Origin of the sequence: Aliivibrio sp. S4MY1 (assembly GCF_028765545.1) — a bacterium.
Classification (GTDB): Bacteria; Pseudomonadota; Gammaproteobacteria; order Enterobacterales; family Vibrionaceae; genus Aliivibrio.
In genome coordinates, this window is the sequence record NZ_JARACP010000007.1 from 173,015 (window position 1) to 230,685 (window position 57,671).

The following is a 57,671-nucleotide window of genomic DNA, read 5'->3' on the forward strand; positions in this document are numbered from 1 at the left end:
TAACGTTACTGCTAAAGCTACTGTTAATGCAAAACCACCCGTTTCGTTTGGACCAATTCCCACTTCTGCTGACACAGGCGCTTGAGTTAATTTAATTTTCATCTCACGAGCCACATGAAGAATTGCATTTGAGAAACACGCAGAATAACCCGCTGCAAACAGTTGCTCAGGATTAGTTGCTTCACCTGTTCCTCCCATCTCTTTTGGGTAGCTTAGAGCAAGATCAAGCATATTATCGTCAGTCGTTACTTGGCCATTACGTCCTGCTGAAGCGGTAGCTGTTGTTGTGTATAACGTTGTCATGATGATGTCCTTTATTCTAAATATGATTCAAGTTAATTTAAATGGCAAGCAATTAGATTGTGCACAATTCAATTTCAGTAAGTATAGGTCGATTTAAAGGTAAAAAACAAGTATATTGCGCACAATCTAGTTTTATTTTTGGTGTGAATATGAATAATAACCTTGAACTACCTACTCAAGAAGAGAGTAATTCCTCTCAATTATTACTTAAGAATCAAGTTTGTTTTTCTCTTTATAGTGCATCAAATGCCATGATAAGAGCCTACCGTCCATTACTAAACGAACTGGATCTTACTTATTCTCAATACTTAGCAATGATGGTTATTTGGGAAAGAAATGGCATCAATGTAAAAGAATTAGGCCAAGAACTGCACCTAGACTCAGGAACCTTAACGCCTTTATTAAAACGCCTAGAAGTGAAAGAAATCATTACTCGTCAACGCAGTACTCAAGATGAACGTATTCGACAAGTGTTTCTCACAACTAAAGGCGTCGAATTAAAGGAGCAAGCACTCGCTGTTCCTAATGCTATTTTTTGCAAAAGCCAATTAGAGATTGCAGAGCTACAACAATTAAAAGCAACTTGTGAAGCGTTAGTAACAAATCTAGAAAATAATTTTAAGTGATTTATTTCACACAATTATAAGTCTTTCTATTAATAAAGTTCTTTCTAAAGCATTGATTTTTGATCTTCAGAGAGTAAACTGCGCGACACAGATGTATATAACTAGAGAAAAACATGAAAAAGATCACAATTGCGCTTGCACTTCTTATTGGTTTAACTGGTTGTCAGGCGACTCAACGTCAAAATGCAACCACTGGTGAAACTGAAACTAACTCTACAACAAAAGGCGCACTTGCTGGTGCACTTGCTGGCGTAGCTATCGGTCTAGCCACTGGTGATAATGCAAAAGAGCGTCGTAAAAACGCACTTATTGGTGCTGCTGCTGGTGGTGCTGTTGGTGGTGGTGCTGGCTACTACTTCGATCAACAAGAAAAAGCATTACGCAACGAATTAAAAAGTTCTGGTGTTCAAGTTGAACGTGTTGGTAACAACGAACTTAAACTGGTAATGGACAATGGCGTTGGTTTCCAATCTAGTTCTTACCAACTAGACGCAAGTATCTACAACACACTTAATGGTGTCGCTCGTATTCTAGTTGAGTACCCAGATACTGCACTTCAAATTGATGGACACACTGACAGCTCTGGTAATGATACAAAAAACCAAACTCTATCTGAGCAACGTGCAGATTCTGTTCGCACTTACCTAATCAAACAAAAAGTTGCGGCAGGACGTGTCCATGCTCGCGGCTACGGTGAGCGTTACCCTGTTTGTGATAACTCAACATCACAAGGCCGTGCGTGTAACCGTCGTGTAGAAATCACTATTCTTCCGCTTAAATAATTGTTAATACGACCAAAACCACAAACTAACTGTATATAAACACAGTTAATCATTGGCTTTCAGTATTTACTGTTATAGAATCAAAAATCCCCCAAGATGTTAAACATCAAGGGGGATTTTTATTTGAAGGCTAAATTCTATTTCTTATTGAACTACGTCTTCTATTTTATCGACAACAAGATCTTTCCCATCAACGATAGTTTCTTGTACTTTCTCAAAGGCATCCGAATCCATAACATTTTGAACTTCATCGCCATAGTTCATACCAATATAAATCCCTAACGCGATGAACAGTAATGCAAATATTTTAAACATAATCACTTATCTCAATAATTCAGCCTTCATTTTACAAAAGAATTCTTAGAAAACCTATGGCAAATTTCAGTACTCATTTAAATGTTGCCGCATTGGCATCAGGTGTGACTTCCGCGGCCCTATTATCAGCAAATCACATCGAACTTAATACCGCATTATGGTTATGGTTTTTAGGCACTATTGGTGGTCTATTACCAGATATCGACTCTGATAATTCAACTTCCTTAGATATCATATTTAATCTATTTACTATTTGTATCGTACTGTTAAGTATCCGTTATTTTACCAGTGATGCTATTAATGAAAGGCAATTTCTACTTCTCATTGGCTTACCTGTCATTATCCATTTGTTTATAAAATTTGGTGTTCGTAATGTATTTGAATGGCAGACCATTCATCGTGGGATCTGTCACTCTTTATTGTTTCTGTTATTTTTTGGCTTGCTCACAACAAATATTACCTGTTTTATTCTTAATGATGGCGTTAAGGGATGGGAGCATATTGCTTGGCTTTCTGGAGCGTTTGTATTTTCTGGAGGAGTGATTCATTTGCTTTTAGATGAAATATACAGTGTCGACTTAGCCAATGTACGAATTAAACGTTCGTTTGGTTCTGCCCTAAAACTGACTGATTTTTCTAATCGACCTTTGTCTGCTTTGTTTATTATAACCAACACGATACTCTTTTGGTTTGCGCCACCTGTTCACTCAACACTTATTGCACTAAGTGATTGGCGTTTCTTTAAATTGTGGTAATAAGTAAGCCACTAATACAAATAAAAAAGCACAAGAACTTTTCAATTCTTGTGCTTTTATCTACTCATTACTTCATGTAATTACAAAGTAAATCGAGCGACTAGTTCAGACAGCTCATTAGCTTTCTGATTCAACAAAATACCACCTGCACGGTTTTGGCTCGCTAGCTCTGCTGACTCTGAGCTTTGATCTGATACAGAAACAATACGCTCAGAAATTTCTTGACCTACAATACTCTGCTCTTGTGTTGCCGTTGCAATTAATGAGTTCATTTCCATAATAGTATTTACTGATACTAAAATATGGCCTAGTGATTCAGACGCTGCCACCGCTTTATTTACGGTCAATGTACTGAAGTTTTTGCTTGATTCCATGACCTGAACAGCAGAATCAGAGCCTGACTTCAACGCTTCAATACGTTGATGTATTTGTGCAGTGCTCTCTTGAGTACGGCTCGCTAACTTACGGACCTCATCGGCAACAACGGCAAAACCACGCCCTTGCTCACCCGCCCTTGCCGCTTCAATTGCCGCATTTAAAGCCAAAAGATTAGTTTGTTCTGCAATATCTTGAATTACCGATAAGGTGCTAGCAATATTTTGAACATCACCTTCAAGTTTTGAAATAACATTACTTGCTTCATCTAACTCTGCTGCTAATGTTTGTACTGATTCAGAAGCTTCGCTAACAGTACGCATAGCAACTTGTGCATTATTATCAGCATCTTGAGCTGAATTTGCCGCTTGCTCCGCATTTGAAGAAATCTCATGTGATGATGTGGTTAACTCGGTCATCGCAGTAGCAATTTGCTCTGTTTCTGAGCGCTGATTAACAACCACTGCATTCACTTGAGCTGAACGCTCTGACATATTAGTTGTTTCAGCAACGACTTCTTGGCTAACTGAAGATACGTTACTAATAATCTGATGCAATGAACTAACAAACAGGTTGAAATTCTTACTTAGCTGGTTGAATTCCGGAACAGAAAAATCAAGCATACGCGCCGTTAAATCGGCATCGCCTGAAGCAAATGATTTAATTGATGCATCAAATTGCTGAATTGGAGCCATAATACTTTTATTAATCAATGAACCAAGTAGAGTAACTACCGAAATAATAACAAGAGTAAATAAAACAATAGCTTGCATGCTATCTAATAACTGTTTGTCGCTTAATGCTTTCATATCATTAATCACCGCATCGACATCATCAGTATAGAAACCAGTGCCCACAATTAAGTCCCACTTTGAAAAGTAAGCACTGTAAGCCAATTTTGGTAATGCTACTCTTTCATTCAATTTAGGGTAGTAATATGTTGTATATCCGGAACCATTTTTTGCCGCAGTTATCATATCTTGAATGAAGTAATTGCCTCTTTTATCTTGCATATTCCACATGTTATTACCAATATCATTGGTATTTCCCTGCAAAATACGAACGCCATTAGAAGTAAAACCAAATAAATAACCTGTATCTGCAAATTGTATTGGCTTTAATGACTCTAATACTTCTTCTTTAGTTTTGTCTTGTTCAGCAAAGTGCTTTAGTTCTGAAGATACAATATCCAAGTAAGATTTCAGCTCAACTCGCTTCATTTGCATCATCTGTGAGCGTGTCATCTCCATTTGAGCTTGGTTTAACGCTCGGGCTTCTTTATAGGTCATTGCCATTATCAACAATGATGTTAATACAATCGGCAAAATCGCAAGTAAGTACAATCTTGCTTTAATTGATAGGTTCATTTTATTCTCTCTGAGGCTCAAGTTATATCTTCAATTAATACGTTTATCAAAAATGTAATTATTATTATTTGGATGTATCAATTTCTATGCCACTTATTCATAAAAATATCACTAGTTTTTATTTTCCCTTACATTTTAAGAGCTAATTTACAGATAAATCTGCATTGACCTTTTTACTTTTATCAAAAAAATATGGAAAATATCTATAACTTGAAAATAAGCTGACTTCTTTGAGATTTTCATTATTACAATACAAGCGTCAAAGTACCGCTTCGTGGTCACTATTATTAGTGTGTATTGTGCTATTTGTTTGTTTTTCTCAAAATCTTGGTTTATCAAAAAACTGCCCTTTATCATCTCAACCTGACAATATTGAGCAAATCCACACTCTCAATTCAGAGCAAGTTCAAAACGATAATGCTTCACAATGCAATAGTAGTGAACAATTAGTTAATGCTCACGCCATTCATCTAGATTTTGCTATTCCTATGTTTATCTTAGCCCTTATTATTGTGGCTGCTATTCTTAAACAGTCAGGTGCAACCTATTTCTTTACTGAACCGATTACCTCCTATGGTGTTCGACGACACTTGGCATTCTGCACCTTTCAAGAATAATCACACCGTAAGTACTTATATCTTTATTTAATATAATTATTTTCGGAGTAAAACCGTGTTTACAATTCAACAAATTAAAGTCATCGCTCGATTTCGTTCAACGGTACTATTGGCATCAGCGTTGCTGTTGTCCGCTTTTTCTCTATCTGCTACAGAGCAAACACTATCTACGGGTTGGTTAGATGAAACAAACTTAATTGAAAACAGCACCTCAATTACTGCCTCTGATGAGTTATTTGCTCATGAATTAACAGCGATTGTCGATGCTAAGCCTCTAACTCAAACTGCAGAGACAAGTATTATTACCATGATTGCTTTTGCTTTCTTAGGAGGCTTAATTCTTAATATAATGCCATGTGTACTACCTGTTTTAGGTATAAAACTCAACAGCATGATCGCATCATCAACCTCAAGTAAACGCTCTATTCGCTTGCAGTTTTTTGCTTCTGCCGCGGGGATCTTAACGTCTTTCTGGTTACTTGCGACTGGTTTGCTTATTTTAAAATTTACAGGCAAAGCCATTGGTTGGGGGATCCACTTCCAAAGCCCTATATTCATTGGTTTTATGGTTATCATTACCGCCTTGTTTACCGCTAACTTATTTGGCATATTTGAGATCCAATTACCAAGTCGCTTCTCAACCTCTATTGCGAGTAAAGGCAATAACACAACACTTGGGCACTTCGTTCAAGGTATGTTTGCAGCACTACTTGCAACTCCATGTAGTGCGCCTTTCTTAGGTACCGCAGTTGCTTTTGCATTAGGTGCTAATGTTTTTGAAATGTGGGTGGTATTTACTTCGTTAGGGCTTGGAATGGCTCTTCCTTGGTTACTGTTCGCTTTATTTCCGGGACTCGTTTCATTTATGCCAAAGCCTGGAATGTGGATGAACAAGGTCAAAATCATTTTTGGTTTGATGATGCTAGTAACAACTTTATGGTTACTTAGCTTACTTTCTCCCTTTCTCGGTAGCTCTACTATTTGGATTCTTACTGCATTACTAATTATTTTCTTATTATATAAAGTAGGTAAAAAACACGGCAAGAATACCGTTATTGCTATCTTAGCTATTATCGTTTTCTCTAGTAGCGCATTACTGATTATTGGCAGTATGACAACAAAGCATTGGGTAACCCCTACTGTTGACGACATTTCTTGGAAACCATTAGATCAATCCGCAATTAACGAATATGTAGATCAAGGGAAAACTGTTTTTGTCGATGTGACCGCTAACTGGTGCATTGCCTGTAAAGCCAACAAAATTGGCGTGATATTACAAGATCCGGTGTATTCAACACTGCATCAAGAAAATATCATTGCGATGAAAGGAGATTGGACTCACCCTAGTGAAAAAGTGACTAACTATCTAAAAAATCATCAACGCTTTGGTGTCCCTCTTAATGTAGTTTATGGCCCGAATGCACCACAAGGGCTACCTTTATCAGTACTTCTTACAAGTGATGATGTAATGCAAGCGATTGAATATGCGGGGAGAGCAAACTAATGACAATAGAAGAACTGACTGATACTCAACTAGGTTTAAAAATGACGCCAAGTTTGATCATTAGTCATAAAATAATCCCTGGTTTGATGCTCCTGAAGGCTAATTATAAAACGTGATAAGATTTTATTAATAATAAGCCGCTATCCAATTTTAGAGATAGTGGTTTTTTAATACATGTTAGTTATCTTTTAGTCGAATGCTTCTAATTTATTTCTTTAGGGCTATTTATTTTTATCTGAAAATTAAGTACCTTATCTGAATGACGTCCCATTAACTCTGGATGAATATAATGCAGAACAAAACAACGCCACGAATTGCGGTTGCTATTCTTTCTTCGCTTCTTGCTCTCTGCGCATTTCTCTATGACGTTATTGGTTTTGAGTCAGCTTCTGATCTTTGGTTTGAAGGTTTAACACTTATTTTATTGGTCTATATCTATCTAACGGCCTACCAGTTTTTAAAACCTTATGCTTTTCTGACTGCTGGTGGCGCACTTTTACTATTTAATAAAGCTTATGACCTACTAACAGAATTCCCTCAAATAGAATACCACGCTGATAATTTCGAAATTATCGATACTTTATTGGACGACGGCTCTCTATTTATTGCTTTTCTACTCATCGCTATTGGCATTACTCATATGATGAGAAAACTAGCTAAACAAAGCATGAAAGATGAACTGACTAATTTATATAACAGAAGAAAACTCTCTGAAATAGAATTAAATACATTTGATCTTGTTTATTTTGATCTAAATGACTTGAAAAAAGTTAATGATTTAAAAGGACATCAAGTAGGAGATCTGATGATTATTCGATTTGCTCAGGTACTGAGAAACTCATGCATTAAGCAAGAAATGGCTCTTCGAGTTGGAGGTGATGAATTTGTTGTCATCACTCATACAAATCGCTCAATGCCTTTTATTAACAGTGTTTGTAAACAACTAGAAAATGAACAAATTTCCTTTGCATATGGTATAGAATCAACAACAAAAGAAAGGTTAGAGGAGGCACTTATAAAATCAGATAAACGTATGTATGAGATGAAAGCCCGACAGAAGAAAAACCGTCAACCACACCTCGCAAAATAAAAGATAACCTATTGAATTTATATAATTTAAATGGCTTTATTTCTATCAAAGAAATGATTGACTGGTCCATGCCCTTTCCCAATAGTTAACTCATTTGCATGAACAATTGCTTGGGTGATATATTGCTTACCTAGCCTAACCGCGGCATCCAGCGTATAACCTTGAGCCAAATAAGATGCAATGGCTGAAGATAGAGTACAACCTGTCCCGTGTGTATTATGAGTATTAACGCGTGCCGTCGACAAACGCTCAACGGAATCCGCACCAATAAATAAATCCGTACTATTGGTACTTTCCTCTAAATGCCCTCCTTTTAGTAACACTGATTTTCCACCTAATTGACGAAGTTCACTAATGATGGCTGTCATTTCACCTTCATTTTTAGGAATTTTAACACCAATTAATGCCGAAGCTTCAGGAAGATTTGGCGTGATCACATCAGCAAGAGGAAAAAGTTCAGATTTAAGACTACCAATAGCAGATGCCTGAAGCAGCAAATCACCACTGGTGGCTACCATTACGGGATCAACCACCACGTATTGAGGAGAATATTGTTTGATTTTTTTTGCGACAGAATGAATGACATCAGAATCACTTAGCATTCCGACTTTAACGGCAATCACATTTAGATCAGAAAAAACGGCATCCAGTTGCAGTTCTACAAATTCACAGCTGATTGGATAAATGCCCGTAACGCCTTGGGTGTTTTGAGCCGTTAATGCGGTAATAACAGAGCACGCATAGCCTCCCGTTGCTGAGATGGCTTTAATATCGGCTTGGATCCCTGCGCCACCACCACTATCAGACCCTGCAATAGTTAATACAATGGGCGTTGTAGCAGATAACTTATTTAAAACAGGTGATGCCAAAAGTGCTGTAGTAACGAATGTAGACATGATTATTTTCCCTAACTAACGCTCAGGAAAAAACAGTCGAATGAGGATATCTTTACGTAGATACGTAAGATCTCACCAAAAGAAACGGATCGAAAAGATCGTATCAAGAGGACCATTAGTTCCCTACGTCAGTACTAACTGAATCAGGTTCAACGGGTTCGCTATTGCGATCTCAGCCTATTGGCTCCCCGACTAATGAAGTCATACTATCACTAATTAATTTTGAGATAATATGATTTTTATAAGAATGTTATCTGTATGGGTTAATTTTTATGCTGAGTGCCCAATTTAGACGCTAATTGACTAACGATGCTTTTACGCATATCCGACAGCTTTGGTGCTTCACCCACTTGCCATGGTAATGGACGCATTAGACTCATTGTTCTTAATCCAAAACGGGCCGTTAATAAACCAATCCCCAATCCTTGTGCTGCACGAGTAGAGAGCTTGCCTGCCAACCCCGTTGATAACATATCTACACCAACATCGGTCGCTATTTCAGTTGCTCCTGCAAACGCCATGTTTTGCAAAACCATTTTGAACAAACGTAAGCGTCCCCAGTAACCAAGCTCTACTCCGTACACTTGAGACACTTGCTCGATTAATCGAATATTCCGCCATGCCACTAATAGCATATCGACGACAGCTAATGGGCTTAATGCCACCATTAATGCTGACTCTCCTGCGTGTTTACTGATTAAAGCTCTTGCGCGTTTATCTTGCTCAGCCACCACCATGCTGTCATACATTTCAAATACTTCAGCGTTATTATGATGAGATTCAATGCTGTTTTGCCAACGAGTATACTCAGCTGTTTTTGCTGTTGAGCCCTTTTTCGCTAAATCTTCACAAAACGATTTGGCTTGACCAATACCATTGCCTTCAACCAATTCAGTTACTTGATGTTGAATTTCGGCTCGGTTTTTAAGTTTACGCAATGTCCATAATTCACGACCAATCGCTGTCACTCCCATCACAGCCGCCAGACTAATTAACCCAGCCCAGCCCAGCGATAAGAAATCAGCCGATTGAATGGCTGTGATCACATGATCAACACTTTGCCACACCGTTAAACCAAGGAAACCACCAATTAGCGTTTTAATACTCCAATGGGTTTTCTTTTTGATTAATGGCGTTTCAATATCCACACCATCCAATTCCTCTTCTTCGATAGCTTGAGGAACAAATTTAACATTCTCTTCAAATAACTTTTGAGTTTGAAGGTTATCAAGGGTTTCGGTATCTTGCTCTAGTTCTTGAGACGAGGCTTGAAAGATACGCTGTTTTTTTAACTCACTCATACTAATTTATCCCCTAACAAGAATTGCATCGCCTTATCCATTCGGATGTGTTGCAGCGGTTTATCATTCTCATTGTGTAACGGTTGAAAGCTCATAAAGTTAAATGGCTCCGTTTCCCAGTAGGCTTTACTCGGGATGCGTTTTGGCACCTCTCCCGGGAACATCATTAATGGTTTCTGTTCACTGTTAATCCCAGAGATTGCAGCACATAGCTCACCATTATCTTCAATCATACCGGCCGTTGTCGCTTGAATAGACGCAATGCTCATGCACTCCATTTTAATGCCTTCATACGCCGTTTCTTGCCATGTTTGGTGGATCATCTGTTGCAGTAACAAAACCATGTTTGGGTGTTGCTCTGGTGTCACATGATCAGCCTTGGTTGCCGCAAATAGTACCTTATCAATTTTTGGCGAAAACAGACGTTTTAACATCGAACTTTTGCCATATTGAAAACTGTGCATCAGTTGATCAACCGCTTGGCGCATATCATTAAATGACTGTTCACCTGTATTTAATGGCTGCAAACAATCGACCAAGACAATTTGACGATCAAAATGTCTAAAATGTTCGTTATAAAACTTCTTCACAACGTGCTGTTGATAATGTTTATACCGTTTTTTCAATACGGCAATATTCGAGTCTTTCTTCGCTTTTGCTAGCTCTTCTTCTGTGTATTTATGCAGAAACATAAATGGGAAAAACTGCAAGACCGGTGCACCCGCTAGTTCTCCAGGTAATACAAAACGCCCCGGCTGTACCAAGTGCAGACCCTGAGAATCTTTACAGCTATGAAGATACTGAGTAAATAATTCTGCAATATGACTGATTTGTTTTTCATCGACAGGCGCTAAAGGGTCTAACGTTTTAGCCTCTTTTAGCCATGCTTCAGAGAGTATTTTTCTATGTCCAGTTAAGTTAACCTGCTGTTGCTTTGACCATTTAAGATAATCCATATCCAATAATGGAAGATCCAATAGCCACTCTCCCGGATAATCGACAATATCAACGTATAAAGTCGCGCTGTCTTGCAAATGTTTTAACAAACCCGATTTAGGTTTAAATTTAATAGCTAAACGTAATTCACTCACGTCTCGTGTAGGTTCAGGCCAGGTTGGCGGCTCTGATAATAATGAATCCATCCCTTCATCATATGTAAAACTTGGAATTGATAAATTTGATTGAGGTATGCGTTTTGCCCCTATCATTCGCCCTTCACGGGCCACTGATAATAAAGGTAATTTATCGCTTGAAGCAGCATGTAAGCACTGATTAACCAAAGAGGTAATAAACGCAGTCTTACCTGCACGCGATAGCCCTGTAACCGCCAATTTGACGTGGCGATCCATGCTTCGGCTAACTAATTTATTCATTTCTTTGGTTAATCTACTCATTTTCTTCTCGCATTATGTTTTTCAAATGACTACAAACAACAAATGGAGTGTACAGAACTGAATCTGAACACCCCATGAACAAGGTCTTAGTTATCGCTTAATTAAAGATTACGAAATTCGCGGCGAACCTTGTATTCCGAAGAAGTGACATACCCTTCCATTCGGCGGATCTTCTCTTCCATTCTGGCCATGTCTTTATCAACACGCTTAATCACTTCTGATGCTGATTGACCTGCTTGCCATGGTTTACTTTTTACTGTGTGCTCACGTTTTTCTTCTGTGCGGTAGTACATTTCAACCGGGGCTTTATCTAAAAACAGCATGGCAGCAAAGTACGCTAGCATGACTAGAAAACCCGCACTGAATAACGCAGCAGATACCACTAAAATACGTACTATCCACGGTTCAATACCAAAGTACTGTGCAATACCTGCACAAACACCACCAATTTTTCCGTTTCGAGTATCTCTATACAGTTCTTTTGACATTAGCGCTCCCTCCAACTTGGGGATTCTGCATCCAGAATTTTCTCTAATGTTTCAACACGACGTTGCATTTTATCCGCACGCTCTGTCATTGCTTTTAATAACTGTGTATCTTCTTGTGACAAACCTTGTGCTGTTTTACCTTTGCTTCGGTAATGCAAAAACAGCCATAACGGTGCAACAAAAATAAAAAATATAACCAATGGGAAAGCAAAAAAGCCGCTCATTGTTTTCTCCTTAGTAATTCAAATTCAATCAATTCTTGTCATCTATTATGCGTCTTTTTTCATTTGTTCTTTTAGACGATCTAATTCTTTTTCAATTTCATCTTGTGCTTGCAGCTCTGCAAATTCTTGTTCTAGTGAGTTTGCTTTACCCATTGAGTAAGTGTCTGCCTTTGCATCCAATTCGTCAATACGACGCTCATATTGTTCAAACTTTGCCATTGCACGTTCTGTTTTACCTGAATGTGTATGCGCTTTAATGTCATTACGATGTTGCGCTGTTTGTTGACGGATCACTAATGCTTGTTGACGCGCACGAGTCTCTGTCAGTTTAGTCTCTAACTCAGTTAATTCTGTGGTCAACTTCTCAATGCTTTCTTCTACAAGGATGAACTCTGTTTTTAGACTTGATAGTACGTCTTGTACTTTTTGTTTTTCGATCAACGCTGAACGCGCTAAGTCTTCACGTTGTTTAACTAAGGCTAAACTTGCCTTTTCTTGCCAATCGATCACTTGCGCTTCAATTGAACCAATTTTACGTGTCAGCTCTTTTTTATCTGCGATTGCTTTTGCGGATGCAGTTCGAACCTCAACTAATGTGTCTTCCATCTCTTGAATAATTAAACGGATCATTTTTTCTGGATTTTCGGCTTTATCCAGTAAAGAAGTTACATTGGCATTAACGATGTCTGCAAAGCGTGAAAAAATACCCATAATTTATTCCTCTCAATTAATATCAATTTAGATAACTATTTTTAAATCTACTATGACTATTACACAATACATGCCAAGTTTTCACTCATTAAAAATCAATAACTTACAAGAAATCGACGAATATACCATTTTAAGTTATGATTAAAATAACCATTATTTAGTAATATTGACCAATTAAGTTAAGGTAAAGCATGAGAAAAGACAGCTTAATCGGAGAATCAGATGCATTTTTATCTGCGTTAGACCAGGCATCTCAATTGGCGACGATAGATAGACCAATCCTAATTCTTGGTGAACGCGGAACCGGGAAAGAGTTAATTGCTCAACGGCTTCACTTTCTATCAAGGCGATGGGATGAGCCATTAGTGAGTTTAAACTGTGCCGCCTTAAGTTCTGGCACATTAGATTCGGAGCTTTTTGGTCATGACGCTGGCTCATTTACGGGAGCAAAACAGCGCCATCAAGGTCGATTCGAACGTGCTGATGGTGGTTCCCTCTTTCTAGACGAACTTGGGACCGCGCCTTTAACTGTGCAAGAAAAGTTGCTTCGAGTGATTGAATATGGTGAATATGAACGCGTTGGTGGATCTCAAACCTTAAAAGCAGACGTTCGCTTGATTTGTGCGACCAACCAAAACCCGCAAGACTTAATAGCAGAAAATAAATTTAGAGCAGATTTATTAGATCGATTATCTTTTGATGTGATTCATTTACCCCCGCTACGATACCGAGAGCAAGACGTACTGTTACTTGCTGAACATTTTGCCATAAAGATGTGCCAAGAAATGAACTTAACGTATTTTGCAGGGTTTTCACGTTATGCTCAGCATCAAATCTTAGGTTATGACTGGCCCGGTAACGTCCGTGAGTTAAGAAACTGTATTGAAAGAGCAGTGTTTAAGCATAATCATGAAGAGGCTCAAATCGAGTCAATTCAGCTCGACCCTTTTGTTTCTCCATGGGCAGACTCTCAGTTAACCTCTTCTCCTTCAACTATACTTGATGACCAAGAAAAAAAAGATCAAGCCATATCGCTACCATTAAATTTAAAACAATTTCAAATAGAACAAGAGAAAGCACTGCTTGAACAAGCGCTATTAAAAACACAACATCATCAACGAAAAGCCGCTGAAGAATTAGGCATTACTTACCATCAATTTCGTGGATTATTGAAAAAGCACCAACTCTTGACCACAATCAAGGGATAATCTTAGATAATTAAGTGCAGAACCAGTCACTTGGGTATAAAATGACAGGTTCATTAATTTAAATCGATAAAAAGCTGCGGTCATTATGAAAATTATTGCGCGCATACTCATAACGGCAACAGGATTATTTAGTCTTGTTGGTTGCTATGATGCGGGGATTAAACAAACAATCCATGAAACAGGGTTCGTTTACTGTGAGTCAGGAAATCTGGATACTTTTAATCCACAAATCTCTGATGAAAACAGTATTCTTGAGGCCGTTAGCGCTCAGATCTATGATCGCCTGCTTATTATTGATCCCGTTACGCAAAAACCATCGCCAAATTTAGCCAGCGAGTGGCAAGTTGATCAGACAGGTACCGTTTATACTTTTACCTTGCAACCTAACGTTGCATTTCATACCACCGACTTATTTACACCAACGCGCTTTTTAAATGCTAATGATGTGGTTTTTAGTTTTGATCGTATCATAAATCCTGATAATTCGTACCACAATGTCAATTCTGGGCACTATCCATGGTTTGATAGTATCAATTTTCCTCAAACAGTAACCTCAATCAAAGCCATCAACCCACATCAGGTTCAATTCACGCTTTCTTCGCCTGACAATACCTTTTTATCTTCTTTAGCCACCTCTTACGCGGTTATTCTGTCCAAAGAGTATGCTCAGCAACTTGCGGCTTCTGACGATAAAAACTTAATTGATTCACTACCTGTTGGTACTGGTCCTTTTAAACTGTCGCAATTTCAAAAAAGTGAAATGGTACGTTTAAAACGACACGATAACTACTGGCAAGGTAAGGCTAAGATGTCGCAAGTGGTATTTGATATATCAAGTAGAGGGACAGGTTCATTAGCAAAACTACTGCGCCAAGAGTGCGATGTGGTAGCAAACCCTATATCCAGTCAATTACCTATTATTATTGAAAATGACGAATTGACCCTGTTTTCGCAAACGGCAACCAATGTTGCTTTTATTGCTATCAATACAGAGAATCCATTATTACAGGATCAGCGCGTACGTAAAGCACTCAATTTTGCAATTGACCGTTCAAGCTTAATTAACTCTGTTTACTATAATTCAGGTATTGAGGCAAAATCGATCTTACCCCCTGCTTCTTGGGCTTATGGTAATGACAGCTCTTTTATTCGCTATAATCTAAATTACGCAAAAGGATTATTACGTGAAGCTGGTATAGAAGATGAAATTGAACTGACGATGTGGGTGCCTCTTGATAATAACTCTTATAATCCAAGCCCTAAAAAGTCAGCTGAAATCATTCAGAGCAATTTTGCAGATATCGGGATTAAGCTTAAATTAATTACTAGCGATTTATTAAACCGTAATGAACTCGCAGAGAATAACATCGATTTAGTATTAACTGGCTGGAATGCTAACAGCTCAGATCCTGATACTATGCTTCGACCACTGCTTTCTTGTGATGCAAAACAAGCGGGATTCGGTGTTGCCAATTGGTGTAATGAGGAGTTTGATTTCTTGCTTGATTTAGCAAAAGAAACTAACCAACCTCGCTATCGTATTAACTTATATCGTCAGATCCAAAATCTATTGAGCGAAGAAATGCCAATAATACCATTAGCACATGGCGTAAAATATCAAGCGAACCAATCTTCGTTACAGGGTTTTACATTAAGCCCATTCAATACCTATCCATTCCATAAAATTATCAGAATTAAGGAGGAGATATAATGTGGATTTACACGATACGACGTTTTAATTTATTCATTATTACGCTATTGATCCTAACCTTAATTGGTTTCAATATTCTACGTCTTGACGATAGCTCGGCATGGGCGCAAACCTCTTTCTTCTCAGGGTGGTTCACCTACTTGGGTCAGCTAACTAGCGGAAACCTTGGTGTGAACGAATACGGTGTAACTATGCTAGATGAAATTCTGCGTGTTTTCCCTGCTACCATCGAATTGTGCTTCTTTGCCTTTTTTATAGCTCTTATCATAGGGACCCCTGTTGGGACCATTGCAGGTATGCGTCAAGGCAAACCAATGGATACCTTTATTTCATCCATTGCTTTACTTGGCTACGCTATGCCTTTGTTTTGGATAGCATTAATATTACTTATGTTTTTTAGCTTACAGCTTGGTATTACTCCTGTTTCTGGTCGTTACAGTTTGTTGTATGAATTTGATACTAAAACGGGTTTTGCCTTTATCGATGTATTAGCTTCTAACTCTCCTTACCGTGCAGAAATGCTCGAAAACATTATTCAGCACTTAATATTACCTACGTTGGTACTTTCAATTGCACCAATGACAGAAGTCATTCGCTTGATGCGCTCTTCTGTTTCTACGGTAATTACTCAAAATTATATTAAAGTCGCTCATACAAAAGGGCTGTCTAAATTTCAAATTATGATTAAGCATATTATTCGTAATGCGCTCCCGCCTATTATCCCGAAACTAGGCATACAACTATCAGGCCTATTTACTGCGGCTATTTTAACTGAATCTATTTTTAACTGGCCAGGCATTGGTCGCTGGCTTTTGGATGCTATTATTAATCAAGATTTTGTTGCTGTTCAAGCAGGAGTAATTACTGTTGCTTCATTTATTTTATTAGCAAATATCCTATCTGATTTATTAGGTGCAGCGGTAAACCCATTAGTAAGGAAAGAGTTCTATGCTCTCAAATAGTGTTTATCAAGAAGAACATATTCCAACACAAATGGAACGTTTTTGGCAGAGCTTTCGAGCTAACTCTTTAGCTATGTTTGGGTTTTGGTGTTTATTATTAATTATAATAATTACCATAACTTCACCATGGTTAAGCCCTTATGATCCTCAATGGCAATCAGATAACCTATTAATGCCGCCATCATGGAGTGCTGAAGGTGATGTGGCGTTCTTCTTGGGTACTGATGATTTAGGTCGAGATATTCTCTCTCGATTATTGATGGGCTCACAGTTAACCTTTGGTTACGCGGTCATTGTGGCTTTATTTTCAGGTTTTGTTGGCTGCACCATTGGTATATTTGCTGGCATGACTAAAGGTTTATTATCCAGCACTTTAAATCACCTGTTAGATACGATTCTATCTATCCCTTCTCTTTTACTGGCTATTATTTTTGTGGCTTTCTTAGGGTTTGGGGAATTTAATATTTTATTGGCAATCTGGTTAGCTCTCATTCCTCGTTTCATACGTGCTGTATACACCGCGGTTCATAATGAGGTAGAAAAAGATTATGTTCTTGCTGCTCGCCTAGATGGTGCGAACGACTTCTACCTTTTATGGAATTCTGTACTTCCAAATATTCTTATTGTTATCGTCGCAGAAATGACATTAGCAATTTCAGTGGCTATTTTAGATATTACCGCTCTGGGTTTTCTCGGTTTAGGCGCACAAACACCTAGTCCTGAATGGGGAGTAATATTAGGCGACTCTATTGAGTTAATTTATACTGCTCCGTGGACAGTAACGTTACCAGGTATCGTCATTACTTTTACAGTTATTATCATTAACTTAGTTGGTGATGGTATTCAACGTGCATTAAATGCGGGGACAGAGTAATGCCTTTATTAGATATTCGTCACTTAACCATTGAATTAGAGACTCCTCAAGGCATGGTGAAAGCCGTTGATCGTATGAGTTTAACACTTAATGAAGGTGAAATTCGCGGGTTAGTAGGTGAATCAGGTTCAGGTAAGTCTCTTGTCGCTAAAGCAATTTTAGGGATCACTAAAGATAACTGGAAGATCAGTGCTGATAGAATGCGATTAGGTAATATTGACCTTCTGGCATTGTCACCAAAAGAACGCCGCCGAGTTATTGGACGTGAAATGGCGATGATATTCCAAGAACCCTCGACCTGTCTAGACCCATCAGAGCAAGTTGGTAACCAATTAAAAGAAGCGATACCATCAAAATACTTTACTGGTAGTTGGTGGCAGCGTTGGAACTGGCGTACGAAAGGCGCTATTGCTCTACTTCATAAAGTAGGGATCAAGGATCATAAGCGCATAATGAAATGCTATCCGTATGAGTTAACGGATGGTGAATGCCAAAAAGTAATGATCGCTATGGCTATTGCCAATAAGCCTCGTATCTTAATTGCTGATGAACCAACCGATGAATTGGATGCCGTAACTCAGTCACAAATATTCCGTTTATTAAGCCGTATGAATCAAGTCAATAACACCACGATTCTATTGATCAGCCATGACTTAATTACCTTAACGCAATGGGTAGATAGAATCACCGTAATGTACTGCGGTCAATCAGTTGAGTCTGCTTGTCGTAAGGATATTTTGGAAACACCAAAGCACCCTTATACCAAGGCACTTCTACGAGCTATGCCTGATTTTAGCCAAGATGGGATCCCTCATAAAGCTAAATTAGAATCATTACCAGGAACAATTCCACCATTACAGCATTTACCTATTGGTTGCCGTTTAGGCCCCCGTTGTCCTTATGCTCAAAGAAAATGCGTACAAGTCCCTGAAGGTCGCAAAGTGAAAGATCACAAATTTAGCTGCCATTTCCCATTAAACTTTGAGGAGAAGAAGAATGACTGCGCTTCTTGAGGTCACTGATCTTAAAAAAGATTACGTTTTTCGTACTGGATTATTTCGCAAACAAGTACGAGAAGCGGTTAAGCCCGTAAGCTTTTCATTAGAAGCGGGACAAACAATAGGTTTTATTGGTGCAAACGGCTCAGGCAAATCAACATTAGCAAGAATGCTTGCAGGTGTTGTTGAACCTACTTCTGGCATCATTAAAGTTAATGGTGAGATTCTAGATTACAAAGATTTTCAAACTCGTTGTAAGCTAATACGCATGATTTTTCAGGACCCTAACTCATCGTTAAATCCTCGAATTCAAATAGGTCGCATTCTAGAAGGCCCATTGAAACGTAATACCAGCATGCCTCCTGAAGCAAGAGAGCGCCGTGTTAAAGATACTTTGCAACGCGTTGGCTTATTACCTGAACATGCTTACTTCTACCCACAAATGCTGGCAACAGGCCAAAAACAGAGGGTTTGTTTGGCTCGAGCTTTAATCTTACAACCGTCTATTATTGTTGCAGATGAAGCCCTGAATGGACTCGATATGGCGATGCGTTCTCAGATCATTAACTTATTCTTAGAGCTTCAACAAGAGATGGCCATTTCATTTATCTACGTATCGCAACATATTGGTGTAGTGAAACACATTACTGATAAAGTGATGGTAATGCATGAAGGGGAAGTGGTAGAAAAAGGCCCAACCCAAGAGATCTTTGCAAACCCTCAACACTCTATTACACAGCGTCTTTTAGCTAGCCATTTTGACGCCCCTACACATGATAGAAAGCAGCGCATTAGTGCAGCGACACCTAAAATTGAGTGTTAGATTAAACTAAATAAATCCCATCTCTATTATCAATAATAAAGATGGGACCATTTAATCTCAACTAGGGATAAGAAAGTCGAGTAATAAGTTTTTCATGTACTTAAATTAAACCAATAAGTCAGTCATATTAATTTAGATAGATACCAAGATTGCGCGGCTACTTAACCCACTTTCTAAAGTCAGTAATAACATCTGCGCAGGCTCGTCATTCAGTTGCTCGCCTGTCCAAAAATCACGCCAAATTGAAGGCTGATCAGCCACTAACGTGTGCTCCATTGGCTCATCATCATAATTAAAGACACAATGAAGCTCATGCTGATGATTAAGTCGAAGTGTACAGTGACGATTCGATAATGATTTAAACTGGGCTGAATCTTGTGTTAGACGATGACGTGACAATAGATTCTTCCATGTCTTCTTCGCAAAGTTATTCAACTCAGGTAACGGGTCACCAGATAAGGCTAATCCGCCAGAGGCTAAGATCACATTGCGGTGAAATTCATAATCTTTTCGTTCTGCCCCTTGATTAGGTAAGGAAATTAACGTGATACAATCCGGATCAATTTGCCATAATTTACGATGTTGCCAGCTTCGATAAAATGTTTCTTTTGCAATTTGCTCAAATCGCTCGGCTTTTCTCTCTACATCATCAGAGACGCGCATTGCATCCACAAGACCTAAAGATGGCCACATTGGCGCATTACACCCTAGAATTAACGCCTCTCCAGCACCATTAATAATGGCTTGCATACCTAAACGATAGGCTTCAACTCCTGTGATCCCTGACTGAACACGAGCACCTTTTAATGAGCCCCAGTAATTTGCATCCAATTTGAAAAGTTCAACTCCCCACTCCTCTCTCATGGTTCGAATCACTTCAGTTAAATGAATCTGCACTGCTTGCTTTGAAGTATCAAGAATATACCAAGGTGTACAACGCCACCCCCCATAAGTGATATCTTCCGCTTTTAATAAATCACCATTTTCATGACGCACAAACCAATCTGGATGATTTTTAAAGATCTCTGACTCTGGTTGAGCAATAAACGGAGCAATCCAAATAGCGGGCTTTTTACCTTTGCTTTTTATTGCCGTTAATAAGCTTTCAATACCATTAGGAAATTTATTTGACGGTGTTAACCAATCACCCATAAATGCTTGATAACCGTCATCCAGTAAGATCCACTCAAGCTCTTCTTGTTCATTGCTCATCACTTCAAGGTTATCTAAGACGTTTTGTTCGGTTACATCTGCATAATAGGCATACCATGAACACCATCCAACAGGCGCACTTTGCTTTACTCCTGCTCTAATCGGATGCTGTTGTTGTACTTTTGCGGCATAAAGTTCATACATTTCATCAAGTGAATCCGCTTGAATAACAGTAACCGCTTCCATTTCATTACTAGCCCAATCCTGAGGGTGGGTATGCTCCCCATCAAGAAATGCCATTACGTTCATTTCACCTTGATGTTGATGTATTTCAAAATACCCAGCAAAGCGATAGCACGACGTGAACCCAAATAGTGTAAAACCATCAGACTGCTCAATGACTAAATAGTTGTAGAAACGTTTTTTGGCTTTTTCTGAATATAAACGGTAACTGGCGTTATTATCTGGGCAACGACCTATATCTTGAGGAGAGCTAACCTGACCACCCGTTTGAGATAGCATTTGAAAGCCATCGCCTAAAATCTTAGCATCATGCTCTAATTGTGTTGGGAACTGTAAAACAAGATAATGATCATTGATAGGCAAATTATGAATGCCAGCAAAACGCATAGTAACTTGGTCATCTTGCAGCTCATAAACTAAATCGGTTTGAACAGGAATGGTTTCTTGTCCGCATAAGAAAAATAATGGGTTCATCATGCACTTCCTACTGCTCGTTTCTATAACGAAATTAATCAGATAACTGTGTAATTTCCATAGAATACTACTATTCAAGATACAAGCAACAATAACAGATGAAGGGCGAGAGTTTGGAGGGGTTAAACATCAAAAATACCAAGCCAGTATCATTAATACTGACTTGGTAAACTACTCAATAAACTTATACTTTAAAGAATAATAATTGTTCTCTTTGGTTTTCAGAAAGTTCAGATAAATGCTGGCTAGCTTGCGCAGATTCTTTAATCCCTTCTACGTTCTGATTAATACTCTCAGTGATTACATTAACGTTTTCACTAATAGACTCTATCGCTCTACTTTGCTCATTGGCTGCTGTTGCCATTTCTGCATTGGTCTGAGAGATAAGCTCTATTGAATCAGAAATACTTAATAATTGATTATTTGTATCAAGACTCATCTGAGCAGTTTTATGAATCATATTAATAGACTGATTAACTGAATCAACTACAGTCAATGATTTTTGCTGTAAGTTATTAATGATATCTTGAATATTCTGAGTTGACTGTTGAGTCTTAGCTGCAAGCACGCGAACTTCATCAGCAACAACCGCAAAACCTCGACCACTCTCACCAGCACGTGCCGCTTCAATCGCTGCGTTTAATGCTAGTAGGTTCGTTTGCTCAGAAATAGAATCGATAACTGTAATCACTTCACTAATACGATCCGTTTGGTCTTTCAGTATCATAACCTCAGAAGAGGTTTCATCCATTTGGGCCGCAAGATCTTGACTTAATTTCACCCCTTCTGCAGCAGATTGAGCTCCATCGCGGCTCATACCTAATACTTCTTTAGCTTTAATATCCGCTTGATTTGCAGATGCATCTACTTGATTCGCAGAAGCGGCTAATTCAGTAATTGCTGTTGCAATCAAATCAACTTGAGATTTTTGATCTGATGCATTCGCTTCACTTTGTACCATAATTGCGGCTAGTTCCGTTGACGATGAAGAAACTTCTTCACCAACGTTACGTAAACTGCTAATCATATTTTGTAAGCGAACTACTGTGCTGTCTGTATTTTTACATAACTCACCAATTTCATTGTCACTTGATTGATTATTCAATGAATCTAGACGGCCATTTGAAATATCTGACATCTGCTCTTGAAGTACTAAAATTGGTTTAGTTACGATCTGAGCAATAACAACACCAATAATTAAAGAAATAATTACAGTCGCAGTTAGAGCCGTTAACAACAACGTCTGACTTTCAGAAATTAATGCCATGTTATCTTCTGAAATACTACCATTCATCTTAGTTAGACGAACTCTTTCTTCATTTAATTCTTGATATATTGTATTTCCAAGAGCAATTAATTCTCTCTTATTTTTATTTATTTCGTTAGTAGCATTCCATAATACAATATTAATTTCAGATTGAGATTTAAATGCAGAAGCAAGAATATTTTTAGCGTCTTCATTCTCTAATGGTTCAATCAGTTGAGCTAATGCATCAAAGTCTCTATTAACGATATCTATTCTTGGTGTTTTGCTTACCGATGTATATAAATCTTCATTAAATAGAGAAGTCATCTGAATTTCGATACGACTTGCTTTATTGTATACTTCAGGTAATACCTTTTCCCAATATAACTTTGACGCTTGACTTTGTGATGGTGAAAATATTAACTCACTTGCCTGTTGAATAGGCGTAGTTAAATACAGGGAATTACCCCATTCTTTTATCTTTTTATCATTAAATTTTACAATCTCATCTGAGTGCTTTTTGTAATCATTCAATTGAGATATCAATAAATTCAATTCAGTTTGAAGCTGTTCAGGAGACTTAACGGCTGCCCCCATATTTTGTAACGTTCGTTGCTGATTTACCATATTAGTAAAATTAGAACTAAGCTCAGAACTAATACCATTAAAATCGATTGTGTTTAATGATTCAATATTTGTAAACCCTGCAGATACACTTAATCGAAGAGACAGTAAGCGCGACTCAGCAATAGAAACATTGCTTAGTTGATAGCTTCGGAGATCTGATATTTGTACATTACGGTTTGTGGATTCTAACTTTGAATTCACTAAATATATAGCTAACATCATTACTACGATAGTCGCTAGAACTGGTACTAATATTTGATATTTTGTTTTTAAATTTGAAAGTAACTTTTGCAACATTCTTGCATTATCCTAATAATTTCACCTATGTGAATTTTTCGGCGAGAGGATAATACATATTATGATTTTCTCATAGCAAAATAATGCTCATTTTGAATTAATTTTAAATCAATAAAAGATAGACCATTCTTGTTATAAAATAGTATTGTTTTTTATATTTATTTTATATATTAACAACCTTTGATGCATATAAAATAAATATAAAAAAGCACCTAAATATAGGTGCTTTTTACATCAATTGACTTTTATTGTCTTATTCAACAATAATTGGGCCACCAAATGAAGTTACTGGTGGTACTTTACCTTTGAATTTCTCAAAGTTAACTAGACATGTATTCGCTGATGTCGCCTGAGCAAGCTCAGATGATGGAATATCTTGTGTCAGTGTATTTGGATCGCCATAAGTACAGATTGCGCCCACTTTTTCATTTAATGGACCGTACCATGCACCTTCTTCGATACGAATAACACCACGAGGGTAACTATCAGTAAGAACAGCACCAGCAAGAAGCTGACCACGGCCATTAAATACGCGAACTAAATCACCATCTTTAATGCCTTTTTCTTTAGCATCTTGAGGGTTAATGTATACCGGCTCACGACCTTGAACAGCGTAAGTTGCACGGAACTCTTCAGACTCACACATTTGTGAATGCAGACGCTTGTCAGGGTGACAAGATTGCATCCAGAATGGGTGTTCTTTAGAACCAGGACCACCATGTGAACGTTCAGATTTCTCGAACCACATTGGGTGACCTTGACATTCTTCATAGCCAAAACGTGCGATCTTACGGCTTGTGATTTCAATGAAACCAGAAGGTGTACCTAGTGCATTAACTTCAGGATCTTTACGGAAGTCAGCGTGACGAACCCATGGTTTACCTTCACCGAAATCTAGAACGCCTTTTTCCCAGAATACATCAAATTCAGGCATCTCAAATTTGCCTTCGTTTGCTGTACGACATTCAGCATAAAGTGAACGAACCCACTCCATTTCATCCATACCACGAGTATATTCTTTATGACGGCCAAAGCGACGAGTCAGTTCAGTCATGATCTCAAAGTCAGATCTTGATTGGTATAAAGGATCTACAAGCTTATGCATTGCAATTAAGCCACGTGCAGAGTATGAACCGTATTGGTCAATATCGTTGCGTTCCCATTGCGTACATGCTGGAAGTACGATATCAGAGAAACGACACGTTGCCGTCCAAGCAAAATCAATCGTTACAACTGTTTGAAGTTTTTGGAATGCTTGCTTCATGCGGTTACGATCTTGGTGGTGATGCCAAGGGTTGTTACCAGAAATAACCATCATTTTGAAATCAGGCAGTACAACTTTAGAACCATTGTAACGGATCTCTTTACCTGGTTCTAATAAACAGTCAATCCAACGTGCTACAGGAATAGTATTACTGTAACCATTGAAGTCGTTGTTATTCCACTTAGGTTCATGACCTTGATCCACGTTACGTGGGAAACCACCAGGGCCTGCAAAACCAGTAGAAGGAACACCAACACTTGAGTAGTGGTGACTGTAAGATACACCACCACCAGCAAGACCGATTTGACCAGTCATTGCAGATAGAACGGTACCCATCCAGTATGGTTGCTCACCGTGCTGCTGACGCTGGATACACCATCCAAATAGGATTTGTGTACGACCAGTTGCCATCATTTTCGCGAACTCACGAATTTGCTCAGGTGATACGCCACAGATCTCAGCAGCCCACTCAGGAGTTTTAACTACTTTATCTTTAGTTTCACCAAGCACGTATTGCATAAACTCGTCAAAGCCTAGGCAGTAAGTATCAATGAATGCTTTGTCGTACAAGTTCTCAGTATACAGCGTGTAAGCCACAGCCAACATGAACGCCACATCAGTTTGTGGGTTTAAGTACATGTGGTCATTTTGTAGGTAACGCTGTGTTTTGTTTTTAACTGGATCAACAGAAAGCACATTTACTTTACCTGCAGCTACTTTTTCTTTTAGCTTCTCAAGGTATGCGTAAGATTCATGAGTCTCACAGTTCCAACCTACTTGTAGGTTTTTAACTGGATCCGTTGCCCATAAAATAATGTTATCTGAATGCTCGATGATCTCAGACCAAGAAGTACCTTGTGCATATACTTCTGTAGAACCAAGAACGTAAGGCATGATTGTTTGACCTGCACCCGTCGAGTAGTCGCCTACTTTCTTGATGAAGTTACCATGCATACCAACCGCACGTTGCATTTGAGCAGTACAGTTGTGGAAAGAACCGGTTTGGTTCCAACCAGTTTGACCTGCATGAAGCGCCCATGGACCGTAGTCTTTTTGAACACGCTCAAGCTCACGGTAGAATAAATCTAACGCTTCATCCCAAGTTACACGTACAAAACGGTTGTTACCACGAGTCTCAGCTGAGTACTTATGTTTTTTCAGCCAATCTAAACGTACCATTGGGTAACGTACACGACTTGGGCTATAAATAATCCCTTTGATACCATTCAACATATCTGTTGGATGCTTATCCATTTCCAACGCTGTAATTTCTTGTACTTTGCCACCATAGATGTGCGCACGGAACGCACCCCAGTGTGAGCCAGATGTACGCCATGTGCCCGTTGTTTCTGCAGCATTGGCTTTTGAAGACATTAATAGGCTTGGACCTACTAAAGATACTGCACTTGTTGTTGCAACACCTTTTAGAAAACTTCTTCTGCTAATAGACATAATTCTATCTACTCCATTAATTCTTAGTGTTTTTCGTCAGAAAAATCTGAAGAGTGTTTTTGTAGGTATTTCAATACAAGTGACTTACTGTCTGTATCGAAGTTAACGAATGCCATCATACCGTCAAACATACCAGGCCATGTGTTAGAATCGAAGTGCGCTTCAGCTGGTTGTGTGTGACATACAGAACAGTTTGTTTTGTATGACTCTTCCGCTTTCTGCCAAACTGTAGTGTAATCAGGTAAGAAATCTTCTTTCTTCATCCATAGATTTACAGTTACACGCTGCCAAGGCAGACCTGTTAGATCATCTTCTTTAGTTTCAAATTTCTGAACAAATTCATCGTTCTGAGCTGCATCTTTAAGTAAAGCACCTACCGCAATGTTCATACCAAAATCTTCTTGGATAACACGACCGAAGCCTTTAACTTTACGCCAACCTTCAATAGCAACTTTCATTGCATCGCCTTTCTCTTCAAGTACAGTAACTTGAGAGGCAGGGTTTAATAGGCCAGCTTCAATTGTTAATTTAGCATCTTCATACATTGGAAGGTGACGAACTGAAACATAAGTTTGACCATCTTCGTATTTAGTGTTGCTTGCTAGTTGAGTTAACTCACTAACCATACCGCCAGAGCTATCCATATTTGCAGGAAGGCTATGTGCAATACCTTTATGACAATCTACACAACTTTGATCACGCTCTTTTGCACCTTGCATTTGAATACGTGCTGTAGGTTGCATTTTAGAGAAATCCATGCCGTCATAGTCATGACAGTTACGGCACTCAAGAGATTTGTTTGCGCTAAAGCGATCCCATTCATGTTGGGCTAAAACGATACGACGCTCTTCAAATTTCTCTGGAGTATCAATAAAACCGAATACGTGTGCAAATACTTCCTTACTTGCTTGCATTTTACGAGCAATCTTTGAAGTCCATTCATGAGGAACGTGACAGTCAGGACATGTAGCACGAACACCAGAACGGTTTTTATCGTGAATAGTGCCTGCGTATTCAGGTGCAATATTATCAGCGTGACAGCTTACACAGAACTCTTCAGTGTTCGTTGCTTCTAACGCAACATTAAAGCCACCCCAGAAAATAACACCTGCGATGAAACCACCAAGGGTAAGTACACCCAAGCTGATATGAACACTCGGGCGGGCAAAAACCGACCAAGCTTTTTTAAGTAATGACATCATAATTGCTTCTCTTTAAATAATTCTAATTTGTTATAGCTGGCGATACTTAAAAAAGAATCAACCACCATGACCTGGCATACCAAAAAACAGCATCTGCATGAACCATACAGAGAAACCGTAAGCACCAACCACACCCACACTTAGAATTGGGAAAAGAACAACCGTAATGAAGAAAAATGCTTTCCATTCAGAAGAACGTTCTGCTCCATCGTTTTGCTTTATTGCATTGCTCATAATTTTATTCCTAGTTATCTTTCTACTTTATAAATATAGAAAATGTTAACAAGTTGTCGAACCTATCTGACATAGATTTTAATCCCTCACAAATAGTGCTTCAATTAAATTTTCAAGATAAACCCTTTTATCGACTAGTTTTTTGCGTTCATCCAGAGATATATTTAATTGAAAAGTAATGTATAAAAATATTAATGTTTGTGACAAATTAATTTTATGTAAATATTGTTAACAATGTTAAATACCTCTAAAGGATAGGTAACTTTGACAACTTTACTAATTGATCTATATCAAATTTAGCACCCTATTATAAAGTAGCACGTAAATATTACGCTATCGGTTTCTTTGTTAAGCAATCTTGGCATAAACACTCCGAATTCTCAGAAACAATACCCACATCACGAGTTTCGCCCTCAAAACACCAACATGTTTCTTTACCCATTTTGATATCACATTGAGCTGGTTTTGTGCACTCAGGGCAAGTATGTGTTGTTGCTTTGCTTGATAACCGATCCATCACGCAGTCTCTTTCTTCATCAGTCATTGATTTCCACTCTATGATCTCAGTGATAGTACGTTTACAACCAATACAAATGCCGTCTTCGTTTTTACAAGCTGCAATACAAGGTGTTTTCATCTTTACTTCTCTCTATGTCCTTTAAATCCCATACAAGTCATGGGATAATCATTGGAATTCAACATCGTTATTATTAGGAATGATTTATGGCACTAAGCTTACAAGAGCAAATGCTAAAAGCTGGGTTAGTGAACCAAAAGAAAGTAGCAAAAGCAAAGAAAGCTTCAAAAAAATCACGCGTTCAAAATCGTGAAGCAAAAGCGGCTGTAGAATTGAACAAAGCAGCTCAAGCTGAAAAAGACAAAGAACTAAGCTTGAAACACAAAGCCGAGAAAGATCAGAAGGAATTAACCGCTCAAATCAAACAATTGATCACTGCAAATAAACTAGATCGCTCTCACGGTGACATTGGTTATAACTTTACTGACGGAACTTTAGTCAAAAAAATGTATGTTGATAAGACAATGCAAACACAATTAGTTGCTGGCCGTCTTGCTATCGTGCACTTTAATGACGATTACGAAATTGTCCCTGCTGGTGTGGCTGATAAGATTACCTTACGTGATGAATCAGTTGTTGTGCTTAACAACGTAATAGCGGAAGATGCACAGGATGAAGACGACCCGTATGCGGAATTCGTTATTCCTGATGATTTAATGTGGTAAAACAATGAGCCGTAAAAACAAAGTTAAAGAGACTCTTTTAAAGAAACACCGCAGAACCCAAACTAAAAACAGCCGTTCGCATAATAAGCCAAAATACATCAGCAAAGCTGATCGTGAAAAAATGGCTCTTGAAGCAGAGCAAGCAACAGTAGAGTCTGAAAAGACAGAACAAATAACGCCATCAGAAGAATAATATTCTGGTCAAGTGATACAAAAAAGCCTCATTGTTATAATAAACAATGAGGCTTTTTTATAATAGCAACATAGTAGTTTACTGCGTAATAAAGCTTCTAAGCGCTATGTAGCAGTTCTTGCAACTCATTGAGTGTCTTAACTGTATATGTTGGTTTAACACCTTCAGGGCATGCTTGTTGTGTTGCATTTAACCAACATGTGTCAATACCTACATTCATACCACCAAGAACATCTGAGTCTGGATTATCCCCTACCATTAATACTCCAGGTAAGTTTACTTTTCCCATTTGAGAAAACGTATGCTCAAAAATACGCTTATCCGGTTTCGCTACACCAACTTGTTCAGAGATAATAATCAACTCAAAGTAGCGGCTAAACTCTGTTTTTTCTAAACGAATTTTCTGTAGCTCAGTAAATCCATTAGTTATGATCCCCATCTTCACATTATTCGCTAACAAAGAATCAAGTAATTCTCTTGCACCATCTAATGGTGTGCAAATATCTGCCATTGCCATCATAAAAGCACTGTTCATCGCTTTTGGTGTAACGCCTACTTTCTTTGCCCACTCTTCAAATCGCGTTTCTTGCAGCTGCTGAGCGGTAATTTCATTATTTTGGTATTGCACCCATAATGGTTTGTTAACCAATTGATATTCAATGAATTGTTCTTTACTAAAATTAATTCCATATCCTTCAAACATACGTTGCAAACCTGCAAACGCATCGAAATGAAAAAGAGTTTCATCGGCATCAAATAATATCCATTGGTACTTCATATTTACTTCCTTTATGAGCTTATATTTTCATGATCTTTATTTTGAGCATAAGTCTGATTGAGTCACACTTACACCTTTAATTTGTGCAAACCAGTGTTGCCCAACGTCTAATGCAAGTTCTTCTTGTGCCCAGCGTGTAATATTGGCCCACAGTATATGTCCAGATAAATTCAATTTAACTGCTACTACATCGTTTTCTTTATCTTCCGTTAAGCTGTCGATGATTACTGGAAGAATGTTACGAATAGAGCTTTGCTCTGGTTGTTTTTTTATCAAAGAAACGTCATTAGCTCTAATACGTAATCGAATTTTTTGCCCTTCTTCCGTACACTCACAAGGCGCCTTAACCCAAATACCTTGCTGAGAATCATTTAAGGTGACTAATGTCATAGGGTGCTCTGAATGTAATTCAGTTATATATCCTTCCAATAACGCGGAATGCTCTGATGCATTTAACCAAGGACGCATTAATGGTGACCCCCATACATCGGTAATATCTCCCGATAGGCTTACTTTACCCTGATTCAGTAAAATCATATGATCGGCTAATCGTAAAATTTCATCTAAACTGTGGGTTACATAAATAATCGGGGTTTGGATCTCTTTAGCTAGTCTTTCTAAATATGGCATTACTTCATGTTTTCTTGGTAGATCTAAAGAGGCTAATGGTTCATCCATAATAAGCAATGTAGGCTCTGATAAGATAGCTCGGCCAATCGCCACTCTTTGCTTCTCACCACCAGACAATGAATGTGGATATCGTTGCAGCAGAGATTCAATGTCTAACAGCTTTACGACATCATCAAATAAATGCGTTCTTTTTCCATTGCATCCATACAGCAAATTTCCTTCCACTTTATAATGAGGAAATAGACGTGCATCTTGAAAAACATAACCAACATGACGCTGCTCTGGCGGTATAGAGACTTTATTCTCAGAATCAAATAATACGGAGTTATTAAGAGTGATTCGCCCTGAATCTGGTGAGCTAAGCCCACTAATTATATTAGCAAGTGAGGACTTACCTGCACCCGAACGCCCGAAAACGGCACTGATCCCGAATGAGGGTAACGTTAACTGAACATCAAGATTCAAATCACCTAATTGTTTTTTTATATCAATGACTAACATGAATTACCCCATTAACCTTTTTTTGCTGGCTCGCGCTAACCATTCTGAGAGTAATAATGAGATTAAAGCAACAATAATAGAAATGACACACAAGCGTGCTGCCTCCATTTCTGCCCCAGGGATTTCAATATAACTGAACATAGCAAGAGGAAGCGTTCGAGTCTCACCCTCTATATTTGAGACGAAACTGATCGTTGCACCAAACTCACCTAAACTTCGTGCAAAAGCTAATACCGCACCAGTTAAAATACCCGGCAACATTAAAGGAAGCGTAATAGTAGAGAATACTTTGGTGCGTGAAGCGCCGAGTGTTCTTGCCGCCTGTTCTAATTTTTGGTCGACTGATTCTAAAGCAAGACGAATCGCCCGAACCATTAATGGCAACGCTACAATCGCAGAGGCCAACGCTGCCCCTTTCCAATTAAAGCTAAAGGTTAAACCAAATAACTCATATAACCATTTACCAATAATACCTTGTCGCCCCATAGAGATAAGCAACAAATAACCAATAACGACAGGTGGTAACACTAAGGGAAGATGAATTAAACCATCAAGTAAGCCCTTTCCTTTAAATTCACAGCGAGCTAATACCCAAGCTAAAAGAATACCAATTGGCAAAGAAAAGCTAACAGCAATACCCGCAATTTTTAAACTTAATAATAAAGCCTCTACTTCGTAATCCGTTAATATCATTAGATAGTCGTAAATCCATAAGAAATAAATGTATTTTTTGCTTCATCAGACAATAGATATTGGTAAAAACGAGTCACTTTCTCTGAGTTTTTATTTTTAATAATTGCCATTGGGTAGATAATCGGATCATGTGAATCCGCAGGAAACTCTTCAACAATTGTGGCTCCTTTCGATAGCAGTGCATCTGTTTTATACACAATTCCGACAGGAGCTTCATCACGCTCAACAAACAATAAAGCTGATCGAACATTGTTACCTGAAGCTATATGATCTTTTATTTCTGGCCAACGAAACTGTTTTTCTAAACTTTGTTTACCATAGATCCCAGCAGGCACATGTCTTGGATCAGCCATTGCGATTCGGAAGCCTTTTTGCCCAATAAACCACTGCCATGTATTTTCTTTTGGGGTTGTTTTAGAAGCTATTAATACGAGACTATTTCGTAATAAATTGACTTTACTTGCAGTATCAATTTGATCTTGCTCTTCCAAATAATCCATCCATTTAGTGTTTGCAGAAAGATAAATATCTGCTGGTGCGCCATTGGCTATTTGTCGAGCCAGTGACGATGAACCTGCATAGCTAACACGGACTCGATCACCGGTTTTATCTTGATAACCATCAACAATGTCATTCATTACATTGGTTAAGGACGAAGCAGCATAAACAGTAACATTCGCTGATACCGATAAAGAACTAAACACCAATACTAAAAATAATGTCAATCGAGACATACTTATACCTTCCTTAATAAGCCGCTTTTTTTTCAAATTCATTTGGCCAGATCTGTGATAGATCTAAACTCTCTTCTATAGACTCAGCAATGCGCTCAATCGCTTCTTCTTGAATCGCATCCATATCTATCGCTTTATTCTCTTTTAACCCGGCCCAAGACAGAATCACTTCAAATGCGCTTGGTTCATCAAAAATACCATGTAAATAAGTACCAAAAATGGTGCTTTCATCATTAAGTGTACCATCATGCCTTACAATACTCTCATTTGTAATTGAGATAGGGGAATGATTATCACCCCCTTTTTCCTCTTCTTTTATGTAAGTACTTACTCCTGCATGAATCTCGTATCCTTTGACTTTTACTGTCTCTTGGTTTGGTAACTTAAGATCTCCTTCGACTAACGTTAATTGTTTTTGTTTTTTAAGTTCCGTCGTAATAGATAAATACCCTAAGCCTGCAATAGATGAGGCTTTTCCTTCAAGACCAAGTGGATCGGAAAGGTTTTTACCTAACATTTGATAACCACCACAAATGCCCATGACTTTACCGCCATAACGTAAATGCCTTTCAATGTCTTTATCCCAACCTTGCGATTTAAGATAATGTAAGTCGGCTTGCACAGATTTACTGCCGGGAAGAATAATGAAATCAGCGCCTGATAATGATTGCCCCTTGCCTACAAACTGAAGATCTATTTCAGGATGTAAGCGTAATGGATCAAAATCAGTATGGTTACTAATCCGAGTCACAACTGGGACCTTTACAACAAACTTCCCTTTCTCCTGCTGTTCACTCTTAATCGCATCTTCCGCTTCTAGGTTTAACCCATGCAAATAAGGAATAACGCCTAACACTGGTTTACCTGTTTTTTCTTCTAACCACTCGAGACCGGGAACAAGTAAAGAGATATCACCACGAAAGCGGTTAATAACAAACCCTTTTACACGTGCTTGTTCTGATTTTGAAAGAAGAGCTAATGTGCCATAAAGATGAGCAAAAACACCACCACGATCGATATCTGCAACAATAATAACCGGAACATCAGCCGCTTCAGCAAACCCCATATTGGCTATATCGTTTTCACGTAAGTTGATTTCTGCTGGACTTCCTGCCCCTTCAATAACAACACATTGATAATTATCAGTTAGATAAGAAAACGATTCCAAAACATAAGGCATGGCTAATTTTTTGTAATCTTGAAAGCCCCAAGCATCCATTGTTTCAATGGCTTTACCTTGAACAATTACTTGAGCACCAATATCTGTGTTTGGTTTTAATAAAATAGGATTCATATGAACATGAGGCTTAACTCTTGCGGCATCAGCTTGAAGAGCTTGGGCACGGCCAATTTCCCCTCCCTCTTCAGTTACTGCACTGTTGAGTGCCATATTCTGTGGTTTAAAAGGGGCAACTTGGATCCCTTTATTGGCAAGAACTCGGCATAAGCCTGCCACTAACACAGTTTTGCCTGCATCAGAAGTGGTTCCTTGAACCATCAGCGGGGAAATTTTATTCATAATTCCATCTATTTACGTTAGATATTAAGCCAATGATATTATCATTATTCTCTATTAAGAGGGAGGGCCTGTTTATCTTCTTCATTTCTTAAGTTTAGATGAATGGAATATGAATAATTTACTCACGATAGATTCAAGCGTGTTTTGTTTTAATAACTCTATCGAAGCGACACCGCTTAAATTAACTCTTATGCATCACTTAAGGATCTATCATGAAAAAAACAATTATTGCTATTACCGCAGCTCTAATCTTATCTCCAACTATCGCTCTTGCAGGTAATGATGGTCACAACAATCATAAACAAGCACAATTTAATTATACAGGTCCTGTAAGCACAGTTACTGTTGCTGAGTTACTTAAAGATACAAGTATGTTTGCAGAAAAAAATGCCATTGTAGATGGAAAAATCATTCGACATATTCGTAAAGATAAATACCTATTCTCTGATGGTACAACAGAAATCCAAATTGAATTAGATGATGATATCTCATTACCATCAGCTATAAATGAAACCACGAAAGTACGTTTATTTGGTGAATATAAAGGAGGTAGTACTCCAGAAATAGAAGTAGAGAGAATGCAAATTCTATAAAAACACCTACATATCATAACTTGGCCTGCATATTGCAGGCTTTTTTATAGATAAAATTCATGAATGTTAGGTTATAAGTTATGGAATCAACAAAATACATTAAAAAGGCACTTATATTGGCAACTGCATTGACTTCGTCAACAGCGATGGCCAATAACTTCCCTTATAGCTTTTTTGAAGCTCGAGTAGGAACTAGTCCTGGTACATTTGGAGCCCAAATTAACCAACAATTTACAGAAAATTCTCACTTAGTTGGACAAATTGAAAGTAAATTTGAAGGTGATTGGGATATAAATGGTGGTATCGGTTTTAACGGTCCTATTAATGAATTTGCTGATATTTATGGTCAGTTACTACTTCATAACGTAAAAGATAAATCAAGTGACAAATTTGGTGATCAAATGCTCACTGAAGTGAATTTTGGTTTTCGTGTTTGGCTAATGCAACAAATTGAAGTTGGTGCAAAATATGGCCAACTCTTTAATAGCGACACAAACAAAGATATTGGTAGCGTACATTTTCGCTTCCACTCCACAGAGCAACTTTCTGTCGGTGCTGAAGCAAAATTCAGCGGTATCTATGGTGGTCAGATGATGATGACAGCAAGATTTACTTTCTAATGAACTTAAGATCGATTTAATATCTCCATACATTTTTAAGTAACTTAAAAGTCTGAATTATAGGCTAATCAACTTACTTAAATATTAGCCTTTCGAGTCAATTTTAGAAAATCAGCATAAAGCCAGTGCGATTTATAATAAATTCACTGGCTTTTTTGTTTCAAAAATAAGCATTCTTTAAATCAATCGAAAAACACTTGATTTCACTTCCTTTTACACCTAACGTTGTTAACGTGTTGTTAACGTGTTGTTAAAAAGGATATTACGACATGAAAGTGTTGCATAAATTACTATTATTACTTTGGTTCATTCCCTACTTAGCTTTTTCTATTGAGCTTTCTCCATTAGCTCAAGTTCCCTATACAGGAGACTTAAAAGTACTAGAAAAGAAAGGGACTATACGAGTTCTTGTCTCTGCCGATCTCGGTTTTTATTATATAGAGAAAGGTCAGCCTAAGGGGATCATTGCCGAATTTCTTCATCACTTTGAGCTGCATTTACATAAAAATAAAATTCATGTCAATGTTCAAGTCATTCCCGTGCCACGAGATGACCTACTCAATGCACTCGAAGCAGGATTTGGTGATATTGCAGTAGCAAATTTAACAATTACTCCTCAGCGTCTTAAATATGTAGATTTTAGTAACCCTATTATAAGTAATAGTCAAGAATGGCTTGTAACATCAAAATCCATACCTAAAATTACGTCATTTGAAAATCTATCAGGTAAAGAAGTATGGGTAAGAGCCAGTTCTAGTTACTTTGAAAGCTTACAACAAATTAATAAACAACTATCCTCTAATGGCATTCCACCTATCCATGTTCAATTCATTGAAGAAAACCTTCAAGATTACGAATTAATGGAAATGATTAATCAAGGAATCCTGCCAATAACCGTCATCGATAGCCATAAATCTCAGCTGTGGACAAAGATAATGGATAATATAGTGATTCATGAATCTCTCCCTATCCGTACTAACGCTAATATAGGATGGGCAATAAGAAAATACAGCCCTCAATTAAAATCTGCAGTTAACCAATACGTAAAAAAAATCAAACAAGGCTCTTTTCTGGGTAACGTTATTTATAATAAATACCTTGATAATACCAAGTGGCTAAAAAATGCATTAAACCCAAACACTGTGAAACAATTTAATAATCTTGCTCTCTTGTTTGAGCAATATTCTGATCAATACCAATTCGATTGGCTAATGATTTCAGCCCAAGCTTATCAAGAATCAAGATTTAATAATCGACTGGTTTCTCATATGGGGGCCGTAGGCATTATGCAAGTCCTACCAAAAACAGCAAGAGAACCTTACATTAATATTAAAAACTTCAGGGAGTTAGAGCACAATATTCACGCTGGTGTTAAATATATGGATTTTGTCCATAAACGCTACTTCTTAAAGCCTGAAATAACCAAAAAGAATCAAATGTATTTCTCATTAGCAGCCTATAATGCGGGCCCTGCAAATGTAAGAAAAATGCGTAGAATGGCAGTAAAGCATGGATATGACCCAAATGTTTGGTTTAATAATGTGGAGATAATGGCCCGTAAATACGTCAGCAAAGAACCTGTACATTATGTTGCAAACATCAGCCGTTACTATGTTATCTATAAGCAGATTGCACTACTGCAATCACTTAGAGAACACCAAAATGCCTCTAACTACAAACTGTTTTAGTCATACAAAAATGCCCAAATCTAATTTGGGCATTTTTATTTATGTTACTTAAACTAAATCACCTGAACTCGTAATTAAGTAGGTCTTATTCAGCTAATTTCACTTTTGGTTGCACAAACTTTTTGCTTACATCAACAACTGCAACATCACGGAAGAAAGTTCGCCCTAACAGTACAGGGAAAGTCATGTGTGTACGATCATTCAATGTAAACTCTGTCTTGGTCTTTAGATCACCTATTTGAACCCAAGCATCGATAACAGGACGATCTGTTCGCTCTTCTGTACTTGACTGGCGTATCGTTACAATACGCACAACTGGTGATTCAAACTCTTTTGTTTCTTTATCGTTATGCGCTAATTTAAACTTCACCCAATCTTTTCCATCACGCTCAAACATCTCAATATCAATCGCTGAGATTGATGATGTGGTTGCTCCGGTGTCAATACGAGCTTTCGCATTATGGTTAATCGCCTTAATGTACATCCATTCTTCTTCACCTAGAATTAATTTACCATCTGCTGTTTTTAAATTAGTCGCAACTGGTTTCTTAACTGGTGGTTTTGGATCAACTTGTGGTTTTTGCTCTGGTTTTATTTCTGGTTTTTTTTCAGGAGTAATCGGTTGCTCAACCGCTGGCTTATCTGTCGCCTCACCAGGTGTCGTAGTTGCTGTTGTAGACATACAACCAGCAAGTAAAATAGGTAAAAGTAACGTTGACCATTTTTTTGTTATTTTCATGCGCTTTCCTTTACTGTCTCATTTGTAATCATTTATTGTAGTATAGTGAATATCTCAAAAATATCTGTTACTTATTTGCAACAGAAGCAACAGATTTAGCAATATAATCAATATGCTGCTTTTGCATTCCTGCAATATTAATGCGTCCATCACCTACGGCATAAATACCATGCTCAGATTTTAAACTTGCCATCTGATTAGGATTAAAACCGATAACAGAGAACATACCTTTATGCTGCTCAATAAAATCAAAATCTGTTGATTGAGTCTCAACTCGTAGCGCTGCACACAGATCGGTACGTAAACTTAATAGTCGTTTTTGCATCTCATCTAATTCTGTACGCCATGACAACGTTAATGCTTCATCATTTAAGATCCGACCAACAATCGCTGCACCATGATCGGGTGGCATGGTATAGGTCGCACGTGCCATTTGTAGAAGTTTTGCTTTGGCATTCATAGCGATTTCGATATTGGTAGCAATAACCATCGCTGCGCCAGTACGCTCACGATATAAACCAAAGTTTTTCGAGCATGAAGTAGCAATAAACATTTGAGGAACGCGGTCAGCCATAAAACGCAGACCTGCAGCATCAGCTTCTAATCCATCACCAAACCCTTGATATGCAATATCTACAAACGGGATAAAACCATTCTTTAGCGCTAATTCTGTAATTGCAATCCAGTCAGAAAGACGAATATCGGCACCCGTAGGGTTATGACAGCAACCGTGAAGCAAAATAATATCTTTAGGGCCCGCTTTTGCAAGATCGGCCATCATCGCAGTACTATCGACTTGTTTCGTCGCAGGATTAAAGTAATTGTAATGTTTAACCTTTAAACCAGCAGCTTCCATTACTGGCTGATGATTAATATAGCTAGGGTTACTTATCCAAACCGTTGCATCAGGCTCAGTTGATTTGATTAAGTCTGCAAGCATGCGTAAAGCACCACTCGCACCAGGAGTTTGAATCGCAGAAACACGCTCATACGCAGAGGTATCACGTAGCAATAAATCAACCATACTCTGATTAAAGACTTCACAACCCGCAAGACCTACGTAGGCCTTTGTGGTTTGCTCTGCCACAATAGATTTAGCCGAATCACTCACGGCTTTCATGATTGGGGTTTGGCCTTTGTCATTACGATAAACACCAATGCCGAGATCGACTTTGTTATCACGATCGTCAGCACGGTATTCAATAGAAAGGGAAAGAATAGGATCTTTAGCAGGAGTCGCTATATTTTGCAGCATATTTTCATATCCTTATGATCTGTAATGTATTTAAGTTACCATTCAGATAGGAAAATATCACGTTTTATTGTTTAGTTTTTTACAATTTTCTTACAATACATTAATTGTGTGAATAATTTGATTGCTCGAACCACGCCACTCCAATGACGGATCGGCTTTGTCTTGTTCAAAGCGACCATCAATGAGTGTATCAATCAGAGCCACTATCTCTTTTTGTGTCTCATTAAGCTCGTTTAATTCGTAACCAGTCCACATCCAAATGTCTTTATTTTCGCATTCAGATTTAACTCGTTTGACCAACTTAAGTATCGCTTCACAATTCATTGGGTGCAGCGGATCACCGCCTGATAATGATAATCCTCGGCGATAAATACGCGTATCATTCAAATCAGCAATAATCTTATCTTCTAGCTGCCGACAAAAAAGATGCCCCGAATTTGGGTTCAATGTGGATTTGTTGTAGCACCCTTTACAGTTGTGCTCACAACCAGAAACAAACAGGGTACAACGCGTACCCGGCCCGTTAATCACATCAATCGAATGATAGACGTGATAGTTCATTATAAATGTTTCACTCGACGTTGAACTTCTTCTTGCTTACCGAAGTTGAATGGACGTGCATCAGGACTCCCTAAGTAACCACAAACACGACGAGTCACCGATACTTTTGTTGAATCATGGTTGCCACATTTAGGGCAAGTGAAACCTTTACTTGTACATTCAAACTCACCGGTGTAACCACATTCATAGCACTCATCGATCGGTGTGTTGGTTCCGTAATAAGGAACACGCGTATAACTGTAATCCCATACGTTTTCTAACGCTTCAATGTTACGTTGCATGTTAGGGAATTCGCCATAACAAATGAAACCACCACTTGAGATCTCTGGGTATGGCATTTCAAAATCAATTTTGTCATATGGATTTACTGTTTTTTGTACATCTAAATGAAAACTGTTTGTGTAGTACCCTTTATCTGTCACTTTATCAATCACACCAAATTGTGTGTTATCAAGCTTACAGAAACGAGAACATAGGTTTTCACTAGGAGTACCGTACAAACTAAAGCCAAAGCCCGTTTCTTTTGTCCATACTTGAACTGCGTCTTTTAAATACTGAATGATCTCTAATGCTTTAACTTGAAGTTCTGCATTGTCATATAGGTGATCATCACTGCCAAATAGCGCTTCGATTGTTTCATGCACACCAATGTAACCAAGCGATACCGAAGCTCGACCGTTTTTAAAGATATTAATGATGTCATCATCTGGTTTTAGACGAACACCACACGCCCCTTCCATATAAAGAATAGGTGCTACACGTGCCTTCACGCCCTCTAAACGAGAAATTCGTGATTCTAAAGCGCGACGACATAAGACTAAACGCTCATCAAGCAGCTTGTAGAATGCATCTACATCCCCTTTTGCTTCAATAGCAACACGAGGAAGGTTTAAGCTCACCACGCCTAGGTTATTACGACCATCGTGGATTTGCTCGCCGTTTTCTTCATATAAGTCTAAGAAACTACGACAGCCCATTGGTGTTTTAAATGAACCCGTCACTTCAACTACTTTGTCATAGTTAAGAATATCTGGGTACATACGCTTAGAAGCACACTCAAGAGCAAGTTGCTTAATATCATAATGCGGATCAGATTTCTTATGGTTCAATCCATCACGAATTGCGAACACTAATTTAGGGAATACCGCTGTTTTACGATTTTTACCTAAACCAGCAATGCGGTTTTCTAAAATAGAGCGTTGGATCAATTTTGATTCCCAACTTGTACCTAAGCCAAAACCAAAGGTAACAAATGGAGTCTGGCCATTTGCGGTATGTAATGTATTGACCTCATATTCAAGCGATTGAAATGCGTCATAACACTCTTTTTCTGTTTGTGCTTGAGCAAATGCTTCAGCATCAGGAATACCCCACTTCTCAGCTAGTTTTAATGCTTTTTGATAGCTGATAGTGACATACGGTGCAAGGATTTCATCAATACGGTTAATCGTTGTACCGCCGTAAATATGACTTGCTACTTGCGCGATAATTTGTGCGGTTACCGCTGTCGCAGTTGCAATCGATTTTGGCGTATCAATTTCCGCATTACCCATTTTAAAGCCGCCCGTTAACATGCCTTTTAGATCAATTAGCATACAGTTAAACATTGGGAAAAATGGTGCGTAATCTAAATCGTGGTAATGGATCTCTCCACGCTCGTGTGCTTGTACAATATCACGAGGTAAAATATGACGCGTTGCGTAGTGCTTAGCAACAATACCCGCTAATAAATCACGCTGAGTTGGGATAACTTTACCATCTTTATTTGCATTTTCATTTAGTAATTCAGCATTGCTTTGTTCTATCAGGCCACTGATCTCTTTATTAAGAACACTGATTTTTTCACGTGCAACATCACGATCATGACGATACTCAATGTAAGCGCGCGCTAATACTTTATATGGGCCTTGCATTAATTCGTTTTCAACTAGGTCTTGGATCTGACGAATACCAACTTCTTTTTGTCCCTGTAATGCGATTTCTACCGCATGAGCCACTAACTGCGCATAACTCTCAATCTCAGGAGTTACCTGCTCTGACGCGCCTTTTACAGCATCAATAATACGAGAATTGTTATAGGTTGCTCGGCTTCCATCTCGCTTTATTACAGTTATATTCACAGTGGCTCCAAATACTAAATAATGGGTGTATTAGATCAGCTAACACAAGATGTGGTGTATTAAGCTCGATCTGAGAATAAAATACCTTGATCTAGATCAAGCTAAATCTGAGGGTGATTCTAGTTTCACCACTGCTTTATGATTGTTCTCAAATTTGCTGCAATGTATGAAAATGAAACATTTTTTTATGTGCTATATGTGTAATTTTTAATTAAACTGCTTGCGATTTTTGGAGGACTTATGAATCAACGAATTACTCATCTCTTTAGCTTTTTCATTCTTATTTTTAGCTCTTTTTCAAGCAATGCGATCACAATTTCTACATGGAATATGGAGTGGTTAACACTAAACTCCAATGAAAAATTTCAATCTTCAGAAAGACACCTGCAAGATTTTGAACAACTAAACAACTATTTTTCTCAATCCAATAGTCAAGTTTTAGCCTTTCAAGAAGTCGATTCAATAGAAGCGATTCAAAAAGTTGTTGGTAATGACTATCAAATTTTTATCTCAGATCGTTCAACAAACCCTAAAAAGCAATTTGATGATATTAATCAATACACCGGTTTTGCGATCCATTCTTCAATTTCAGTCACTGACCCTAGAGATTTTTCTCTTCTTCCAAATAAAAAAAACAGTCGATTACGTTACGCTACTTATGTAATTGCCACCATTAATGAGCAATCAGTTCACCTACTCTCTGTACACTTAAAATCAGGCTGCCTAGGCCAAAAGAAAAACAACTACTCATGTTCGACGTTAGAGCAACAAACAGAAGAACTCACCGATTGGATTAATGAACGAGAAGATAATAATGACAAATATTTAATTTTAGGGGATTTTAATCATACACTCGCTCATCCAAGAAGTTGGCTATGGCGAAGTATTGATAAGCAGGCAAATAAAACACCTATTTTATTAACAAAAAACACAAAAGGTAACTGCACTGCAAAGCAGTGGAAACGAGGCTGGCCTAAATACACCACATTTACTCGTTTGATTGATCATGGTATCTCAAATATAGCACCAAGCAACTTCACAGTAACTCAGCAAGTTTTTAAACAATCTGATGTGAAAAAATACCAATTAACCGATCATTGCCCGATTTTGTTTACCTATCAATAAAAAAGCAAAATATAAAGAATCCAATAAAAAAAGGGACACTAATGATAAGTGTCCCTTTTTTATTGAAAAAGAAAGAATTTAAAATTTCATATTACTGTCCATCTTTGTTTGACTAAAATTAATACTCTCTTTCTTATCATCTTCTCTTTCTGTTGATTGCGTCATTTCTTCTGATTGTGAACCTGTATTTTTCACATCACTCTCTTTTGATGCTTTTTCTGACGTTGATCCGCCAACAACAAACTCATTACCATCTGGAAAATAACTCTCACGCTGATACAGTTTATCCAGTGACTTGATAATAACGTGTTTTTTTACTTTACCTTTTGCCATTTTTTCAAACAGTGGTTTTGCCATACTTTGTAGACCAATCACAGCATCAACACCCACTAAATGTCCGACATGATCTCGTCGAGTAGCAGCCGCTTCAATGCCATTTTTTGCCGCCAACCATAACCAGATATACGCAATCGAATTGCCTTTTTCGTTGGTATCAGCTCCCATCTCACCAGCAAAATATTGTGCTTTGGCATCTCCTGCTTCAGCAGCAACCTCTAACCAATACGTTGCTTTTTTAGGATCTACCTCCACACCTCTGCCTTCAGCGTACTGCTTACCAATGCGAATTTGCGCCTCAATATTATCCAACATTGCAGCTCGTAAATTCCATTCAGCGGCAAGTTTAGCATTTGGCTGAGGGTTTGATTCTGCCACATACCAATCCGCAATAAATAATTGGGCAGGAATATGATCTAACTCTGCAGCTTCAGTAATATAAGAAATGCCTTTTTCTATGTCTGCCTCTACCCCATTACCCTGTAGATACGCAATTCCTAGTGCCAGTTTCTCTTCTACTCCCCCTTCTTGAGCAGCAACAACTTTGGCCCAAAACTCTGATTTCTCGCGTAACTCAACATTATCACGACGACCATCACATAAGCGTATAACCGATCGCATTGCTATATTATTATCTAATTTTGCAGCCATCTCATACCAGTGCAAAGCCTCTTCAAAATTGTTCATCTCAGCTTCTTTTGCTAAAAACAATTGTGTTGATATATGCCCTGTTTGTGCTTTATATACGCGCTCTTGGCGCTCTGCTGCTCGAGCCTCAGCTAAAGCTCTACGATACGAACTTTCATCTCGTTCTTTTTGTTGTTGCTTTTTCTTTTGCTTACCATTCGCAAAAAAGAAATTAATACACACTAACACGAGCAAAATAACGAGCCCAACGACAGCGATTTGAATCCAATCCATGCTACACCATTATTCTAAATTTTTGATATCACCTGTTATTATCGGCCTTAATGACCAAAACATGAAAAAAAAATCGTGATGTATATTCAAAAAATTCACCTAAGAAAGAGATCTGTTTATAAATTAATTTCATTTCACGTATTTTTTATTTGTATATTTTAAGAATGAAGATTACTATCCAGATCTTGGGGAGTAGTCACAAGATTTAATACTTAATCTTGTTCAGATATCGTCATCCCGAAGCTTCGGCTTCCGGTATCTGTAAGTGGGCAAAGAATGCCAATCACTTTGACAAGACCAATAACCATAACGTTAATTTTATTGTTTATGGTGAAAGGTTTACTCACTCATTTTTAGCGGGATTCCTTTCACCTACCTGTAAGGAATTATTATGTCACCGTTAACTTGGGAACTTTTTGGTTTAGTTGTTCTCGCTTTATTTGCCCTTGATCTATTTCAAACAAGAAAAGAAGCACCTAGCTTAAAAAAAGCGCTTGTGTGGTCACTTTTCTGGTTTGTTCTTGCTTTTATCTTCTGTGCAGCACTTTATATTTACTGGCCATTAATGGCACCAAACAGCAGCTACTCACCAAAAGACGCAAGTATCGCCTTTATTACTGGTTACCTACTTGAGAAAATGCTTAGTGTAGATAACTTATTTGTCTTCGCATTAATCTTTAGCCAATTTGCCGTACCTGAATCAAGCCGACCTCGAATTTTATTATGGGGTATTATTGGTGCTCTTGCTCTACGCGCAGTAATGATCTTTGTTGGTGCTGGGTTACTCGCTCAATATCACTGGATCTTATACATCTTTGCGGTGTTCTTGATCATTACTGGTGTTAAATTATGGTTTGCTAATACAGAGGAAAGCAGTGATTTCTCATCATCAAAATTGGTGAAGTTCGCTAAGAAATACATTCCATTTGATGACAAATACCACGGTCATAAACTACTTGCTAAAGTAAATGGTAAAACCATCGCAACCCCATTAATGTTGGTTGTTATTGTTATTATGTTTACTGACATTATGTTTGCTTTAGACTCAATCCCTGCAATCTTTGCTATCACTCAAGAACCTTTCTTAGTGTTTGCTGCAAATGTATTTGCACTGCTAGGCTTACGTTCTTTGTACTTTGTACTTCAAGGTATGTTAGACAAATTCTGTTATCTGCAACCAGCATTAGCATTCATCCTAAGTTTCATCGGTATTAAGATGTTCTTAATGGGCACTGCTTATGAAGTACCTACCGTCATTTCACTATTAACCATTGTCGGTATTATTACCTTAGCGATCCTTGGTTCTATTATGAAAAATAGATCTCAAAACGCTTAATCATAGAACTCAGCGGTAACCAAATACGGATACCGCTGACTCATTTATTAATTTTGCATTATTCTGTCTTATTCTTTACATATCGTTGAACTCAATTCATATTTAAACGTCTATTATTAATAGATACTTCTCATTGGCTAAAATTTACAATATTAAAGGCATTCATGAAAAAACTAATCCTCTCTACGTGCTTATTGTTACTTTCTACTTCAAGCTTTGCAGCAGAATCATGCTCAGATAAAACCATTGTTGGCCAAATTGAAACTATTCATATTAAAGAATTAAACACCAATTACGAAGCTCGTATTGATACAGGGGCTGCAACCACCTCAATTCACGCCACTAATATCCAAATTATTGGCCAAGATGAAAAGAGTGACAATATGCGAGATCACTTGGGCGATACGGTTAAATTTACAACTTACAACGAAGATGGTGAAGCAACTCAACATACCAGCCGTATCATTAAAGTAAGTAAAATACGTAATGCTCAAGGAGTAGAGCGTCGATATGCTGTACGAATGCATTTAGAATTTGATGGTAAGGATAAAAAAGTAGCCGTGAACCTACGTGATAGAAGCAAATTAGACTACAAACTTTTAATTGGTCGTAACTGGTTAGAAGGTGATTATTTAGTCGATGTAGAAAAAAATGCAGAATAACGTTTGTTTTTTATACGGTTAAGTGCTTTTCTTCAAAAAATGCTTTACATAAAAATCAAAGCTGACTATTATTCACCGCACTGGAGGGATGGCTGAGTGGTCGAAAGCACCGGTCTTGAAAACCGGCAACCGTTAATAGCGGTTCTAGGGTTCAAATCCCTATCCCTCCACCACTTTTAAAAATTCAGATAGAGTCTGGATTTTAAAAATTGGAGCGGTAGTTCAGTTGGTTAGAATACCGGCCTGTCACGCCGGGGGTCGCGGGTTCGAGTCCCGTCCGCTCCGCCAACACAACGAAGCCTTGTCAGAAATGACGAGGCTTTTTTGTATCTGTCGAATATAGAAATCACCACTTTTAAAAATTCAGATAGCGTCTGGATTTTACACATTGAAGCGGTAGTTCAGTTGGTTAGACTTTCTATTGGAGAGCTTAGCGGCCTGACACGCCGGGGGACGTGCTGCTCTCAAGGTGAGATAGAAAGTCCCGTCCGCTCCGCCAACACAACGAAGGCATTGTCGAAAGACGATGCCTTTTTTGTATCTGTCGAATATAGAAATCACCACTTTTAAAAATTCAGATAGCGTCTGGCTTTTACAAATTGAAGCGGTAGTTCAGTTGCTTAGACTTTCTATTGGAGAGCTTAGCGGCCTGACACGCCGGGGGACGTGCTGATCTCAAGGTGAGATAGAAAGTCCCGTCCGCTCCGCCAACACAACGAAGGCATTGTCGAAAGACGATGCCTTCGTTGTATCTGTCGAATATAGAAATCACCACTTTTAAAAATTCAGATAGCGTCTGGATTTTACACATTGAAGCGGTAGTTCAGTTGGTTAGACTTTCTATTGGAGAGCTTAGCGGCCTGACACGCCGGGGGACGTGCTGCTCTCAAGGTGAGATAGAAAGTCCCATCCGCTCCGCCAACACAACGAAGGCATTGTCGAAAGACGATGCCTTTTTTGTATCTGTCGAATATAGAAATCACCACTTTTAAAAATTCAGATAGCGTCTGGCTTTTACAAATTGAAGCGGTAGTTCAGTTGCTTGAAGCTTCAATAATCAATTAAACCTTATTAATTTGTTCTGTATTACTATCATCACAGTTTAATTTATGCTTTGGGTTTCTTTATACTTAACAAAGGTATAGCATGGATGCTTGAATATATTAAGCTAGGATAGGCAATGAAGCCAATACATATCGACTCCACCTATGGTGTTGTTATCCATCGTAATTTTACCCCTCTTTATGTTGATGAAAAATACGCACAGATGTTTGGTTTTGAATCCATTGATGATGTAATGAATTTGAACTCTTTATTTGACATCATCGACCCAAAATTTCATTGCGCAGCCCAACAAGCCTATAACGATGTAATGTCAGGTAAAGAACTGCCTAAAGTTCGTTCCTACGTAAATCAAAATGTGCGTGGCGAAATATTCTCAGTACTTACTGTGGATCATGTCATTGAATGGGAAGGTCAACCCGCTCTTCAAATTACGGTTATTGATATGTCAATGATCGACCAAGCCAATGAACAAATCCTAGAGCAAGAACAAAAATATAAAGATCTTATTTGGCATTCATTACAAGGAATTCTTGTTCATAGAGACTTTAAACCATTAATGATCAATCCTTCTTTTGTTGACATAATCAGAGCAAAATCCGTAGCTGAAGTCATGGCTCTAGATAATTTCATGCGTATTATCCCTGAGCATAACCATGATAATGCTAAAAATCGCTACCAAGAACTTATTAGCGGAAAAGTTACATCAACAAATTCGATTGTTGAAAATATCGCATTTGATGGCGAGGTACGCTACTTTCATTTATTTGAGAGTGTCATCAATTGGGACGGAGAACCTGCCGTTCAAAGCTCCATGATTGATGTAACAGAAAAGTATAATTTAGAAAGACAAATCAAATATCAAGCGTCACATGATGATTTAACAGGATTATTAAATCGCAGAGCTATTTCCGAAAAAATAACACAGGAAACACTAGGTATATCTTGCCCTTCAGAAACATGTCTATTAATTGACATAGATAATTTTAAGCTTATCAATGATCAATTTGGTCACTATGCTGGAGATGAGGTAATTAAGCGATTTTCTAAGCTATGTAAAACCATTGTCGGTGATTCAGGGTTAGTCGGTCGATGGGGCGGTGAAGAATTTATTGTATTCCTACCACAAAAAGATAAAGAACAAGCCTATACCTTTGCAAAACGTATTCTTCAGGAATGTAAACAAGAACACTATGAGTTCTCAGGAAATAAGCATACCGTAACCGTAAGTATTGGTATGAGTATTTGTTCACCTAAGCATTGTCATATTGAAGCTTTAATCCAAGATGCAGATAACAACATGTATCAAGCAAAACAACAAGGTAAAAACCAAATTGTTATGCCTGAATAAGTTATGTTGATTAATAAAACTCGATAGTAATACCTAATTCCTGAGCAAGTATCTCTAGTTGCTCAGCATTATCGAGTTTAATTGACCACTTCATACCACTTCCTACAGCACTTATTACGTTAACCCCACCAATTAAAGTAAGTGCATCTGCTTCAGCCTGCATGGTTACCCTTGAGGTGTTATTAAGTCTCACTACCATCTCGTGTGGATTTACAATTATATCGCCTTCGGAAAACGTAACTTTCATTCCCTACTTCCCAATCTTAGAATGCCTACAACCTCAAATTATACTATTTTTCTCTGATAGAAAGTGCTCTTTTTACACCATGCTAGTTACTTCATATTTTCTGTTCATCACATTTGTTACATATTCATCACTGCCTTTTCTTGACTAAAATATCCACACAATCTACTCTAGCGCACAACTGTACGCTTAAATGGAATATTTATTATGCATCAAGGATCAAAACCACCTATTATTTGGTTAAATGTATTTATATTTACATCAAGTTTATTACTCGCTTTAATCGCGACCCCACTTTATGCCTATTACAATGGACTAAGTAGTGAACATTGGATCTGGCTATTAATCGCTTTCAGTTTTTGTAATCTATCTATCACAGCAGGTTATCACCGTTTATGGTCGCATAAAGCCTACAATGCCCACCCTGTCCTGCGTTTTATTTTTGCTTTAGGTGGTGCATTTGCACTACAAAATAGTGCTCTGCATTGGTCTTCTGACCATCGTGTTCATCATCGCCATGTTGACAATAACGACAAAGATCCTTATTCCGCCAAACGTGGGTTTTGGTTCTCTCATATAGGCTGGATGCTACGTCATTACCAACCTGCAACTTACAATGATTATGCAAATTGTCGTGACCTACAAAAAGATAATATCGTGATGTGGCAACATAATCATTACGTACCACTTGCCCTATTAATGAATATAGGAATTCCTGTATTACTTGGCGTAATTTACGGAGACATTATCGGCATGCTACTTGTGATTGGTGCTGTGCGCTTGGTATTGAGCCACCACACCACTTTCTTTATCAACTCACTTGCTCATATCTGGGGTTCCCAGCCTTATACTGAAAAAAACACCGCGCGTGATAATGGCATTTTAGCTGTATTTACGTTTGGTGAGGGGTATCATAACTATCATCATATTTTTGAGAACGATTACCGAAATGGTATTTACTGGTGGCAGTATGATCCGACAAAGTGGTTCATCAAAAGCTGTTCATGGTTTGGCTTAACAGACAAACTTCGAGTAAGTCCGCAAGCAAAAATAGAGAAAGCTAAAGCCCTTATGTTACGTAAGAAAGCGGAAGATAAAATTGCATCTCTCCATAATTATCATGTCGTTAAAGAACATTTAGAAGCAGAGTATGATGCGCTGATTGAACGTATGTCTGAGTATTATGATTCTAAAAAGAAACTGCTTGAAAACAAAAAGAATGCATTATCAAAACAATATGAATTAGCATTACTTCGTGTGCAGCATAAGCAGATCAAACTACAATTTGAGCAGCAGAAAAAAGCATGGAATAGTTTAATATTACAGTACGTTTAATCTACTTTTTCTATACAAAAAAGGACACTTCATAATAAGTTGTCCTTTTTAATTATTTTCCGATACTATCAAAGTAATTTTTTACGGTAGACGCTCAACAGAAGCAACCCAAACAAACTACCAAAAGTAAATGCGCCACCAGAGCCACCACTTAAATCTATCGCGGTTCTTGTAGGTACTATTTCACCATTTTGTGCTTTGCGTATCCAATCTGAATATTGGCTAACATCAGTAAAAACTGATTGTGCATTTAGTGTTCCATCACCACAAACACTCGGACCGAAACTAACAATACCTATTTGAGTTTTTACACCTTTATTATCCCAAATCAGTGGGCCACCGGAATCCCCTTGGCACGTTGCTGTAACTAAATCACTGACATCAAAAGAGCTTCCTGTTGCACAAACTTGTTTATTTGATGTGGTCAAATTAGTCCATATATTACATACATCAGGAGTAACGTATGTCACCGTCGCTTCCCTAAAGTCAACTTGGCTGTTTGCTGTACTTGAATTTAATCGACCATAGCCAATAATGTTAAAGTTTTTCACTGGGGTTGATCTATATTCCTGCCCTTCAGCTGTCGAGTCACCTAATATAGCAGCGTGTGATGATGTATATGTCGGTAAAGGTTGAGATAACTCAAGCACAGCTACATCATTAAGTAACGTTGAGTGATTATAGTCACGTGGATAATAAATCTTTTTAACTGCGACTCTTTGTGCAGCCAACATGCCTTGACCATCATTCGCTTCTATGGCAACTTTCATATTCCCAATACGGTAAGAGGCCACATCATAAACACAATGTGCTGCAGTTAAAATATGAGTGCTATCTAATACTGAACCACCACAAAATGGATATATTGTTCCCGGTCGGCTATCATATTCAAACATTAGTGAAGCCATGAATGGATAATCAGCCACATTTGCAGAGTTTCCTCCGACAATATATGGTGAAACATTAATATCTTCTGCTTGTAGGGCAAAAGAGCAGAATGATAATGGCAATACCAAACCAAGAGCTAGTTTCATCTTTATTCCTTGATACACGGATAATATATGCTAATAATATACCAATAGGTTATTTAATTTTAGCGCATGTTTGCTATTTTTTCATCTTCAGCAACACTTTTCGTTGCAGTTAACATGATTTTAATGTCCTTACATAAATAAAACACGTTATCGCGATATTTAGAATGCAACTAAGCTAATCAAAATAAATAGTAGGGAATACGATGGGAAGAGTTTTCTTTTTTGATTTACTAAGATGCATTGCCGCAGTTGCAGTAGTGGCGATTCACGTATTAGCTCCCTATCGACATGAGTTAAATGCCATCCCTTTTGATGAGTGGGCAACGGCGGTTTCTGTGAATAGTTTAAGTCGCTGGGCTGTTCCTGTTTTTATTATGATCACCGGCGCATTAATGCTCAGTGACAAAAGAGAATTTGACGCCTCATATTATGTAAAAAAACGGCTTGGTAAGGTTTTTGTTCCTTTTATTTTCTGGTCAGTTTTTTATGCGTTATTTTCAGGATTAACTGCGCAAGGTTATGACTTTGAAGCAGCAAAAAAAATTCTTATCGTTCTGCCTTTTGAATACACTTATTACCATCTAGGCTTCTTTTATTATTTTCTTCCGCTGTATATCGTTATCCCGTTTTTTCGAGTGATGGTTCAAAAAATGGATAATACCGCACTCTTTTCACTTATTGGCGTGTGGTTACTTACTACCTGTTTCTTTCTTGTTAAATTTGAAGGGTTCTGGAGCACAGAGATCTGGCTGTATAGTGGTTACTTGCTGTTAGGCTATGCTCTATACCAACGAGTTTCATTAACTAAAACGAACACCATAATCGCACTCATTATTGGTGTAACAGCACTCGTAACAACCGTTTATATGGTGATAAGCCAAAGTGTTCTATTAGGAGAATATACGGTAGGTAGGTGGTTATCTTATAAGACCATAAATACCGTTGCAGCCGCTGGAATGCTGTTTTTTGTTTGTCGCTATTATGGTGAATCACTTTCAGATAAATCACGTAAAATTGTTGGATTTATTAGTACCTACAGTTTAGGTATTTACTTACTTCACCCATTATTCTTATGGCCAATGAAAAATTACGAGTGGTACGAAGGACATAACCCGATGTGGGTTATCCCTGCTTGGGTCATACTCAGTGGTGCTGGTGCCCTTGGATTAAGTTGGTTACTTTCTAAATCCAAGAAAACAGCCTGGCTTGTACCTTAATTTATTAACCCTGTTCGGCTGTGATGATTAGTTGTCGCAGCCATTGATTCGCTTTGTTTTTTTCAAATTTCGTAGTCCAAATCATATGGATTTTTGTTGCTCGTACAGGAAAAGGGACATCCAATAATTGCAAGCCAAAGCTCTCTTTATACTGAGAAATCAAACGAACTGAATTAATACCAATAACATCCGATTGAGCAACACACGCCATCATTCCCATCATGGAGGTATGCTCACTGCCCATTTTACGGTTCGGCAAGGCCTCTTCAGCTAAGTAATCTGTTATTGTTTGCTTAAAGCGACGAATGTTTAAAAATGCATGATCTTCTTCAAAGAATCGCTCCCGAGTAATAATTCCTGATATTCTTGGGTGACCACACCGTGCGATACAACATATTTCATCTTCTGATACCACCATGCTTCTCAATGACGACTGTCTTGGTTTCATCACATCCAATGCCAAATCTACTTTCTCTAGCATCAAGGCATCAATAATCTCTTCTTCATTACTCGGTAACTCTCTTAGCGTCACCGTAATACCACTCTCTTTGAGCAATGCTTTTAATCGTATCTGCAACCGAGGTAATACTGACTCTAACGCGTAAATAGAAAATGCTCGCTTCGATGTCTTAGGATCAAATGCCTCACCTTCATCACCGACATTTGTTAAAACCATAATCGAAGACTCAACTTGTTTAAACAAACTCGCACCATAATTTGTCATCTCTATGCCACGACCTGAACGTACAAATAATTCACGACCTAGAGAGGTTTTTAGACGACGAATAGCATTACTCACCGACGACTGCGTTAAATCAAGCTCTTCTGCCGCTTTAGTGAATGAACCCGTTTGACATACAGAAACAAAAACTCGTAATAAATTCATATCGAAATCTTTTTGCTTTGGCATTTTCTACCCCTTCTAGTTCCTGCAATTAAACCACTTAATACATTTATATTGTAAATATCAAGTATACAGATTTCTCTATTTTTAAAATATATAGAGATCACTAATATAGATTCCAACACTGAGGCAAAGCATTAATTCCTCACATTATTTTATTATTCCGTTCTAATTTACTTACACAGGTGGATTTATGAAAAAAACGATTTTAGCTGTTGTTATCTCATCAATATCTTTAGGTTCAATCGCAGCAGAGCACAACCATGAACACTTTAGTGAAATTGGTAAACAAGGCGGTAAACTAGCAACCAAAACAACAATAGAAAACAATGCAGCCTTTGCTAAAACATTAAACTTTTCTGATACTCGTGCTTTTGAAAATAATAACAAAGGTCTCATTGCTTCATTCGATAAAAAAACTGGTGACATTATCCGTAATAGCTTTGACTTTATCGACCCATCTGTAGCTAACGCTGATAATGCACCTGATTCAGTAAACCCATCGCTATGGCGTCAAGCCGTTTTAAACCAAGCTGCGGAAGGTTTATACGAAGTAATTCCAGGTAAAATATACCAAGTTCGTGGCACTGATTTAGCTTCAATCTCTTTTATCCGAAGTGATAGTGGTTGGATCGCTTATGACGTATTATTAACACGAGAATCAGCAAGCCAATCATTAAAATTCTTCCAAGAGAATGTACCAGAAGGTGGTAACTTACCTGTTGTTGCCATGATCTACTCTCACTCACATGCCGATCATTTCGGTGGCTCAGCAGCCATTAAAGAAGCCTTTCCTGATGTGAAAGTGTATGGTTCAAAACACATAACCAAAGAAATTGTTGATGAAAACGTATTAGCAGGTAACGCGATGTCTCGCCGTACCGCTTATCAATACGGTGCGACACTGAATCGTCATGAGCATGGCATAGTTGATGCTGCGTTAGCTAAAGGCTTATCAAAAGGCGCGATTACTTACGTACTGCCAGATTACGAACTCAACCATAACGAAGAAATTGAAACCTTAGTTATTGATGGGTTAGAAATGCAATTTATGGATGCTTCAGGTACAGAAGCGGCATCAGAGATGATTACCTACATTCCAAGTATGAAAGCGTTATGGTCAGCAGAATTAACCTACCAAGGCATGCATAACCTTTATACGCTTCGTGGGGCAAAAGTACGTGATGGACTAAAATGGTCTAAAAAAATTAATGAAATGCTAGTGACATGGGGAGAAGAAACCGATGTTCTGTTTGCTTCACATTCTGCACCTGTATGGGGAACAGAAGAGATCTCTGATTTCTTAAAGATGCAGCGTGATGCCTACGGTTTTACGCATAACCAAACTCTACGTCTAGCGAATAACGGTGTTGTTTTACAAGACATGGGTGATGAAATTTACACAGTAATGCCAGAAAGCATCCAAAAAACGTGGCACACCAATGGTTACCATGGAACCTATTCTCATAATGCTCGTGCCGTTTACAATATGTACTTAGGCTACTTTGACATGAACCCTGCAAACTTAAACCCACTACCAGTGAAACCTGAATCGGCAAAGTTTGTAGAATACATGGGTGGCAGTAAATTAATTCTAGAGAAGGCAGAGACTGACTTTGAAAAAGGCGAATATCGCTTTGTTGCCACTGTTTTGAATAAAGTTATCCAAGTTGAACCAAAAAACAAGGATGCTCGTGAATTACTAGCAGACACGTACGAGCAACTAGGTTATCAATCAGAAGGAGCTGGTTGGAGAAATATTTACCTAACAGGTGCTCAAGAGCTGCGTGTTGGCACACTGCCTGGTGCACCAAAAACTGCATCTCCAGATGTTCTTGCAAACATGACGGTTGAAAACTTATTAGATTACCTGGCAGTACAAGTGGATTCAGTAAAGGCTCAACACAAACCATTTACATTAAATTTGGTTCTGCCTGATAACAAAGAAACATACTTTGTGGAAATGTCTAACGGTAACTTAAACAATATTTTAGTAGATAAAGCAATGAAAGCCGATGCGACACTATTCATTAACCATGCCGATATCTCGCAAATTTTACTAGGGAAAACCACATTAGTAGAACTGATTGAAAATGAAAAAGCAGGGATAAAAGGCGATAAATCAGTACTACAAAAACTGACAAGTTCACTAACTCATGCAGATGAAAGCTTTGAAATTGTCCCTCGCCCTGAAAAAGGTGAAGAGGTAGATGCTGAGTTATATGACAACACTCATAAACACTAATTACAAAGTATAGTAAGATCTAAACAGCCGATGTATAACACATCGGCTGTTTGGTATTACGCTCTAAACTTATGGTACAGACTCATCACAGCAAGAAGAATAAAACCACTTACTAGCCCTACCACCCCATTTCCAACGGTTGGAAATGTCACGGAAACATAAGGAATAGTAGGAAGTAAACTAACTACGCTTTCTAACGCATGGTGAACAAATGGAAGACTGTGTACCACAATACCACCACCTACTAAGAACATAGCGATGGTGCCGACGACAGTTAAGAACTTCATTAACTTTGGTGCCATTGCAACTAAGCTATTCCCAATAGAGCTCATCACGCCTTTTCCTTCACTTTTACGTTGAAGATAAAAGCCTAAGTCGTCCATTTTTACAATGCCAGCCACCAAGCCATAAACACCGATCGTCATTAAAATAGCAATTAAACTCATCACTAACACTTGAGTTAAAAACGGATGTCCTTGTACCGTACCCAAAGCAATAACAATAATCTCGGCAGACAAAATAAAATCAGTTCTGATCGCGCCTTTTATTTTCTTCTTCTCGTAGTCTTCAATATCTTCTGGCGACGTTTGTTCTTCTTTTTCATGTGCTTTTTGAGCATCATGATGATGAAAGAATTTCTCATGAATTTTCTCAGCGCCTTCAAAGCAAAGGAATAAACCACCAATCAATAATAATGGAGTAATCAACCAAGGGGCAATCGAGCTAATTAGCAAAGCTGCAGGAACCAAAATTAACTTATTCTTAAATGACCCTTTAGCAACGCCCCATACCACCGGGATCTCTCGCTCAGCTCTAACACCAGACACTTGTTGTGCGTTGAGCGCTAAATCATCACCCAATACCCCCGCCGTTTTCTTTGCTGCCACTTTCGACATCAGAGCAACATCATCAAGTACTGATGCAATATCATCTAATAGTGTTAATAAACTTAACCCTGCCATTTTGTTTCCTTATTTTGCCATTTCACTACATCTAATATTAGATATTAATCCTAATTTATCGATTGTCATGGCTTATTTTTTAGATAGTACATAAAAACAAAAAACCACTGGCTTATAAAAGGCAATGGTTTTTAATAATCTACAAATTAATCAAATTCGATTTCAGATGCTTGTAATTGACCTGCGTTATTAATCAAATCAACATCGACTTTTCTGCCTATTGCTAGATCAGATTTAATGCCATCTTCAAAGCGAGTATTTTCAGTAATAGCGACAACTGTTTTACCATTTAATGTCATTGATGTTTTATTAGTATTAATAGCGGTTACATAACCTTCTATTTCGGCATTTGCTAAATCTAAACCATCTTCAACATCAACTTCATAAGCTGAAAAATTGTTAGCACTATCATATCTACCTTCAATTTCAACCCAAGCGCCTTGTTTTAATTCATGGCGATCCTCAGAATCAATATTGTTGTTTGAATAATTAACAGACAGTGTCCCTATGTTAAAAGAACCAAATGTTGGAACAGATGTAATTCGACCTTCATATAAATCCAGTACTGGGATTGAGCCAACTTCATAAGCTGCATTGATCTGCCAATGTTCATGTTGATCAACATAGCCAAACAACATCGCTCTTTTTCCTTCAAGGGCATTGCCAGTAAAGTCTTTTTTCGTATTGAGTACTTGTCCATTAACCGTAATTGTCGTCGGTGTTACATCGGTTACCATACCCACAATTTCAGGATCAATATCTACTTCATAAGCCACACCATCGTCATATTCAATGTCGACTTGCATACCTACATCAAGCTCTGTTGAATTAACATAATGTCCATTTAACTCAATATTAGCACTCGCTAAACTTAATGGCATCGAGTTAACTATCATCGAATCATTGCTTTGATCAACCGACTCAATTGCACCAATGTATGAGCGTGAAGCACGACTATCACCCGAATCATCCGACCCACAGCCAGATAACATTACAGTTCCTAATAATAAAACAGCGACTTTTTTCATTTTTTAACCTAATTATTATAAATTATGTACTTTATAGGAGTACTATAATGAGATACGTGTGAAGGATTCGTGAAGAAGAAAAATGAAAGTACTAATTGTTGAAGATAACCATCATGTTGCAGAAACAATCGCTGACTACCTAGAACTGGTCGGTATCGATATTGATTGCGCTTACCATGGTGTCGCCGCGATAGAAATATTAAAAAAAGGAAGCTTCGATGTTATCGTTATGGATATCATGATGCCAAAATTAGATGGGATCAGCACAGTTGAAACATTACGTAACGATCACGCCTGCAGTACCCCTATTCTTTTCTTAACCGCAAAAGATACCTTAGAAGATAAAATTCACGCCTTTGAAGTCGGTGGTGATGATTACCTTGTAAAACCATTCGCGATGGAAGAATTACATATGCGTTTACTTGCTTTATCCAATCGCGGTCGACGTACTGATATTGGTAAATTGACGTTTGAAGATATGGAAATGGACGTCAAAGCAGGCACTCTATATCGCCAAGAAAAACTCAT

55 protein-coding genes, 2 tRNA genes and 1 riboswitch (2 of these 58 running past the window's edge) are annotated in these 57,671 nt (G+C 38.1%); of the genes, 27 read left to right on the forward strand and 30 right to left on the reverse strand.

Features of this window, described 5'->3' with window-relative positions:
• On the reverse strand, positions 1-303 hold the 5' portion of the coding sequence (locus PVK71_RS09885) for an organic hydroperoxide resistance protein (RefSeq protein ID WP_274418212.1). Its footprint begins 120 nt before the window's first position; the window shows 303 of its 423 coding nt (coding positions 1-303); its start codon is at positions 301-303; its stop codon lies off the left edge, out of view.
• A gap of 149 nt (positions 304-452) precedes the next feature.
• Here PVK71_RS09885 and PVK71_RS09890 point away from each other — a divergent pair, with 149 nt between their 5' ends.
• Together PVK71_RS09890 and PVK71_RS09895 are read left to right on the forward strand one after the other, a co-directional pair.
• Positions 453-929 carry a MarR family winged helix-turn-helix transcriptional regulator gene (locus PVK71_RS09890; RefSeq protein WP_274418211.1) on the forward strand — a complete coding sequence of 159 codons (477 nt, stop codon included), beginning with the start codon at positions 453-455 and terminating at the stop codon, positions 927-929.
• A gap of 113 nt (positions 930-1,042) precedes the next feature.
• Entirely contained in the window at positions 1,043-1,711 is a 669-nt protein-coding gene (locus tag PVK71_RS09895; RefSeq protein WP_274418210.1) for an OmpA family protein, read from the forward strand.
• Positions 1,712-1,855: 144 nt separating this feature from the next.
• On the opposite strand, the gene PVK71_RS09900 is transcribed toward PVK71_RS09895, so the two are convergent.
• The gene (locus PVK71_RS09900; protein WP_274418209.1) at positions 1,856-2,026 is read right to left on the reverse strand and encodes a hypothetical protein; all 171 of its coding nucleotides are present in this window, start codon (positions 2,024-2,026) and stop codon (positions 1,856-1,858) included.
• Between the two features lie 56 nt (positions 2,027-2,082).
• Here PVK71_RS09900 and PVK71_RS09905 point away from each other — a divergent pair, with 56 nt between their 5' ends.
• Positions 2,083-2,781: a metal-dependent hydrolase gene (locus tag PVK71_RS09905; protein ID WP_274418208.1), complete on the forward strand. Its 699-nt coding sequence runs from the start codon at positions 2,083-2,085 to the stop codon at positions 2,779-2,781.
• Between the two features lie 80 nt (positions 2,782-2,861).
• On the opposite strand, the gene PVK71_RS09910 is transcribed toward PVK71_RS09905, so the two are convergent.
• The gene (locus tag PVK71_RS09910; protein WP_274418207.1) at positions 2,862-4,523 is read right to left on the reverse strand and encodes a methyl-accepting chemotaxis protein; all 1,662 of its coding nucleotides are present in this window, start codon (positions 4,521-4,523) and stop codon (positions 2,862-2,864) included.
• 230 nt (positions 4,524-4,753) lie between these two features.
• On the opposite strand from PVK71_RS09910, the gene PVK71_RS09915 reads away from it, so the two are divergent.
• From PVK71_RS09915 to PVK71_RS09925, 3 genes are all read left to right on the forward strand, one after another.
• Entirely contained in the window at positions 4,754-5,140 is a 387-nt protein-coding gene (locus PVK71_RS09915; protein ID WP_274418206.1) for a hypothetical protein, read from the forward strand.
• Positions 5,141-5,195: 55 nt separating this feature from the next.
• Positions 5,196-6,644, forward strand: a complete 1,449-nt coding sequence (locus PVK71_RS09920) for a protein-disulfide reductase DsbD family protein (RefSeq protein ID WP_274418205.1) — start codon at positions 5,196-5,198, stop codon at positions 6,642-6,644.
• Positions 6,645-6,933: 289 nt separating this feature from the next.
• On the forward strand, positions 6,934-7,734 hold the full coding sequence (locus PVK71_RS09925) for a GGDEF domain-containing protein (protein WP_274418203.1): 801 nt from the start codon (positions 6,934-6,936) through the stop codon (positions 7,732-7,734).
• A 26-nt stretch (positions 7,735-7,760) separates the two neighbouring features.
• Here the strand turns inward: PVK71_RS09925 and thiD are convergent, their stop codons facing one another.
• The 6 genes from thiD to pspA form a co-directional block, all read right to left on the reverse strand.
• Positions 7,761-8,630, reverse strand: coding sequence for a bifunctional hydroxymethylpyrimidine kinase/phosphomethylpyrimidine kinase (gene thiD / locus PVK71_RS09930; protein WP_274418201.1), 870 nt, complete (start codon positions 8,628-8,630; stop codon positions 7,761-7,763).
• 103 nt (positions 8,631-8,733) lie between these two features.
• A riboswitch (TPP riboswitch) is annotated at positions 8,734-8,831 on the reverse strand.
• Between the two features lie 62 nt (positions 8,832-8,893).
• Complete coding sequence (locus PVK71_RS09935) at positions 8,894-9,931, reverse strand: YcjF family protein (RefSeq protein WP_274418199.1); 1,038 nt, start codon at positions 9,929-9,931, stop codon at positions 8,894-8,896.
• On the reverse strand, positions 9,928-11,325 hold the full coding sequence (locus PVK71_RS09940; RefSeq protein ID WP_274418197.1) for a YcjX family protein: 1,398 nt from the start codon (positions 11,323-11,325) through the stop codon (positions 9,928-9,930). The genes PVK71_RS09935 and PVK71_RS09940 overlap by 4 nt, the downstream gene beginning before the upstream one ends.
• Before the next feature lie 101 nt (positions 11,326-11,426).
• Entirely contained in the window at positions 11,427-11,813 is a 387-nt protein-coding gene (gene pspC / locus PVK71_RS09945) for an envelope stress response membrane protein PspC (RefSeq protein ID WP_130047641.1), read from the reverse strand.
• On the reverse strand, positions 11,813-12,037 hold the full coding sequence (gene pspB, locus PVK71_RS09950) for an envelope stress response membrane protein PspB (RefSeq protein WP_130045394.1): 225 nt from the start codon (positions 12,035-12,037) through the stop codon (positions 11,813-11,815). Before pspB ends, pspC begins: the two co-directional genes overlap by 1 nt.
• Before the next feature lie 45 nt (positions 12,038-12,082).
• Entirely contained in the window at positions 12,083-12,748 is a 666-nt protein-coding gene (gene pspA, locus PVK71_RS09955) for a phage shock protein PspA (protein ID WP_274418193.1), read from the reverse strand.
• Between the two features lie 191 nt (positions 12,749-12,939).
• Between pspA and pspF the strand changes: the two genes are divergently transcribed.
• The 6 genes from pspF (at position 12,940) to PVK71_RS09985 (ending at position 19,324) form a co-directional block, all read left to right on the forward strand.
• The gene (gene pspF, locus PVK71_RS09960; protein ID WP_274418191.1) at positions 12,940-13,956 is read left to right on the forward strand and encodes a phage shock protein operon transcriptional activator; all 1,017 of its coding nucleotides are present in this window, start codon (positions 12,940-12,942) and stop codon (positions 13,954-13,956) included.
• An 85-nt stretch (positions 13,957-14,041) separates the two neighbouring features.
• Complete coding sequence (gene sapA / locus PVK71_RS09965) at positions 14,042-15,667, forward strand: ABC transporter substrate-binding protein SapA (RefSeq protein ID WP_274418189.1); 1,626 nt, start codon at positions 14,042-14,044, stop codon at positions 15,665-15,667.
• Positions 15,667-16,629 (forward strand): ABC transporter permease, encoded by a 963-nt coding sequence (locus PVK71_RS09970; RefSeq protein ID WP_274418187.1) that lies wholly within the window; start codon positions 15,667-15,669, stop codon positions 16,627-16,629. Before sapA ends, PVK71_RS09970 begins: the two co-directional genes overlap by 1 nt.
• Positions 16,616-17,503: a putrescine export ABC transporter permease SapC gene (gene sapC / locus PVK71_RS09975; protein WP_274418185.1), complete on the forward strand. Its 888-nt coding sequence runs from the start codon at positions 16,616-16,618 to the stop codon at positions 17,501-17,503. Before PVK71_RS09970 ends, sapC begins: the two co-directional genes overlap by 14 nt.
• Positions 17,503-18,516 carry a peptide ABC transporter ATP-binding protein gene (locus PVK71_RS09980; protein WP_274418183.1) on the forward strand — a complete coding sequence of 338 codons (1,014 nt, stop codon included), beginning with the start codon at positions 17,503-17,505 and terminating at the stop codon, positions 18,514-18,516. The genes sapC and PVK71_RS09980 overlap by 1 nt, the downstream gene beginning before the upstream one ends.
• A complete protein-coding gene (locus tag PVK71_RS09985; RefSeq protein WP_274418181.1) occupies positions 18,500-19,324 on the forward strand; it encodes a peptide ABC transporter ATP-binding protein in 825 nt (274 codons plus the stop codon). Before PVK71_RS09980 ends, PVK71_RS09985 begins: the two co-directional genes overlap by 17 nt.
• 132 nt (positions 19,325-19,456) lie before the next feature.
• Here PVK71_RS09985 and PVK71_RS09990 read toward each other — a convergent pair whose 3' ends face one another.
• The 6 genes from PVK71_RS09990 to PVK71_RS10015 all read right to left on the reverse strand — a co-directional run bounded on the left by PVK71_RS09990 (position 19,457) and on the right by PVK71_RS10015 (position 28,152).
• Positions 19,457-21,196 (reverse strand): glycoside hydrolase family 36 protein, encoded by a 1,740-nt coding sequence (locus tag PVK71_RS09990; protein ID WP_274418179.1) that lies wholly within the window; start codon positions 21,194-21,196, stop codon positions 19,457-19,459.
• Between the two features lie 181 nt (positions 21,197-21,377).
• Positions 21,378-23,363: a methyl-accepting chemotaxis protein gene (locus PVK71_RS09995; protein ID WP_274418177.1), complete on the reverse strand. Its 1,986-nt coding sequence runs from the start codon at positions 23,361-23,363 to the stop codon at positions 21,378-21,380.
• 253 nt (positions 23,364-23,616) lie between these two features.
• Positions 23,617-26,079, reverse strand: a complete 2,463-nt coding sequence (gene torA, locus PVK71_RS10000) for a trimethylamine-N-oxide reductase TorA (protein ID WP_274418176.1) — start codon at positions 26,077-26,079, stop codon at positions 23,617-23,619.
• Between the two features lie 23 nt (positions 26,080-26,102).
• Positions 26,103-27,281 carry a pentaheme c-type cytochrome TorC gene (gene torC, locus PVK71_RS10005; RefSeq protein ID WP_274418174.1) on the reverse strand — a complete coding sequence of 393 codons (1,179 nt, stop codon included), beginning with the start codon at positions 27,279-27,281 and terminating at the stop codon, positions 26,103-26,105.
• Between the two features lie 57 nt (positions 27,282-27,338).
• Positions 27,339-27,515 carry a trimethylamine N-oxide reductase system protein TorE gene (gene torE / locus PVK71_RS10010; protein WP_130045382.1) on the reverse strand — a complete coding sequence of 59 codons (177 nt, stop codon included), beginning with the start codon at positions 27,513-27,515 and terminating at the stop codon, positions 27,339-27,341.
• A gap of 328 nt (positions 27,516-27,843) precedes the next feature.
• Complete coding sequence (locus PVK71_RS10015; RefSeq protein ID WP_274418170.1) at positions 27,844-28,152, reverse strand: DUF1289 domain-containing protein; 309 nt, start codon at positions 28,150-28,152, stop codon at positions 27,844-27,846.
• A gap of 86 nt (positions 28,153-28,238) precedes the next feature.
• Between PVK71_RS10015 and PVK71_RS10020 the strand changes: the two genes are divergently transcribed.
• Positions 28,239-28,757 (forward strand): DUF2058 domain-containing protein, encoded by a 519-nt coding sequence (locus PVK71_RS10020; RefSeq protein WP_130047630.1) that lies wholly within the window; start codon positions 28,239-28,241, stop codon positions 28,755-28,757.
• A 4-nt stretch (positions 28,758-28,761) separates the two neighbouring features.
• A complete protein-coding gene (locus PVK71_RS10025; protein ID WP_274418166.1) occupies positions 28,762-28,950 on the forward strand; it encodes a DUF2986 domain-containing protein in 189 nt (62 codons plus the stop codon).
• Positions 28,951-29,047: 97 nt separating this feature from the next.
• Here PVK71_RS10025 and yjjG read toward each other — a convergent pair whose 3' ends face one another.
• The 5 genes from yjjG to PVK71_RS10050 are packed head-to-tail and all read right to left on the reverse strand — an operon-like array spanning position 29,048 to position 33,805.
• Positions 29,048-29,728: a pyrimidine 5'-nucleotidase gene (yjjG, locus tag PVK71_RS10030; RefSeq protein ID WP_274418165.1), complete on the reverse strand. Its 681-nt coding sequence runs from the start codon at positions 29,726-29,728 to the stop codon at positions 29,048-29,050.
• A 36-nt stretch (positions 29,729-29,764) separates the two neighbouring features.
• On the reverse strand, positions 29,765-30,859 hold the full coding sequence (modC, locus tag PVK71_RS10035) for a molybdenum ABC transporter ATP-binding protein ModC (protein ID WP_274418164.1): 1,095 nt from the start codon (positions 30,857-30,859) through the stop codon (positions 29,765-29,767).
• Between the two features lie 3 nt (positions 30,860-30,862).
• Entirely contained in the window at positions 30,863-31,552 is a 690-nt protein-coding gene (modB, locus tag PVK71_RS10040; protein WP_274418162.1) for a molybdate ABC transporter permease subunit, read from the reverse strand.
• Positions 31,552-32,286, reverse strand: coding sequence for a molybdate ABC transporter substrate-binding protein (gene modA / locus PVK71_RS10045; protein WP_274418160.1), 735 nt, complete (start codon positions 32,284-32,286; stop codon positions 31,552-31,554). The genes modB and modA overlap by 1 nt, the downstream gene beginning before the upstream one ends.
• A 13-nt stretch (positions 32,287-32,299) precedes the next feature.
• Positions 32,300-33,805 (reverse strand): cobyric acid synthase, encoded by a 1,506-nt coding sequence (locus tag PVK71_RS10050; RefSeq protein WP_274418158.1) that lies wholly within the window; start codon positions 33,803-33,805, stop codon positions 32,300-32,302.
• Positions 33,806-34,017: 212 nt separating this feature from the next.
• On the opposite strand from PVK71_RS10050, the gene PVK71_RS10055 reads away from it, so the two are divergent.
• The 3 genes from PVK71_RS10055 to PVK71_RS10065 all read left to right on the forward strand — a co-directional run bounded on the left by PVK71_RS10055 (position 34,018) and on the right by PVK71_RS10065 (position 36,706).
• Complete coding sequence (locus tag PVK71_RS10055) at positions 34,018-34,398, forward strand: YgiW/YdeI family stress tolerance OB fold protein (RefSeq protein ID WP_274418156.1); 381 nt, start codon at positions 34,018-34,020, stop codon at positions 34,396-34,398.
• 80 nt (positions 34,399-34,478) lie between these two features.
• A complete protein-coding gene (locus PVK71_RS10060) occupies positions 34,479-35,018 on the forward strand; it encodes a hypothetical protein (RefSeq protein WP_274418154.1) in 540 nt (179 codons plus the stop codon).
• 269 nt (positions 35,019-35,287) lie between these two features.
• Entirely contained in the window at positions 35,288-36,706 is a 1,419-nt protein-coding gene (locus PVK71_RS10065; protein ID WP_274418153.1) for a lytic transglycosylase F, read from the forward strand.
• An 85-nt stretch (positions 36,707-36,791) separates the two neighbouring features.
• Here PVK71_RS10065 and PVK71_RS10070 read toward each other — a convergent pair whose 3' ends face one another.
• The 4 genes from PVK71_RS10070 to nrdD all read right to left on the reverse strand — a co-directional run bounded on the left by PVK71_RS10070 (position 36,792) and on the right by nrdD (position 41,381).
• The gene (locus tag PVK71_RS10070; RefSeq protein ID WP_274418151.1) at positions 36,792-37,445 is read right to left on the reverse strand and encodes a putative ATP-dependent zinc protease; all 654 of its coding nucleotides are present in this window, start codon (positions 37,443-37,445) and stop codon (positions 36,792-36,794) included.
• A 67-nt stretch (positions 37,446-37,512) separates the two neighbouring features.
• Entirely contained in the window at positions 37,513-38,700 is a 1,188-nt protein-coding gene (locus PVK71_RS10075) for an amino acid aminotransferase (protein ID WP_274418149.1), read from the reverse strand.
• 90 nt (positions 38,701-38,790) lie between these two features.
• Positions 38,791-39,261: an anaerobic ribonucleoside-triphosphate reductase-activating protein gene (gene nrdG / locus PVK71_RS10080; RefSeq protein ID WP_274418147.1), complete on the reverse strand. Its 471-nt coding sequence runs from the start codon at positions 39,259-39,261 to the stop codon at positions 38,791-38,793.
• Positions 39,261-41,381 carry an anaerobic ribonucleoside-triphosphate reductase gene (gene nrdD / locus PVK71_RS10085; RefSeq protein WP_274418146.1) on the reverse strand — a complete coding sequence of 707 codons (2,121 nt, stop codon included), beginning with the start codon at positions 41,379-41,381 and terminating at the stop codon, positions 39,261-39,263. The genes nrdG and nrdD overlap by 1 nt, the downstream gene beginning before the upstream one ends.
• A 240-nt stretch (positions 41,382-41,621) precedes the next feature.
• On the opposite strand from nrdD, the gene PVK71_RS10090 reads away from it, so the two are divergent.
• Positions 41,622-42,506 (forward strand): endonuclease/exonuclease/phosphatase family protein, encoded by an 885-nt coding sequence (locus PVK71_RS10090; protein ID WP_274418145.1) that lies wholly within the window; start codon positions 41,622-41,624, stop codon positions 42,504-42,506.
• A gap of 78 nt (positions 42,507-42,584) precedes the next feature.
• Here PVK71_RS10090 and PVK71_RS10095 read toward each other — a convergent pair whose 3' ends face one another.
• Positions 42,585-43,763: a tetratricopeptide repeat protein gene (locus PVK71_RS10095; RefSeq protein WP_274418144.1), complete on the reverse strand. Its 1,179-nt coding sequence runs from the start codon at positions 43,761-43,763 to the stop codon at positions 42,585-42,587.
• Between the two features lie 391 nt (positions 43,764-44,154).
• On the opposite strand from PVK71_RS10095, the gene PVK71_RS10100 reads away from it, so the two are divergent.
• The 5 genes from PVK71_RS10100 (at position 44,155) to PVK71_RS10120 (ending at position 48,174) form a co-directional block, all read left to right on the forward strand.
• Positions 44,155-45,099: a TerC family protein gene (locus PVK71_RS10100; RefSeq protein ID WP_274418143.1), complete on the forward strand. Its 945-nt coding sequence runs from the start codon at positions 44,155-44,157 to the stop codon at positions 45,097-45,099.
• A 164-nt stretch (positions 45,100-45,263) separates the two neighbouring features.
• On the forward strand, positions 45,264-45,761 hold the full coding sequence (locus PVK71_RS10105) for an ATP-dependent zinc protease family protein (protein WP_274418142.1): 498 nt from the start codon (positions 45,264-45,266) through the stop codon (positions 45,759-45,761).
• Positions 45,762-45,843: 82 nt separating this feature from the next.
• Positions 45,844-45,934, forward strand: a tRNA-Ser gene (locus tag PVK71_RS10110).
• Positions 45,935-45,972: 38 nt separating this feature from the next.
• Positions 45,973-46,049: transfer RNA gene (locus PVK71_RS10115), tRNA-Asp, on the forward strand.
• Between the two features lie 892 nt (positions 46,050-46,941).
• Positions 46,942-48,174 carry a sensor domain-containing diguanylate cyclase gene (locus PVK71_RS10120; protein WP_274418141.1) on the forward strand — a complete coding sequence of 411 codons (1,233 nt, stop codon included), beginning with the start codon at positions 46,942-46,944 and terminating at the stop codon, positions 48,172-48,174.
• 10 nt (positions 48,175-48,184) lie between these two features.
• On the opposite strand, the gene PVK71_RS10125 is transcribed toward PVK71_RS10120, so the two are convergent.
• Complete coding sequence (locus tag PVK71_RS10125) at positions 48,185-48,421, reverse strand: DUF3389 domain-containing protein (protein ID WP_274418140.1); 237 nt, start codon at positions 48,419-48,421, stop codon at positions 48,185-48,187.
• A 204-nt stretch (positions 48,422-48,625) separates the two neighbouring features.
• Here PVK71_RS10125 and PVK71_RS10130 point away from each other — a divergent pair, with 204 nt between their 5' ends.
• A complete protein-coding gene (locus tag PVK71_RS10130; RefSeq protein WP_274418139.1) occupies positions 48,626-49,753 on the forward strand; it encodes an acyl-CoA desaturase in 1,128 nt (375 codons plus the stop codon).
• Positions 49,754-49,821: 68 nt separating this feature from the next.
• Here the strand turns inward: PVK71_RS10130 and PVK71_RS10135 are convergent, their stop codons facing one another.
• Positions 49,822-50,787, reverse strand: coding sequence for a S1 family peptidase (locus tag PVK71_RS10135; RefSeq protein WP_274418138.1), 966 nt, complete (start codon positions 50,785-50,787; stop codon positions 49,822-49,824).
• A 203-nt stretch (positions 50,788-50,990) separates the two neighbouring features.
• Here PVK71_RS10135 and PVK71_RS10140 point away from each other — a divergent pair, with 203 nt between their 5' ends.
• Positions 50,991-52,004, forward strand: a complete 1,014-nt coding sequence (locus tag PVK71_RS10140) for an acyltransferase (protein ID WP_274418137.1) — start codon at positions 50,991-50,993, stop codon at positions 52,002-52,004.
• A 4-nt stretch (positions 52,005-52,008) separates the two neighbouring features.
• Here the strand turns inward: PVK71_RS10140 and PVK71_RS10145 are convergent, their stop codons facing one another.
• Positions 52,009-52,914 (reverse strand): LysR family transcriptional regulator, encoded by a 906-nt coding sequence (locus PVK71_RS10145; RefSeq protein WP_274418136.1) that lies wholly within the window; start codon positions 52,912-52,914, stop codon positions 52,009-52,011.
• A gap of 187 nt (positions 52,915-53,101) precedes the next feature.
• Between PVK71_RS10145 and PVK71_RS10150 the strand changes: the two genes are divergently transcribed.
• Positions 53,102-55,153 carry an alkyl/aryl-sulfatase gene (locus PVK71_RS10150; RefSeq protein ID WP_274418135.1) on the forward strand — a complete coding sequence of 684 codons (2,052 nt, stop codon included), beginning with the start codon at positions 53,102-53,104 and terminating at the stop codon, positions 55,151-55,153.
• 56 nt (positions 55,154-55,209) lie between these two features.
• On the opposite strand, the gene PVK71_RS10155 is transcribed toward PVK71_RS10150, so the two are convergent.
• Both PVK71_RS10155 and PVK71_RS10160 read right to left on the reverse strand, forming a co-directional pair.
• A complete protein-coding gene (locus tag PVK71_RS10155) occupies positions 55,210-56,115 on the reverse strand; it encodes a DUF808 domain-containing protein (RefSeq protein WP_274418133.1) in 906 nt (301 codons plus the stop codon).
• Positions 56,116-56,261: 146 nt separating this feature from the next.
• The gene (locus PVK71_RS10160; RefSeq protein WP_274418132.1) at positions 56,262-57,143 is read right to left on the reverse strand and encodes a DUF5666 domain-containing protein; all 882 of its coding nucleotides are present in this window, start codon (positions 57,141-57,143) and stop codon (positions 56,262-56,264) included.
• An 82-nt stretch (positions 57,144-57,225) separates the two neighbouring features.
• On the opposite strand from PVK71_RS10160, the gene PVK71_RS10165 reads away from it, so the two are divergent.
• On the forward strand, positions 57,226-57,671 hold the 5' portion of the coding sequence (locus PVK71_RS10165) for a response regulator transcription factor (protein WP_274418131.1). It continues 220 nt past the right edge of the window; 446 of the gene's 666 nt are visible here — the first part of the coding sequence; it begins with the start codon at positions 57,226-57,228; the stop codon falls past the right edge of the window.

What these genes read in the sequence shown, in the direction of transcription:
- PVK71_RS10015 (WP_274418170.1), bottom strand. Translation starts at nt 28,152, where the DNA reads ATGAAAACACCTTGTATTGCAGCTTGTAAAAACGAAGACGGCATTTGT.
- PVK71_RS10130 (WP_274418139.1), top strand. Translation starts at nt 48,626, where the DNA reads ATGCATCAAGGATCAAAACCACCTATTATTTGGTTAAATGTATTTATA.
- PVK71_RS10070 (WP_274418151.1), bottom strand. Translation starts at nt 37,445, where the DNA reads ATGAAAATAACAAAAAAATGGTCAACGTTACTTTTACCTATTTTACTT.
- torA (WP_274418176.1), bottom strand. Translation starts at nt 26,079, where the DNA reads ATGTCTATTAGCAGAAGAAGTTTTCTAAAAGGTGTTGCAACAACAAGT.
- PVK71_RS10155 (WP_274418133.1), bottom strand. Translation starts at nt 56,115, where the DNA reads ATGGCAGGGTTAAGTTTATTAACACTATTAGATGATATTGCATCAGTA.
- pspA (WP_274418193.1), bottom strand. Translation starts at nt 12,748, where the DNA reads ATGGGTATTTTTTCACGCTTTGCAGACATCGTTAATGCCAATGTAACT.
- thiD (WP_274418201.1), bottom strand. Translation starts at nt 8,630, where the DNA reads ATGTCTACATTCGTTACTACAGCACTTTTGGCATCACCTGTTTTAAAT.
- torE (WP_130045382.1), bottom strand. Translation starts at nt 27,515, where the DNA reads ATGAGCAATGCAATAAAGCAAAACGATGGAGCAGAACGTTCTTCTGAA.
- torC (WP_274418174.1), bottom strand. Translation starts at nt 27,281, where the DNA reads ATGATGTCATTACTTAAAAAAGCTTGGTCGGTTTTTGCCCGCCCGAGT.
- PVK71_RS09910 (WP_274418207.1), bottom strand. Translation starts at nt 4,523, where the DNA reads ATGAACCTATCAATTAAAGCAAGATTGTACTTACTTGCGATTTTGCCG.
- PVK71_RS10020 (WP_130047630.1), top strand. Translation starts at nt 28,239, where the DNA reads ATGGCACTAAGCTTACAAGAGCAAATGCTAAAAGCTGGGTTAGTGAAC.
- PVK71_RS09940 (WP_274418197.1), bottom strand. Translation starts at nt 11,325, where the DNA reads ATGAGTAGATTAACCAAAGAAATGAATAAATTAGTTAGCCGAAGCATG.
- PVK71_RS10120 (WP_274418141.1), top strand. Translation starts at nt 46,942, where the DNA reads ATGAAGCCAATACATATCGACTCCACCTATGGTGTTGTTATCCATCGT.
- PVK71_RS10065 (WP_274418153.1), top strand. Translation starts at nt 35,288, where the DNA reads ATGAAAGTGTTGCATAAATTACTATTATTACTTTGGTTCATTCCCTAC.
- PVK71_RS10145 (WP_274418136.1), bottom strand. Translation starts at nt 52,914, where the DNA reads ATGCCAAAGCAAAAAGATTTCGATATGAATTTATTACGAGTTTTTGTT.
- PVK71_RS10135 (WP_274418138.1), bottom strand. Translation starts at nt 50,787, where the DNA reads ATGAAACTAGCTCTTGGTTTGGTATTGCCATTATCATTCTGCTCTTTT.
- PVK71_RS10050 (WP_274418158.1), bottom strand. Translation starts at nt 33,805, where the DNA reads ATGAATAAAATTTCCCCGCTGATGGTTCAAGGAACCACTTCTGATGCA.
- sapC (WP_274418185.1), top strand. Translation starts at nt 16,616, where the DNA reads ATGCTCTCAAATAGTGTTTATCAAGAAGAACATATTCCAACACAAATG.
- PVK71_RS09935 (WP_274418199.1), bottom strand. Translation starts at nt 9,931, where the DNA reads ATGAGTGAGTTAAAAAAACAGCGTATCTTTCAAGCCTCGTCTCAAGAA.
- yjjG (WP_274418165.1), bottom strand. Translation starts at nt 29,728, where the DNA reads ATGAAGTACCAATGGATATTATTTGATGCCGATGAAACTCTTTTTCAT.
- PVK71_RS09985 (WP_274418181.1), top strand. Translation starts at nt 18,500, where the DNA reads ATGACTGCGCTTCTTGAGGTCACTGATCTTAAAAAAGATTACGTTTTT.
- PVK71_RS09900 (WP_274418209.1), bottom strand. Translation starts at nt 2,026, where the DNA reads ATGTTTAAAATATTTGCATTACTGTTCATCGCGTTAGGGATTTATATT.
- PVK71_RS10125 (WP_274418140.1), bottom strand. Translation starts at nt 48,421, where the DNA reads ATGAAAGTTACGTTTTCCGAAGGCGATATAATTGTAAATCCACACGAG.
- PVK71_RS10075 (WP_274418149.1), bottom strand. Translation starts at nt 38,700, where the DNA reads ATGCTGCAAAATATAGCGACTCCTGCTAAAGATCCTATTCTTTCCCTT.
- PVK71_RS10140 (WP_274418137.1), top strand. Translation starts at nt 50,991, where the DNA reads ATGGGAAGAGTTTTCTTTTTTGATTTACTAAGATGCATTGCCGCAGTT.
- PVK71_RS10160 (WP_274418132.1), bottom strand. Translation starts at nt 57,143, where the DNA reads ATGAAAAAAGTCGCTGTTTTATTATTAGGAACTGTAATGTTATCTGGC.
- PVK71_RS10090 (WP_274418145.1), top strand. Translation starts at nt 41,622, where the DNA reads ATGAATCAACGAATTACTCATCTCTTTAGCTTTTTCATTCTTATTTTT.
- PVK71_RS09980 (WP_274418183.1), top strand. Translation starts at nt 17,503, where the DNA reads ATGCCTTTATTAGATATTCGTCACTTAACCATTGAATTAGAGACTCCT.
- PVK71_RS09995 (WP_274418177.1), bottom strand. Translation starts at nt 23,363, where the DNA reads ATGTTGCAAAAGTTACTTTCAAATTTAAAAACAAAATATCAAATATTA.
- PVK71_RS10095 (WP_274418144.1), bottom strand. Translation starts at nt 43,763, where the DNA reads ATGGATTGGATTCAAATCGCTGTCGTTGGGCTCGTTATTTTGCTCGTG.
- PVK71_RS10100 (WP_274418143.1), top strand. Translation starts at nt 44,155, where the DNA reads ATGTCACCGTTAACTTGGGAACTTTTTGGTTTAGTTGTTCTCGCTTTA.
- PVK71_RS09925 (WP_274418203.1), top strand. Translation starts at nt 6,934, where the DNA reads ATGCAGAACAAAACAACGCCACGAATTGCGGTTGCTATTCTTTCTTCG.
- PVK71_RS09970 (WP_274418187.1), top strand. Translation starts at nt 15,667, where the DNA reads ATGTGGATTTACACGATACGACGTTTTAATTTATTCATTATTACGCTA.
- sapA (WP_274418189.1), top strand. Translation starts at nt 14,042, where the DNA reads ATGAAAATTATTGCGCGCATACTCATAACGGCAACAGGATTATTTAGT.
- modC (WP_274418164.1), bottom strand. Translation starts at nt 30,859, where the DNA reads ATGTTAGTCATTGATATAAAAAAACAATTAGGTGATTTGAATCTTGAT.
- pspB (WP_130045394.1), bottom strand. Translation starts at nt 12,037, where the DNA reads ATGAGCGGCTTTTTTGCTTTCCCATTGGTTATATTTTTTATTTTTGTT.
- PVK71_RS09890 (WP_274418211.1), top strand. Translation starts at nt 453, where the DNA reads ATGAATAATAACCTTGAACTACCTACTCAAGAAGAGAGTAATTCCTCT.
- PVK71_RS09895 (WP_274418210.1), top strand. Translation starts at nt 1,043, where the DNA reads ATGAAAAAGATCACAATTGCGCTTGCACTTCTTATTGGTTTAACTGGT.
- PVK71_RS09990 (WP_274418179.1), bottom strand. Translation starts at nt 21,196, where the DNA reads ATGATGAACCCATTATTTTTCTTATGCGGACAAGAAACCATTCCTGTT.
- PVK71_RS10025 (WP_274418166.1), top strand. Translation starts at nt 28,762, where the DNA reads ATGAGCCGTAAAAACAAAGTTAAAGAGACTCTTTTAAAGAAACACCGC.
- PVK71_RS10055 (WP_274418156.1), top strand. Translation starts at nt 34,018, where the DNA reads ATGAAAAAAACAATTATTGCTATTACCGCAGCTCTAATCTTATCTCCA.
- modB (WP_274418162.1), bottom strand. Translation starts at nt 31,552, where the DNA reads ATGATATTAACGGATTACGAAGTAGAGGCTTTATTATTAAGTTTAAAA.
- PVK71_RS10150 (WP_274418135.1), top strand. Translation starts at nt 53,102, where the DNA reads ATGAAAAAAACGATTTTAGCTGTTGTTATCTCATCAATATCTTTAGGT.
- PVK71_RS10060 (WP_274418154.1), top strand. Translation starts at nt 34,479, where the DNA reads ATGGAATCAACAAAATACATTAAAAAGGCACTTATATTGGCAACTGCA.
- PVK71_RS10105 (WP_274418142.1), top strand. Translation starts at nt 45,264, where the DNA reads ATGAAAAAACTAATCCTCTCTACGTGCTTATTGTTACTTTCTACTTCA.
- modA (WP_274418160.1), bottom strand. Translation starts at nt 32,286, where the DNA reads ATGTCTCGATTGACATTATTTTTAGTATTGGTGTTTAGTTCTTTATCG.
- PVK71_RS09905 (WP_274418208.1), top strand. Translation starts at nt 2,083, where the DNA reads ATGGCAAATTTCAGTACTCATTTAAATGTTGCCGCATTGGCATCAGGT.
- pspC (WP_130047641.1), bottom strand. Translation starts at nt 11,813, where the DNA reads ATGTCAAAAGAACTGTATAGAGATACTCGAAACGGAAAAATTGGTGGT.
- pspF (WP_274418191.1), top strand. Translation starts at nt 12,940, where the DNA reads ATGAGAAAAGACAGCTTAATCGGAGAATCAGATGCATTTTTATCTGCG.
- nrdG (WP_274418147.1), bottom strand. Translation starts at nt 39,261, where the DNA reads ATGAACTATCACGTCTATCATTCGATTGATGTGATTAACGGGCCGGGT.